The organism is Neisseria sp. HMSC068C04 (assembly GCF_001810105.1).
Classification (GTDB): Bacteria; Pseudomonadota; Gammaproteobacteria; order Burkholderiales; family Neisseriaceae; genus Neisseria; species Neisseria flavescens_B.
On sequence record NZ_KV799956.1, the window covers coordinates 1 to 43,704 of the forward strand.

The window sequence follows — 43,704 nt, forward strand, 5'->3', positions numbered from 1 at the left end:
AAAGTTGCACTTCAAATGCGAATCCGCCGGCCTTTTGTTCTTCAAACTGTTTAGTCCAGATTCAACACGGCAGAAGTGTAAACGTCTTGTACGTCGTCCAAATCTTCCAATGCGTCAATCAGTTTTTGCATCTTAACCGCATCTTCGCCACTCAACTCGGTTTCGTTTTGGGCGCGCATGGTAACGTCGCCGTCAACAGATTTGTAACCTGCCGCTTCCAAAGCCGATTTCACACCTGCCCAGTCGTTCGGCGCGGTAATCACTTCGATGGAACCGTCGTCGTTGGTGATGACATCTTCCGCACCGGCTTCCAAAGCCGCTTCCATCAGCGCATCTTCGTCAACGCCCGGTTCAAACACCAAATAGCCTTGATGAACGAAGTTGAACGCTACGCAGCCGTCGGTACCCAAATTACCGCCGTTTTTAGTGAACGCATGGCGCACATCGGCAACGGTACGGGTTTTGTTGTCGGTCAGGCAATCCACCATCAAAGCCGCGCCGCCGATGCCGTAGCCTTCGTAACGCAACTCGATGTATTCCACGCCTTCCAGATTGCCCGTACCTTTGTCGATGGCACGTTGCACGTTGTCTTTAGGCATATTGTTTTCAGCAGCTTTTTCCAAAGCCAGGCGCAGGCGCGGATTTGCGCCGGGGTCGCCGCCGCCCATACGGGCAGCAACGGTAATTTCTTTAATCAAACGGGTGAAGATTTTGCCGCGTTTGGCATCTTGTCGGGCTTTTTTGTGTTGGATATTTGCCCACTTACTATGGCCTGCCATGTTGATTCCTTTCGTTTTTTCACGCGTTGAGGCGGAATTTGCTTCATTTGTAAGGCGTGCATTTTATCATAAGTTGCCTTTAGCCAAAATATTCAGACGGCCCAAACATTTGCAAAAAAAGGCCGTCTGAAAACAAAAAAACCTTTTTTAAATAAAGAAGCACATTTGCGGCAACCCTTTGTCAGTTTTTCGTTTTAATTCACGAAGGTTTACGGTATGATGACAAAACCGGTCAAAATTGTTAACAACTTAACCGGTATCGAATGGCAAAACGGCCTGCTCGCCGATGTTGCCAACCATGAAAAATGAGTGGGAGTAGTTACCCGTATCATTTTATTTTTATTGTTTTTATTAAAGGTTTTATTATGGAAGAAATATTGTCTGCTCTGGTGGGTGCAGTCAATCAGGTTCTTTGGGACTACCTGCTGATTTATGCCTTAATCGGTATCGGCCTGTTTTTTACCCTGTACTTGGGCGCGCCGCAAGTAACCAAATTGGGGGCGGGTTTCAAAGCCGTTTTCGGCGGCCTGTTCAGCAAAAAAGACAAAGACCACGAAGGCAAATCCCTGTCTCAATTTCAAGCGCTTGCCGTAGCGATTTCCGCGCAAATCGGTACCGGTAACGTTGCCGGTGTCGCCACTGCGATTACTGCCGGCGGTCCGGGGGCCATCTTTTGGATGTGGTTGTCTGCCATTTTGGGCATGTCTACCATTTTTGCAGAAGCCGTTTTGGCGCAAAAATACCGCGTGGTCAGCCACGGCAAATACATCGGTGGCCCTGCGTTTTACATCACGCACGGCCTGACCCCGAAAATCGGCCGTGGCGCGGCGCGTTTCCTGTCCGGCTTTTTCTCCATTGCCTTGATTATCGCTCTGGGTTTCATCGGTAACGCAACCCAATCCAACTCCATCGCCTCTGCCATGAATTTGGCTTTCGATATTCCTCCGATGGCTGTCGGCATTGCTTTGGCGGTATTCGCCGGCCTGATCATCATCGGCGGCATCAACCGCATTGCCGGTATCGCGCAATTTGTCGTGCCATTTATGGCGGTAATTTACATCTTGTGTGCCGTGATTATTTTGTTCAAATTCTCCGACCACATCATCCCGATGTTCCACAGTATCTTTGTCGCCGCCTTCAATCCTGAAGCGGTATTGGGCGGTGCGGCCGGTATCGGTATGCGCGAGGCAGTCCGCTTCGGTGTGGCACGCGGCCTGTTTTCCAATGAAGCCGGTATGGGTTCGACCCCGCACGCTCATGCGACCGCCAACGTCAAACACCCTGTGCAACAAGGTATGGCCGCGTTTATCGGTATCTTTATCGATACGCTGATGGTCTGCACGGCAACCGCGCTGATTATCCTGCTGACCGACGCTAACTTATCCGGCGAAACCGGCGCTGCGGTTACCCAATTGGCGTTTAACAAAGCCTTCCCAGGTTTCGGTTCGCAACTGCTCGCCGTCTGTCTGACTTTCTTCGCCTTTACCACCATCATCGGCTGGTACTACTTCGGCGAATCCAATATCCGCTTCCTGTTCCGCGGCAAACACTTGGGCATCTACCGCGCACTGGTTTTGGTGGCCATCGTACTGGGTACCTTGGGCAAAGTGGATTTGGTTTGGAGTATGTCCGATATGTTCAACGGCTTTATGGTCTTGCCGAACTTAATTGCCCTCTTCCTGCTGCGTAAGGAAATCCGTGCGGTTTACGACGATTATCTGGCGCAAACCAAAGCCGGCAAAGAGTTGACCTACAACTACGAATTCCACGAATTTCACGACAAAAACCCTGATTAACGACAAACAAAAACCTCTCAGTCAACCTGAGAGGTTTTTTATTTCAGGCCGAGACCTTTGCAAAAATAGTCTGTTAACGAAATTTGACGCATAAAAATGCGCCAAAAAATTTTCAATTGACTAAAACCCTCCTAATATTGAGCAAAAAGTAGGAAAAATCAGAAAGGTTTTGCATTTTGAAAATGAGATTGAGCATAAAATTTTAGTAACCTATGTTATTGCAAAGGTCTCAGGCCGTCTGAAACTACAACACATAAAAATAAATGCTGATAAATTGCGTCAAACTGCCTGCCAAGACAAACAAGTGCCAGATACCGTGGCCGTGGCGGATTTTCGTATCGTTGATAAACCAATAAATCCCCACGCTATACAATACGCCGCCCAACACCAGCCAAAACAGCCCACCGGCTGAAAGCGACTGTATCAGCGGCCATACCGCCACCACAATCAGCCAGCCCATCAACACATAAATCACCATTGACAGCAGCCGCTTCTCGCTTTTGCGCCCAATCGTCAGCTCCTGAACAATGCCCAGCAAAGCCAGCCCCCACGACACGCCGAAAAGCGACCAGCCCCAGCCACCGTGAAGGGTAATCAGCGTAAACGGCGTATAGCTGCCAGCAATCAAAAGATAAATCATGCAATGATCGACCTTTTGCAAAATCGCCTTGGCCTTCGGCTGCGGAATACTGTGGTATAAGGTTGAACCCAAATACAGGAGCAGCAGGCAGACTCCGTAAGTCAGTGCACCGGCAATCCGATAGCCGTCCGCCGATTCCACCGCTTTCACCAGCATCAGCACCAACGCCGCCACCGCCAACAAGAAACCGGCCAAATGGCTGTACGCATTAAATCTCTCGCCGTGATACATAAACCATTCTCATTTCTAAAAGACCAAAGTGTACGCTAAGACAGGCACTTCGTCAGAGAAATCGGGTTAAAAATAAGTTAAAGCGCAAAGGCCGTCTGAAAAATACGGCCTTGCAATATAACAAAAACATCTTTGCAACAAACAAACCATTCTTTCCCTTTTTCAGACGGCCTCACTAAAGTATCGACTGTCGTCAAGGTTGCAAAGAGAGAAAAAAATGTCTATCCAAAACCACCACCTCGACTGGCTCGAAGCCGAGTCTATCTACATCATCCGCGAAGTCATTGCCAATGCCCAAAATCCGGCCTTGCTGTTCTCCGGCGGCAAAGACTCCGTCGTATTGCTGGCGCTTGCCGTCAAAGCCTTCCAAATCGAAGGCCGCCCGCTGAAGCTACCGTTCAAACTCCTACACGTCAATACCGGCCACAACTACCCCGAAGTCATCCAGTTTCGCGACGATACAGTCGCGCGTACCGGCATACAACTTGTGGTCGGCAGCGTCGAAGAATCCATCCGCAAAGGCAGCGTCGTCTTGCGCCGCGAAACCGATTCACGCAATGCCGCACAAGCCGTTACGCTGGTTGAAACCATCGAAGAACAAGGCTTTGATGCGCTGATGGGCGGCGCACGCCGCGATGAAGAAAAAGCACGCGCCAAAGAACGCATCTTCTCTTTCCGCGACGAGTTCGGCCAATGGGATCCTAAAAACCAACGTCCCGAATTATGGTCGCTCTACAATACGCGCCTGTTCCAAGGCGAAAACATGCGCGTGTTCCCGATTTCTAACTGGACGGAATTGGACATCTGGCAATACATCGCACGCGAAAAACTCGCCCTGCCGCCGATTTATTACACCCACAAACGCGAAGTTGTCGAACGAAACGGCCTGCTCGTTCCCGTTACCCCGTTGACCCCAAAACGCGAAGGCGAAGTTGCCCAAATCCGCGATGTCCGCTTCCGCACCGTCGGCGATATTTCCTGCACCTGCCCGGTTGCCAGCACCGCCGCCACGCCGGAAGACATCATTGCCGAAACCGCCGCCGCGACCATTTCCGAACGCAGCGCCACGCGCATGGACGACCGCGTATCGGAAGCGGCAATGGAAGAGCGTAAAAAACAAGGCTATTTCTAAACCGATTTTTCAGACGGCCCATATATTTCAAACCCGAACAACACGGCAAAGCCATCCGCCACTGCCGTGTTGTTTGCTTTATTATTCTTGCAAATATCATTTAACAACAAAAGCTTAATCAATCATCCTTACAAAGCAACAAACAATAAAACATAAACAAACATGGTATAATGAATGCTTACAGGCAGAGATTTAGACAAAAATCTCAGGCCGTCTGAAGGAGGAGAAACATGAATCGACGCGTTTATATCGTACATGGCTTTGAAGGCAATCCGCACGGCAACTGGTTTGACTGGCTTTGCGCCCAAATCAAAAGTACCGGCGCACAAGCAATCTCCCTTGCCATGCCCAATCCCGACAAACCAAGCACGACCGCGTGGCAGTTTACCCTTGACCAGCACATCGGCAAGCCCGATGCCCATACCTTCCTAGTCGGCCACAGCCTCGGTTGCATTACCCTCCTTCACTTCCTCAGCCGCCAACAGCCGCAAAAAATCGGCGGCCTGCTGCTTGCTGCCGGTTTTACCGATACGTTGCCGCCCCTGCCCGCGCTCGATGCCTACATTAAAGCAGCGTCCCCAAATTTCGACATCCTGCGCAAAATCGACATGCCCAAACACTGCCTGGTTTCCGACAACGACACCCATGTTCCGCCTGAATTGACTTTGGACATGGCGGCCAAACTTAAAAGCCCTGTTACCCATATCCCCGAAGGCGGCCATTTGATGGCTTCGGACGGCTTTACCCAACTGCCGCAGGCTTGGGAAGTGCTGAAACCCATGTTGACCGACTAAACACACAATATAATCCGGTTTTCAGACGGCCTTGTCTGTCTTCCCTCCCCATAACAGGCCGTCTGAACGACAATAAAAAACAACCTGCCCTTTCAAGCAGGTTGTTTCTTTTTATGCCTTATTGACGGCAAATTTAATATTGCACCGTCCATTCAATCTCGCCGCCAGCCCTCATCGGTACAAGCTCGCCATCGCCGTAAGGTACGCTGGCAGGAACGGTTTGCGTTTGTTTGACCAATGTGATGGTATCGATATTTTCAGGCAGACCGTAGAAACGTGGGCCGTTTTTAGAAGCAAAGGCTTCCAGTTTGTCCAGCGCGCCTGCTTTCTCAAACACTTCGGCATAAAGCTCGATAGCGGTCATCGCGCTGAACATACCGGCGCAACCGCAAGCATTTTCTTTGGCAGTTTTGGCATGTGGTGCAGAATCCGTGCCGAGGAAGAATTTGTGCGCCTTATCGCCGGTAACAGCGGCAACCAAAGCCTGACGGTGGGTTTCGCGTTTGAGAACCGGCAAGCAGAAATGATGAGGGCGCACGCCTCCGACCAAAAGGTCGTTGCGGTTGAGCAGCAAGTGTTGCGGCGTCACAGACGCGGCCACATTATCGCCGGCTTCCAATACCAGTCGGGCTGCTTCGGCAGTGGTGATGTGTTCGAACACGACCTTGAGGTTTGGCACTTGCGCCAAAACCGGCTTCATCACGCGCTCAATAAAGGCGGCCTCGCGGTCGAAAATATCAATTTCAGAATTGGTCACTTCGCCGTGAACCAAGAACAAAATACCCTGTTTTGCCATTTCTTCCAACACAGGAATCAGCTTAAACAAGTCGGTCACGCCCGAATCGGAATTGGTGGTCGCGCCTGCAGGATAGAGTTTGAAAGCCACAATACCGGCAGCCTTGGCTTCACGCACGAGTTCGGGAGTGGCGTTGTCGGTCAAATAAAGCGTCATCAACGGCTGGAAGGCGCTGCCTTCGGGCAGGGCGGCCATAATGCGCTCTTTGTATGCTTGGGCATCGGCAACGCTGACGACGGGCGGCTTCAGGTTGGGCATGATAACCGCGCGGCCCATTTGTCGGGCGGTGTACGGGGCAACGGCTTTGAGCGCGTCACCATCGCGCAGGTGTAAGTGCATATCGTCGGGGCGGATGATGGTCAGGGTTTGCATAGCTTACTTTCGAGTGGTTTGGTTTGATAATGTTTCAGACGGCCTTTATTCGGCGGTAACGGTTTCTATTAATTTGATGTTTTTCAATCGTCAACCGGCCTAAGGCAAAACGGGGGCCTTATTGTCGTAAGAATGATGGGTCAAATAAAAAACAGCCTGTACCGGAAAATGCTCGGACGACGTTGTTTTAACGGTCAGCAAGGTTTCTTTCGGACTGCCGGATGCGCGCCATGCGTAGGAAATCTGACGCATAGGCAACGGGGTTTCCGCCAAATTATCGGCACGCAATTCAGCGTTCAAACCTTGCGGCGGATTTTCTGCCAAAGCCAAAAATTGTTTGAAAATCAGATGGTCGTCGGCTTTAGCCGTGCGCACGCTGCAACTGTCTTCAGTCAGGCTCAAATAATAATCCGTGCCGTTTTCCGTTTTCTTCCAAATGCTTAATGCCTCCAAATCCATCATTCCGGCAGGCAAATCGGCAATATCTTTTTTCGACAATAAAACCAGTTTGTTGGCATTGGCAAACTCGCCGACAAGAGTGGCATCACCGTCTGCGGCCACGCAGCTTTGGCGGAACAAGTCGGTTACATTTTGAGCATAATCGGCAGCGTTCTGCGGCGAAACGCCTTCATTGCCGCATGCACTCAGGCAGACAGCCAATACAGCGGCAGACAACGCGACGGCTTTAGACATTTCAGACGGCCTTTATTTGTGCTTCAACACCAGCTTAAACACGCCGTCGGCCTCGCTCGATTCCAACAAAACATGTCCGGTCTGACGGCAAAACGCTTCAAAATCGCCGGGCGCGCCGCCATCGGTGGCCAATACGGTCAGCACTTCGCCTTCCTGCATTTGCGCCAAAGCTTTTTTGGCACACAAAATCGGCAGCGGGCATTTCAAACCGATGACATCCAGAATTTGTGTATTCATGATGAAAACTCGTCATATTAATCAGAATTAACGTCAATTATACCGCACTTACTTGCACCCCACCCTGCAAGCCCATAAAATAAAGCCGTTTTTCACTTTGGAGCTGTCTATGCGCCGTTTTGCCCTTCTCGCTCTCAGCCTTGCCGCGACTCAAGCATTTGCTTTGGGTTTCAGCCAAAAGGATACGCTGACCAACACGCGTTATCAGGAAAGCCCTGAAGAAGTTGCCGCACGCGAATTTAAAGAACACAAAGCCGAGTTGCCGCCCCTGCCCGATACCCAATCGGGCGATTGGTTCGACCTCTATGTCAACGAAACCTACGGCAAGCAGCCCAAAATCCTGCTCAGCAGCCTGCAAATCATGCCTGCGCCGGACAACAGCATCCGCTACATCTTAAACGTGCGCTCCGACAAAGGCTACGACAACCTCTCCGTCGAAGGCCTCTATTGCGCCCGCACGTCCTTTACTTACAGCAACGACAAGCGTTCGTCTTACAAAGTATTCGCTTACGGCGACACAGTAAATCACCGCTGGATCGAGCCGCGCAAAGGCGATTGGAAGCTGATCGGCAATGCGTTCAGCCGCAACGACGCCCTGCACACCGCCCTGTATCAGGCATTCTGTATCGACGGTATGCCGACAACGGTCGAAGGCTTGGTACAACGTTTGAAAGAACGCGGCGGCCGTCACGGTACAACGCTGACCAACCACGACAAATAAACTGCTTTAATCAAGAAAAAGGCCGTCTGAAATTTTTCAGACGGCCTTGTCTTTCAAGACGGCTTAGAATTTGTGATACAGGCCCACAGAAGCAGCTTTTTGTTCAACGCCGCCTTTGTTGGCTGCAGTCAGACGGGTTTTGTTGCCGACTTTCAGATACGCCAGTTGGGCAACTACGCCGGTGCGTTTGCTGAAGGTATATTGACCGCCGACGACAACTTGGTCGAATTTATCCACCAATTTCTCGCCGCTGTTCACGCCCTTGGCAGGCCAGCCGTGCGCGTAAGTAATGCGTGGGGTGACATTGCCCAATTTGTAGCCGACAGTTACCGCTGCATCAACCACTTTCACGGCTTCTGATTTGCCTGAATCAGTAATAATAACAGTGCCTTTGTACTTATTAAAATCATCGGTGAAATAACCTAAATATTCGTTGGCTGTCTCATGGCCTTTGGCATAGTGTACGCCGCCACCGACAAAGAGATTGTCTTTGTCGTAATAAGTTTCAACTTTGGCGATTTGTGCCGCTTTGACTTTGCCAGAATTGTCGGTGTACGCGCCGTTGTAGTGGCCGTAAGCCGCATTGGCAGTAAAGCCGTTTTTAGAGAAGCTCACGCCGCCGGTGTATTGGTCTTTGGCTGCTTTGGTGTGCGTGTATTTGTCTAAAGGATTGCGGTTGTCGCGCGGTGCGTAAGACACGTTGAATTTGAATCCGCCAAAATCCGGGCTGTCGTAGCGTACAGCGGCATTACGGTTGCCGGTACGGGTAAAGATGCCCAAGCCTGCGGCATTGGTTTTGTACATCCATGGATCGATGGTATCCATTTCGTTCAGCATATTGCTGAGTTTACCGGCACGGACTTTACCGAATTTACCTTGCAAACCGATGAAGGAATCACGAGTGGCAAAACCTTGTGAACCGCCGGTAATGGCCGTTTTTTGTTCAACTTGCCAAATGGCTTTCAAATCGCCACCGAGGTTTTCGCTGCCTTTGAAACCGATACGGGAAGTATTGTCATTGATGCTGGTTGCGGTAGAGCTGGTTTCAGAACCTGCATCACCTTTGATTTTTACTTGACCGACGGTCACGCTGCTTTTGATTTGACCATACAGAATCACTTCTGCAGAGGCAGCCAGCGGCAAACCGGCAATAACCAAAGCGATAATCGATTTTTTCATTAATCTCTCCAAAACAAAGTTAAAATCTCGTGAAAACACGTTTAGCAATATTAATGTTTTCCAACGCTACAAACAACTACTTTCATCTTGATAGACACTTTTATTCATTAGAGTTTAGACTTTTTACAACATTTTTAAATAAACAGGCCGTCTGAAAAAAATTTCAGACGGCCTCTCCCATTCAAAGTCATGGCAAGGACAATTATCCCTATTATTGTAATCATTTAATCAAAAATGATTGCTTGATAAATGTTTGCCATATATCAACCCAATATTCCCAAATTATCACTATCATTAACTTTCTTCTTATAAAGAAACTTTTTTATATCAATAATTTATTTGGTATAAATTTTTCCTTTTACCTAATATAAATAAATAGGAGTCCTTTATGTTGAACAAACATCTCTTTTTATCTTTGCTAATGGCTGTCTCTACTGCAACGGTATCCGCCGAAACCCATCATGCACATTGGTCTTACACAGGTGAAAACGATGCTGCACACTGGGGTGATTTGAGTGAAGACTTTGCTGTCTGCAAAACAGGCAAACAGCAATCTCCAGTGGATTTCTCCACAACAAAAGCAGTAAAAGGCAAACAACCGGCATACCGTTACAACGTCGCCGACTACAAAGTAGAAAATAACGGCCATACCCTTCAAGCCACGCCGCAAGGCAAGGCCCAAACCATCGTGATTAACGGTAAAACCTATACCTTCAAACAATTCCACTTCCATACACCGAGCGAACATACTTTCAAAGGCAAACATTTCCCAATGGAAGCGCATTTCGTCCATCAAGCCGAAGACGGTACTTTGGCAGTCATCGGCTCTGTATTTAAACCGGGCAAAAACAATCCTGCCTTATCCGCACTCACAGCCAAAAAACTGAAAGCGGGCGAATCCGTAGCGTTGAAAAACCTGAATATCCAAGCCCTGCTGCCTAAAGATAGCAAGTCCTTCCAACTGAAAGGCTCGCTGACAACGCCGCCTTGCAGCGAAAACGTTACTTGGGTTGTCTTAAAAACTCCGGTTCAGGCAGATGCGGCACAGTTTAAAGCCATGCGCGACATTATCGGCGGCGAAAACAACCGTCCCGTACAACCTTTGAACGACCGCGAAGTCAATGAAGACAAATAACTTCTAAGGCCGTCTGAAAACAAAAAAGCACCCGGATAACGGGTGCTTTTTCAATCACATCAATCAGGCTTTTTTGTTACCCAACGCAGCTTTCACAAACGCGCTGAACAAAGGATGGCCTTTGCGCGGATTGGAAGTAAATTCCGGATGGAACTGACACGCGAAGAACCAAGGATGATTTGGCAATTCGATGGTTTCAACCAAACGCTCGCGGCCTGCGGATACGCCGCCGATGACCAAACCGGCTTTTTCCAACTGAGGAACATAATTGTTGTTAACTTCGTAGCGGTGGCGATGGCGTTCGCGGATATGTTCGCTGCCGTAGATTTTTGCGGCAAGGCTGCCCGGTTTGAGGTCAACTTCTTGCGCACCCAAACGCATGGTGCCGCCCAAATCGGCAGATTCGTCACGGGTTTCTACACTGCCGTCGGCAGTTTGCCATTCGTCAATCAGGGCAACGACAGGTGCGGCGCATTTCAAGTCAAACTCGGTAGAGTTCGCACCCTTCAAGCCTGCAACATCACGGGCGTATTCGATCAGGGCGATTTGCATGCCCAAGCAGATACCCAAGTATGGTACGTTGTTTTCACGCGCATAGCGTACGGCGGCAATTTTGCCTTCCACGCCGCGTGAACCGAAGCCTCCCGGCACCAAAATCGCGTCCATGCCTTTGAGCATGGAAACGTCACCATTGCCCTTCTCGATGCTTTCGCTGTCGACAAAGGTAATTTGTACGTCGGTTTCAGTGTGAATACCGGCATGTTTCAGGGCTTCGATCAATGATTTGTAGGACTCGGTCAAATCAACGTATTTGCCGACCATCGCGATTTTGACGATATGTTTCGGATTTCGAATCGCGTGAACGATTTTCTTCCATTCGGTCAAATCGGCTTGTTTGACATTCAGTTGGAGCTGCTCGGTAATAATGCTGTCGATGCCTTGGTTATGCAGCATTTCAGGACATTCGTAAATGCTGTCCACATCGTAGCTGCCCACGATGGCACGTTCTTCAACGTTACAGAACAATGCAATCTTACGGCGCTCGTCCGCAGGCATTTCTCTGTCCATACGGCAGATCAGGATGTCCGGTTGCAAACCGATGCTCAACATTTCTTTAACGGTATGCTGGGTCGGTTTGGTTTTGATTTCACCGGCAGCAGCAATGTAAGGAACATAGCTCAGATGGGCAAACAATGTATTGTTGCGGCCGAGCTGGCTGCGCATTTGGCGGATGGCTTCCAAGAAAGGCAACGATTCGATATCGCCGACTGTACCGCCGATTTCGACAATCGCCACATCATAACCGGCTGCGCCCTCATGGATACGGCGTTTGATTTCATCGGTAATGTGCGGAATCACTTGTACGGTACCGCCCAAATAGTCGCCACGACGCTCTTTGGCAATCACGTTTTCATAGACTTGGCCGGTACTGAAGCTGTTGCGGCGGGTCATGGTGGCGTTGATGAAACGCTCGTAGTGACCGAGGTCGAGGTCGGTTTCCGCGCCGTCATCGGTAACGAATACTTCGCCGTGTTGAAACGGGCTCATGGTACCTGGGTCAACGTTGATATACGGGTCGAGCTTAAGCATGGTCACGTTCAAGCCACGCGACTCGAGAATAGTAGCAATAGAAGCGGCGGCGATACCTTTACCCAAAGAAGATACAACGCCGCCGGTTACGAAAATAAATTTAGTCATGATGTGATACCCATGTTGGAATGTGTGATTTTAACTTGAAGCAGCATATTCTGGCAAACGGCAAAAGCTTCAGGCCGTCTGAAAACAGCGTTTTCAGACGGCCTTATCATACTGATTCTATATATCAGCGCAGCTCGCGGCGCAGGATTTTGCCAACGTTGGATTTTGGCAACTCGTCGCGGAATTCGATGTCTTTCGGCACTTTATACGCCGTCAGTTCTTTGCGGCAGAAATCGATCAGTTCTTCCTTGGTCAAAGACGGGTCTTTGCGTACGACGAAGACCTTAATCGCCTCGCCGGTTTTCTCACTTTTCACGCCGATACAGGCGACTTCCAAAACCTTGTCATTGCTAGCCACCACTTCTTCGATTTCGTTCGGATACACATTGAAACCGGATACCACAATCAAATCTTTTTTGCGATCCACCAGCTTCAGCCAGCCTTTTTCATCCATCACGGCAATATCGCCGGTCTCCAAAAAGCCGCGCGCATCGATTGCTTTGACAGTTTCTTCAGGACGGTTCCAATAGCCTTTCATCACTTGCGGACCGCGTACCCACAATTCGCCCGGTTGTCCGATAGGCACTTCTTTGCCGTTTGCATCACGCAATTCTATCTCAGTTGAAGGAACAGGCAGACCGATACCGCCGCTGTAAGCTTCAATATTCAAAGGATTACAACATACGCCCGGGCTGGCTTCGGTCAAGCCATAGGCTTCCACAATCGGCGTACCGGTGATTTTTTTCCATTTTTCCGCCACGGCTCTTTGCGTTGCCATACCGCCACCCAAAGTCAGCTTCAAACGGGAAAAATCGACTTCGGCAAAATCTGGACGGTTGACCATCGCATTAAACAGGGTATTCACACCAATAAACACGCTGATGCGCTCTTTTTTCAATTCACCAACAAATCCTTTCATGTCGCGCGGATTGGTAATCAGGATGATTTTAGAACCGGTATTCGCAAAGATCATCAGGTTCACCGTCAAGGCAAAGATATGATACAGCGGCAACGCGGCAATGACCGTTTCTTCGCCTTCGTGCAGGCTGTTTTTAATCCATTCTTTTGCCTGCAACATATTGGCGCAGATATTGCCGTGACTGAGGACGGCGCCTTTTGCCAAACCGGTCGTGCCGCCTGTATATTGCAGCAAGGCAGTATCGTCGCGCGTCAACTCGACTGGTTTGAACGAATTGGCCGCACCTTGCTTCAAGGCCGTCTGAAAAGTCACGGTATTGGGAATGCGGTATTCCGGCACCATTTTTTTCACTTTGCGGATGACGAAGTTCATCAACGCGCCTTTAATCATGCCGAACATCTCGCCGACCGACGCGACAATCACATGTTTGATTTGCGTACGCGGCAACACCAGCTCCAACGTATTGGCAAAGTTCTCCAACACGACAATCGTTGTCGCACCGCTGTCTTTCAACTGATGTTCCAACTCGCGCGGCGTATAAAGCGGATTAGTATTCACTGCTACCAAACCAGCCTGCAGAATACCGAAAAGCGCAATCGGATATTGCAAAACGTTCGGCATCATAATCGCCACACGCTCACCACGCGGCAGTTTCAATACATTTTGCAGGTAAGACGCAAAATCGGTCGCCAACTTGCCCACTTCGGCATAAGTCAGCGTTTTGCCCATGTTTTGAAAAGCAGGTTTATCCGCGAATTTCTCGATACTTTGACGGAATACGTCGCTGATGGAGCTGTATTGAGAAATATCGATTTCAGGGTTTACGCCTTGTTCATAGCTTTTGAGCCAGAGTTTTTCCATATTGATCAGTCTTTTATTTAGTCGTTTTTTTGGAATCAAGGCCGTCTGAAGGCTTTATTCAATCCGCCGCTTCGTTTTCAGACGGCCCTTTTATTAAGCAGTAATAATGACAGGCTTGTCGGTGGACATGATGATACCGCCGCCCAAGCACACATCGCCGTCGTACAGTACCGCAGATTGTCCGGGCGTTACTGCCCATTGCGGCTCATCAAAGACAAGCTCGATGGTTTCATCATCCAAGTAATGCAACGTACAAGGTGCGTCAGCCATACGGTAGCGCGTTTTGCAGGTATAGCGTCCTTCTTTCGGGCGTTCGGGCAATGTGAAACTCAAATCGTTCATCACCAGGCTTTGCGTATAAAGCAAAGGATGGTCATGGCCTTGGACGACAATCAGTTCGTTTTTGGTCAAATCCTTGGCCGCGACAAACCATGGTTCGCCTGCGCCGCCGATACCCAAGCCTTTGCGTTGGCCCAGCGTGTAAAACATCAAGCCGACGTGTTCGCCGACTACTTTGCCTTCAGGGGTAACCATTTTGCCATTATTGGTCGGCAGGTATTTTTGCAGAAATTCGCGGAACGGGCGTTCACCAATAAAGCAAATACCGGTACTGTCTTTTTTGGTTGCAGTCGGTAATTTGAATTCTTCGGCAAGACGGCGGACTTCAGGCTTCTCCAACTCGCCCAATGGGAAAATTGCGCGCTCGAGTTGGAAAGGCTTGAGACGGTACAGGAAATAGCTTTGGTCTTTGTTTTGATCCAAGCCTTTGAGCAGGTAATGCACACCGTTGCGAACTTCTTTGCGGGCATAGTGTCCGGTGGCAATGGTATCGGCGCCCTGCTCGATGGCGTAGTCCAAAAAGCATTTGAATTTGATTTCGGCATTGCACAATACATCCGGGTTTGGCGTGCGGCCTGCGCTGTATTCTTTGAGGAAATAGGCAAATACATTGTCTTTATATTGCGCGGCAAAATTGACGATGTCGATATCGATACCGATGATATCGGCAACGGCAATGGCATCAAAGGAGTCTTGTTTGATGCTGCAATATTCGTCGTTGTCGTCATCTTCCCAGTTCTGCATGAACACGCCGCTGATTTGATGGCCTTGCTGTTTGAGCAGGGCCGCGGTAACAGATGAATCGACGCCGCCGGAGAGGCCGACGATGATGTTTGTTGGTGTGTTGGTAGTATTCATGAGGGGAATGTGGGTTTCAAATGCATTTTTTAAAGCGTGATTTTAGCACATTTTGATTTAACGACAGAAAAGGCCGTCTGAAAGCCCAATGACTTTCAGACGGCCTTTATATGCAAATTCAAGCAATTAGTGTTGATGCGCGCCACCGTGATCATGACCGTGACCGTGATCCATGCCGGATTGCGGTGCGGTTTTCACTTCCAGTTGTACGGTTTGAGGTTTGGCATTTTTGAATTTCAGGGTAACAGGTACTTTTTCGCCTTCTTTCAGCGGTTTTTTCAGACCCATGAACATAACGTGGTAGCTGCCCGGTTTCAGCTCGGTTACGCCTTTTGCTTCCAGCGGGATGCCGCCTTTAACTTCGCGCATGCGCATTACGCCGTTGTCGTTTACATGGGTATGTACTTCGATACGCTCGGCTACCGGGCTGCTGCCGCCAACCAAGAAGTCTTTTTTAGCTTCATCGTTGTGGATTTTCATGAATGCGCCACCCATTTTCATACCTTCAACGGTAGAACGTGCCCAACCGTCTTCAATATGGATACCGGCTGCAGATACGGAAGTTGCCAAGCCTGCCAGAATCAGGGTTGCCATTAATTTTTTCATGTTTTGCTCCTTATGTTTGCCACATGGCTGGGATATACAGCTTTCATCTTACAACCGAAGGCCGTCTGAAAACTTTGATATAGATTAAGTAATACTATCTAATCCTAATGAATTACCATATTACCACATTTCTAAGCAGTTAATGCAACAATCCAAACAATAAATAACATTAACAAAGCCATCAGTTGCGCGGCCGAACCGGCATCTTTGGCACGCTTGGCCAGCTCGTGTTTTTCAGTAGAGGTATGGTCAACAGCTGCCTCGATGGCGGTATTAAACAATTCGGTAATCAGTGAAATAAACGATGCGACAATAAGCACCATTTTGGTGACCGGGCCGAAATCAAGGAACAAAGCCAAGACAATTAAAATCAGGTTCAGCCAAAAAACTTGGCGAAATGCGCTTTCATAACGATACGCGGCAGCCAGTCCGTCTTTGGAATAACCAAACGCATTGATGATGCGCTTAATGCCGTTTTTTCCTTTTTTTTCAGATGCGTAGGAAGATGTTTTCATCATATACTCAATATAAAAAGGCCGTCTGAAAAGAAACGGTCAAGTCAATTTTCAGACGGCCTTTGGGTTTATTGTTTTGCCCAAGATGCCACGGCATCTGCGAACATGGCGGCAACGTCGAAATCTTTTTGCTTCATGATTTCTTGGAAGCCTGTCGGGCTGGTTACGTTGACTTCGGTCAGGTTGCTACCGATGACATCCAAACCGGCAAGCAAAATACCGCGGCGTTTCAATTCAGGCGCCAGGGTTTCTGCAATTTCACGGTCGCGCTCGCTCAATTCCTGTGCCACGCCGCGACCGCCGGCAGCCAAGTTGCCGCGCGTTTCTCCGTTTTGCGGAATACGCGCCAAAGCATACGGAACAACTTCCCCACCAATAATCAGAATGCGCTTGTCGCCATGTACGATTTCAGGAATATAACGTTGCGCCATGATGGTACGTGAATCAAGCTGCATCAGGGTTTCCAAAATACTGCCGATATTGGGGTCGGATTCGGTCAGGCGGAAAATGCCCATACCGCCCATGCCGTCCAAAGGTTTGATGATGATATCGCCGTGTTCTTTCAAAAAGGCACGGACATCGGCGGAACGTGTGGTAACCAAAGTCGGCGCGGTAAACTGGCTGAAGTTCAAAATCGCCAATTTCTCATTGAAATCGCGCATTGCCTGCCCGCTGTTAAACACTTTTGCGCCCTGCTGCTGTGCCAAAGTTAAAAACTGGGTCGCATACAGATATTGCATATCAAACGGCGGATCAGTGCGCATAATAACCGCATCGAAATCTTTTAAGACCGTCTGAACTTTTGCCTCTGCTTTAAACCATTCGTGATCGTCATCATTCTTCGCGCCGACAAACTCAAATGCCGCTGCCTGAGCCACCACCAAGCCTTCACGGACGGACAACTCTCCGCTCAAGGTATGAAAAAGCTGCCAACCGCGCTTTGCCATTTCACGCATCATGGCGTAAGTAGTGTCTTTATAGGTTTTAAAACTTGCCATCGGATCGGCGATAAACAGGACTTTCATCAAAATTTCCTTGTAAACAGACGATATAATCATACCTTGTATTCTGCCTGCCTGAAAGGTGGCAAAATATAGAAAAGGCCGTCTGAATCCTATTTTCAGACGGCCTTAAGGCTTTTAGGCGGCTGCCAGATGCAAGAGTTCGGCGGCATGGCTGCGTGTGGTATCGGTAATGATTTCGCCACCCAGCATACGCGCGATTTCCTCAATGCGCTGATGATGTTTCAAGACGCTGATTTCGCTAACGGTTTGCTCCCCTTCACTATGCTTGCGTACCTGCCAATGGTTTTCACCGCAAGAGGCGACTTGAGGAAGATGGGTTACCGCCAAGACTTGATGTTTTTTACCTAAGGCACGCAAAGCTTTACCGACCATTTCAGCAACTCCGCCACCAATACCGGTATCCACTTCGTCAAAAATCAATGTCGGCACTTGCGTATATTGGCTGGCAACCACTTGCAAAGCCAAGCTGATACGCGCTAATTCGCCACCGGAAGCCACTTTGTTCAAGGGTCGGGACGGATTGCCTTTATTCGCCGCCACTTGGAATTGCACCTGCTCCAGACCATGTGCGGTCGGCGAAGACGGCAACAAGACGATGTCAAAACGTGCACCTCTCATGGCCAAATGCTGCATATGCTCGGTGGTCTCTTCGCCCAAACGGCCGGCTGCCTGATGGCGCATGGCGGAGAGAATATGCGCGGCTTCGTGGTATTCGGCAAGATTGTGCGCGACTGTATTTTCCAAGGCTTCCAAATCGGCAGCCGCTTGCAGGTTTTGCAGGCGCTCATCGATTTCTGCCAACTTTTGCGGCAACTCTTCCGGCTCAATGCGGTATTTGCGCGCCATACTCATCAATTCGCTCATGCGGCTTTCTTGTGCGGCCAATTCATTAGGATCGATGTCACTGCGACCGGCCACATCGCGCATATTGGCACTGATTTCACCCAATTCTGCTTCAATACTTGCCAACATATTCAGACTCTCGGCGAAGCGCGGCTCAATGTTTTGCAGATTGCCCAGTAATTTTTGGCATTGATAGATTTGACGTTGGATGCCGTTGTCTCCGTCTATGCTGTCGCCTACTTGTTCGGCGGTTTGCAGCAACTCGGCCGAATGCGCCAGGCTGTCGTGGCTTTGGCTTAAGGTTTCCCATTCATTGGGTTTGAGCTCCAATTGGTTCAATTCATTAAACTGCCATTCCAAACGCTCGCGTTCGATGGCCATGGTTTCTGCCTGCTCTTGCGCGTCTTGCAGTGCCTTTTTCGCATTGACCCAATTTTGATAAAGCTGTTTGACCGTTTCTGCCTGCTCTTTGCTGCCGGCAAACGCATCCAACAACTCGCGTTGCGCAGACTCTTGATTCAGCGAATGATGGGCATTTTGGCCGTGAATATCGATTAACTGCTCGCCGATGGCTTTCAGCTGCGCCAATGTTGCTGCCTGATTATTGATATAACTGCGGCTTTTACCCTTGGCATCGATAATACGGCGGATGCTGAGTTCTTCGGCATCTTCTTCCAAAAGGCCTTGCTCCTGAAGCTGCGCTTTCAGTTCGGGCAAACCGCTGATGTCGAATAAAGCCGACAACTGCGCTTCTTTGGCGCCGCTGCGCACTTGGCTGTAATCGGCTTTATCGCCCAACAACAGGCCAATCGCATCCAGAGTAATCGATTTGCCTGCGCCGGTCTCGCCCGTCAATACGGTAAAGCCGTTTTGAAAATCAAGATTTAGGTTTTCAACAATGACAAAATCACGCAAAGAAAGTGCCAACAGCATTGCAGTATTCCTTAGTAAATCACCCGCACCTATGCGGAATAGCTTTAGATAATCTGATTATAACTAAGATTTTTTATAGTTTGAATCAGATTTTTCTTATAATTTATCTAAGATATTTATTTTAAACAATTTATTTTTAAAGCAGACAATAAAAAGGCCGTCTGAATATTGCTACATGTTCAGACGGCCTAAATTTATTTTACTCTGCCAGCTCTACTTGTTCATGCCCCATCAATTCCTGCCCCACTCCGGCAAGCAGGTTCAGATAACGCTCATACTGCTTGAGCATATCGGCAATCAATTCTTTTTGCGTCATATATTGCACATCGTATCCATCACGCCCATCCGAAAAATACGTCAACGGTATGAACGTTGCTGCATATTTGAAATGAGGCAGGCTGTCTTCACGAATCAACTGGTCGGTAATTTCCCGCTTTACGGATTTAATCCCATAGACAAAATCCCTTACGGTTCCTTTATGCACCACCAGCTCTACCGACGGCTCATTTTGTTGCAATCTGAAACACGATTGTTTCAGACGGCCTTTACATTCAAATCAGTTAATCAGTCTGCTTCCTGATTCAACTGCTTCTTCAGCCTCCTCATCGCCTGTCGGCGACGTTTCCATCAAATCAGGCAACACCAACTCGCCCAATTCAGTCAGTGGTGGCAATTCTTCCAAACTTTCCAACCGCAAATCACTTAAGAATGTTGCCGTTGTTGCCCACAAAGCCGGACGGCCGACAGAATCACGGTGGCCGATGACTTCAATCCAGCCCCTATCTTGCAAGGTTTGCATTACATTTTGCGACACCGCCACGCCGCGTATGCCTTCGATATCGCCACGCGTGACCGGTTGCTGATAGGCAATAATCGCCAGCGTTTCCATTACGGCGCGGGAATAACGCGGCGCGCGCTGCTCTTGCAGGCTGCCCAGTCGTTCAAATGCGGCTTGGGCGATTTGGAAGCGCCAACCCTCATGGGTATGCACCAGTCGCAAAGCCCTGCCCTGCCAACGGGTCTTCAGTTGCGCCAACACATCAATCAGCTTGTCTTGCGACAACGGTGGCACGCACAATTCGCGCATAGCTTTTTCGTTTAGGGGTTCGACTTGCGTTAACAGCGCCGCTTCAATCAGCGCATCGGGAGAAAGTTTTTCAGTCATAATAAAATCAATGTTCAGACGGCCTAAACAGCCAAAGGCCGTCTGAAAGATAATATGGTCAACGGTTTGTTACGCGCTCAAATGCGCTTTCAGTTTTTCTTCGTCCAAAAACCAATGGCAGATTTCGGTATCGCCATCCAGCAAAACAGGCACCAGCTCATTGTACTTTTCTTCTAAAACCGGATCTTCATCAACATCGACAATATCCAGCTCAAATCCAAACTGCTCCTGATAAGGCTTTAATTGTTCGCGCATTTTGTGGCACAGGCTGCAATATTCCCGAAACATCAAGGTCAGTTTCATGGCGGTTACTCTCGGAGGGACAAAAGCGGCCATTGTATAGCAAAATGCTTCCAAACCATACAGGCATGACAAAGGCCGTCTGAACAGGCGCGAAACGAAATCAAGGATTTCTGTCACGCCTTCAGACGGCCTTTATGTGTATTCTGAAATTAAGACTGAACGTTGATACCGGCAGTCACGGTATTTTGTGCACTGCTTGCAGTCAAAAATGACGCTGCCAATTCGCCGCAGCAACCGCAACAAGTCGCCACGCCTAATTGAGCCTGCAAATCGCTCATGGTGGTTGCACCGGCGGCGATGGTCTCTTTGATGTCGTGGTCGGTAATGGCATTGCAGATGCATACGAACATGATGTGCTCCAATTATTTTGTTACCCTCTGTAATTGAGAGTAGGATTTATTCTTGAACGTAAATATAAATAAAAACGGTTTGCATTGCAATATTGGCACAGCCCTTTTGCTTTGAATTTTTTCTATGAAATTTTATATTTTGATTGATATTTTATAATTTTAAAGTTTGATAACCTTTCAGACGGCCTCAATAACAAAAAGCGGCATCTTCGAGATGCCGCCTTTATTTATGAACGGGAATGGTGTTCATCGACCATGTTTTTCAAACGGATATTGGCAACATGGGTATAAATCTGCGTGGTGTTGATATCGGAATGTCCCAACATCATCTGGACTGAACGCAAATCGACGCCGTGATTGACCAAATGCGTGGCAAAAGCATGGCGTAAACCGTGCGGGCTGAGCGAAGCAATACCGGCTGCTTCGGCATATTCTTTAACTATCATCCATGCAAGCTGACGGCTGATGCCGCTGCGTTTCTGGCTGACAAACACTTCGTCGCAGATTTTGTTTTTCAGCAACAATGGGCGCGATTCGTTGCAATAGCGTTCCACCCAATATGCCGCTTCCTGCCCCAATGGAACCAGACGCAATTTGTCGCCCTTGCCTATGGTGCGGATACTGCCGCGATGTAAATCAATGTCGCTGAGCGTCAATTTGACGGCTTCGGTCACGCGCAAACCTGTTGCATACATGACTTCGAGCAAGGCTTTGTCGCGCAGGCCATGCGGCGTTTCTACATCCGGTGCAGCCAGCAGTGCATCGATTTGGGCTTCGGTAATCAGCGTGGGCAGTTTGCGTTCCGATTTCGGCGCTTTGAGAAAACGGGTGGGATTGTCTGCTCTTTGTCCTGTTTCTTCCAACCAGCCGTACATACGCTTGCAAGCCGACAATGCCCGCGCTTGGGACGTGTTTTTCTCCCCCTCTGCATACACGGCATCAGACAGGGCAAACTCATCGGCACTCAACCAATCCTGCCCGCCATCGGCCAACCGCGCTGCGACTTTGACCAAATCACGGCGGTAACTTTGCAGCGTATTGTGGCTGAGCCTGTCTTGCAACCAAAGGGATTCAAGCAGCTTGTCTATTAAATCGTCCATATTCATCAAACTGTATTGAAAGGCCGTCTGAACGGCATGACTTTACATCCGTTCAGACGGCCTTAGGTTTTCAAAGCCCTATTAAGAGGCTTGAGAAATTGTATCCAAAACTTCCTGCGCGTGTCCGGCCACTTTGACTTTGCGCCATTCATGGGCGATTTCGCCGTTTTCGTCCAACACAAACGTACTGCGCTCGATGCCGAGGGATTCTTTGCCGTAAAGCTTTTTCAGCTTGATCACGTCAAACAGTTTGCAGACGGTTTCTTCTTTGTCGCTCAACAATTCAAACTGGAAGCCTTGTTTGGCGCAGAAATTCTGATGCGATTTGACGCCGTCGCGCGAAATACCAACAACGGTATAGCCCAATGCTTTGAATTGCTCCAATCGGGCATTGAAATCCAAGCCTTCGGTGGTACAGCCGGGCGTGCTGTCTTTAGGATAAAAATAGACAACCAACGGCAAATGTTCGGCGGAGTTAAAATCGCTGCCGGAAGAAGATGGGAGTGTGAATTGATATTTTGACATATTATTCCTTTCAGACGGCCTAAACCTAGCCTGCGTTTATTTTTCGCTTAAATTCAAATAACTGCGCGTACCTTGAAAATCTTCCAATGCGCGCAACAAAAGCTGGAAGTGGTCGTCATTGCCGGCCAAATCCAACTCATCGGCATTGACGGTCAGCAAAGGCGCGCTTTGATACAAATGGAAGAAATGGCTGTATTCGTCATGCACACGTCCCAAATAGCCTTCGGGAAACAAGCTGATGATGCCTTCGTGACGTTTTTGCAGACGTTTGCGGTTGTTTTCGACAGCGGTTTGCAGATAAATCACCACATCGGGCTCTGCGTATTGCGGCAGAATGCGTTGCTTCATATCGGCAAAAAGCTGCTGCTCGTCATCATTCAAAACGATAGGCGTAAAAATACGGTCTTTTTCCGGCAGAAAATCAGCCACAACCATTCCGCCTTGCGCGCATTGGTCTTCAATAATATTCACGCTTTCAGCGCGGCGCGTCAGGAAGAAAAGCTCGGCAGCCAAGCCATTATTGGAAACATTGCTGTAAAACTTCATGAGAAACGGATTGTGATCCGGATTTTCCGACAACAGCAACGCGCTGAAATGCTCTGCCAAGCGGCGGCTCAAAGCAGTTTTGCCGCTACCGATGGCGCCTTCAACAACAATATAACGAGGATTCATAGTAACTCTTTGTAATGTGTTTCCCAACAATATTTTATAGCAAAAAAGGCGTGTCCAACACGCCCTTTCTTGTTTTAGTCCGTTTTTCAGACAGCCTTTATTCTCTCAACAGGCGAATACCCTGCCCGCCCAAAGCCTGAGCCAAATCAGCCGCACGGCCATGCTCGCCCAACTCGAAATCCGGAAGGATTTCGGCCAGCGGTAACATAACGAAACTGCGCTCATGCGCGCGCGGATGCGGCAAAGTCAGATGCGGGTCATCGCTGCGGATACTGTCAAAATCGATGATGTCCAAATCCAAAGTGCGCGGCGCATTACGGAAGGTACGTTCGCGCCCAAATTCGGCCTCGATACGGTTTAACTCCGCCAACAGCACCACTCCGTCTAATGAAGTTTTCACGGTACAAACGGCGTTCACAAAATCGGGCTGATCGTCATAGCCGACTGGCGCAGTCAGATACAGGGAAGAAGCCTTTTCGAGCCGAATATGCGGATGCGCGGCCAATTCGTCCAAAGCAGCGCGAACCTGTTCGGCAGGATTGGCGAGATTGCTGCCCAAAGCGATAACGGCAAAATGCGGATACATTTCAGACGGCCTCGTTTAAAACGGCAGCGTTTTGGTTTTGGCAAGGAAAACAATCGTGGCAACACACGACATGGCTAAAGCGTAGACGATATAGAATTTCGGCGAACGCGGACGCGAACGCATCATAATCATGCCCAACACAATATAAACCAGCAACAGCAGGATTTTCATGCCGAGCCACGGCGCATTGAACGGCGAAAAATGGGTAATCTTCATCAGCCACAAGCCGGTAAACAGCAACATGGTGTCGTTCAAATGCGGCATGGCTTTCCAAATGCCTGCCAACGGCTTCTCAGGATGACGCCAGAGCAGGAAAAAACGGATGTTGAACAACAGGATGGTAATGGCAACGAAAATCTGATGGCTGTATTTTACAAACAGATATTGCATGGCAGTTTCTTATGTTGAGGGTTGAAAAACAAAGCAGCTATTTTACCGCAAACATTTATTTCTGACGCAACTTTTCAATCGCCAGCAGATAGGGAGGCGCATTGCGGCGGTTGACAAAGCCATAGCGTAACACGGCAAAGGCTTCCTGCGGCAAAGTTTCCGCCCATTGCACAATCGCTTCAGCCTCTATTCGGCCGGCTTTATGCCCCGGGTACAATACCGCCACGGCCAGCCCGCCCTCTTTCAGCAAACCCAAAGTATCCGTCAGCGCACGGATGCTGCTTTCCGCTTCAGTCGTGCAGCTTTTATCGCCACCCGGCAGCCAACCGAAATTAAATACTGCGGCATCTAAAGGCTCGTCGATATAAGATAAAAGGTTTTCATGGCCGTCATGTATCAGGGCTACCCAACCATCTACGCCATTTTCTTTCAGACGGCCTTGAGTCTGCGCCAGTGCTTTAAATTGCACATCAAAAGCCCACACCCTACCCGTCTCGCCAACCGACTGCGCCAACAGCAAAGTATCATGCCCGTTTCCGGCCGTCGCATCCAAAGCGCGGCCGCCTACTTTTAAGGCTTGTCGTAACAGGGAGTGGGCAAAGGGAAGAATGTTCTCAAGCAGCATGATAAAGGTCGTCTGAAAATAAAAATACCCTACCGCAAAAGCGGTAAGGTATTGAAAAACAGGAATGCGTTACATCATTTATTCGGCAGGTTGTTGCACAGTCTCAACTTGAACCGGAGCAGCTGCGGCAGCGGCTTGAGGTTGTTTATTTTCGTGTTGCAGGCTGACTGCGCGTGCAGGAACGATTGTTGAGATAGCGTGTTTGTAAACCATTTGAGTGACGGAAGTATTACGCAGCAGAACAACGTACTGGTCGAATGATTCCACTTGACCTTGCAGCTTGATGCCGTTTACCAAGTAGATTGAAACCGGAACGTGCTCTTTACGCAACGCATTCAAAAAAGGATCTTGTAACATTTGTCCTTTAGCTGTCATATTCTTGAGCTCCATTATTATGATTGTAAAGACGCCAAAATCAGCGTTTGATGGGATTGTAGCCCCGAATAGGATAAATTACCAACTATTTTTTTCTATCACACCGTTTAGGAATCCAGTAATAAGGGAACTTCACGACAAACTGACTGTTTCATTTTCATATTCACAACAATTCCAAATTCAAATTTGATGTTTTTTAAATTCGGCAAACCCTATCAAAAATATGCCATGAAGTTCTAACAAGCTGTTTTTCATTATAAAAAGGCCGTCTAAAATTGTTCAGACGGCCTTTGTGTTTATTTACTGAATTGTTTTTTCACGCTGACTTTGGTTTTCTTCTTGAAGCGGTTTTTCTCTTCCTTGCGGCCTTCGCGTTTCTCAATACGGTTGCTCAGGCTGACACGGCGCAGTGGTTTTTTCTTCGGTTTGTCTTCCGCATTTTCATACGGGTTTTCCGAAACATTGTATTGAATTCTGAGCGGCGTACCTTGCAGATTGAAGGCTTTGCGGAATGTTTGGGTTAAATAGCGCGTATAGCTGTCTGAAATCGCATGCAGCGAATTGCCGTGTACCACAATCACCGGCGGATTCATGCCGCCTTGGTGGGCATAACGCATTTTCGGACGCACCAAGCCAGCACGCGGCGGCTGTTGACGCTCGATCGCGCTTTGCAGGACACGCGTGATTTTCGGCGTCGGCATCTTAATCATCGCCGCGTTGTAGGCAGCCTGAATGTTTTCAAACAAACCGTCTATACCGCGCTCTTTCAATGCAGAAATAAAATGGAACTTAGCAAAATCAAGGAAATACAGTTTGCGGTTGATATCGCGTTTCACTTGCTCGCGGCGCTCTTCACTGATACCGTCCCATTTATTGACCGCCACCACCAAGGCACGGCCTGCTTCCAAAGCAAAACCTGCAATCGTCGCATCTTGGTCGGCGATATCTTGTTGTGCATCCAACACCAAAACAGCAACATTTGCCGCTTCAACTGCCTGCATGGCTTTGATAACGGAGAACTTTTCCACCGCTTCATCCACTTTGCCGCGACGTCGTACACCTGCGGTATCGATGATGGTAAACGGTTTGCCTTCACGTTCAAAATCGATATGGATACTGTCGCGCGTCGTGCCTGCCATATCGAAAGCAATCACGCGCTCTTCGCCGAGAATGGCGTTTACCAAGGTTGATTTACCGACATTTGGGCGGCCGATTACAGCAAAAACAGGATGTTTCGCTTCTTCCTCTTCCTTTTCAGGCTCTGGGAAGGTTTCCAAAATATCTTCAATCAGGTAATACACGCCATCGCCATGCGCACCTGAAATAACATAAGGGTCGCCCAGTGCAAGTTCATAGAACTCGGCAGCAAGCACGGCCCTATTGCCGCCCTCGCCTTTATTCACAGCCAAATAAACAGGACGCGGACTTTGGCGCAAACGGTCGGCAATGATTTTGTCTTGCGGCGTCAAACCGGTGCGGCCGTCCACCAAAAACACAACCGCATCGGCTTCATCGACAGCCTGCAAGGTTTGTTTTGCCATTTCGTGCAAAATGCCGCTGTCCACAACCGGCTCAAAACCGCCGGTATCGATGACCAAATAAGGTTTGCTGCCGACTTTGCCATGACCGTAATGTCGGTCACGCGTCAGGCCGGGCAGGTCATGCACGAGCGCGTCTTTGGTGCGCGTCAAACGGTTGAATAAAGTAGATTTGCCGACATTGGGGCGGCCGACAAGCGCGATGGTTGGTTTCATGATTGAGTCTTTCTGTGTCAAGTGCCGCTTAAAAACGGGAGCGGAACACAAGCAGGTGTTTTAAAAACACGGTTGATAAGGATAAGTGTAGGCCGTCTGAAAAGTCATTGCAACTTCAGACGGCCTTGATTTCAAACAAACTTATTTCAAGCTGTCGATTTTCATTTGCAACAATTCGCGGCCTACTGCAGTTTGCGGCATTTTGCTCAAAGCAGCTTCGTAACTTTGTACGGCTTCTTTGGTTTTATTTTGAGCAACGTAAACATCGCCTTTGGTTTCCAACATCAAAGGCTCGAAATCAGCCTCAACCTGAGTATTCAGGGCATTGATGGCGGCATCGTATTTTTTCTGCTGCAACAGGACAACGCCCAAACGCTGCGCCGCCAAAGCTTGAACCAACGGTGCGTTTTGATTTTTCAGCACCCAATTCAAATGACCTTCCGCCACATCATAACGGCCGGCATCAAACTCGGTCGCCGCCACCATCAACGTAGCTTGGGCTGTCGAAATAGAATCAGGATAGTTTTTTTGCAATTCGGCCAAATCGGCATTGATGGCTTTTGGGTCGGTTTTTTGCTGCGCCTTTTCCACCATTTGCGCCAATACGGCGGCGGCTTCCTGGTCTTTCGAGGCTTTTTGGCCTTGGTAAATGGTGTAACCCAAATACCCCAAAGCCGCCACGATCAGCAAGGCAAAGATCCAACGGCCGATGCTTTTCCAAAAATATTTAAAGTTGTCTAACTCTTGTTGTTCTTCCAAATGGGCTGCCATTTATGCGTTCTTCCATTGTTGTAAAGTGTCTGTCAAATCAGCGGCGGCAACGGTTTGTTGTTCGTGTTTGCCCTGCATATCTTTCAGGGTAACCGTACCATTTGCCAGCTCATCCTGAGCCACAATCAGGGCAAAGCGTGCGCCACTGTTGTCTGCTTTTTTAATTTGCGCTTTCAGGCTCTGATAGCCGGAATGCTGCATCACATTGAAACCTTGGACGCGCAAGGCTTGCGCGTATTTCATCACCTGCAAGTCCGTACCTTCGCCTTGGTGCATTGCATAGACATCAGGCGCAGCGTTCACTTCCAGCGAGCCGTATTCGTTCACCAAAAGCAGCAGGCGCTCAATACCCATCGCAAAGCCGATAGACGGCGCAGGCTTACCGCCAAGCTCTTCAATCAAACCATCGTAACGGCCGCCACCGCACACAGTCGCCTGCGCACCGAGTTTGTCGGTCGTCCACTCAAAAACCGTCTGATTGTAGTAATCCAAACCGCGTACCAAGCGCGGATTTTCAACATATTGGATACCCAAACCGTCCAACATCGCCTTGAAGCGTGCATAGTGGTTTTGCGAAGTCTCGCCCAAGTAATCTACCAGACGCGGCGCCGCATTGCAGATTTCCTGCAAATCAGGATTCTTCGTATCCAAAACGCGCAAAGGATTAGTTTTCAGACGGCGTTTGCTGTCTTCGTCCAGTTGCGCCTCATAGCGGGTCAAATATTCAACCAATGCCGCACGGTGTGCCGCACGTTCCTCACGGTTGCCCAAGCTGTTGATTTCCAAAGTCAGGTATTCGCGAATACCCAATTTTTCCCACAAGTCGGCTGACATCGCGATGATTTCCGCATCAATATCCGGCCCCTCAAAACCCAAAGCCTCGATACCGACCTGATGGAACTGACGATAACGGCCTTTTTGCGGACGCTCGCGGCGGAACATCGGCCCCATATACCACAGCTTTTGCGGGCTGTTGTACAGAAGGTTGTGTTCGACTACCGCACGCAGACAAGAAGCCGTACCTTCAGGACGCAGGCTCAAACTCAAAGAATCGTTTGAATCGGAGAAGGTGTACATTTCCTTGCCGACCACATCGGTTTCCTCGCCGATGGAGCGGACAAACAAACCGGTTTGCTCGACAATCGGCGTACGGATTTGCTGATAGCCGTAAGCGCGTGTCCAGCGGCCGACCGTATCTTCAAACGCCTGCCAAAACGCAGCCGTCAGTTTGAAATCTTTTTGTTCGACAGGTAAAAGGTCGTTCATACCTTTTACAGATTGAATTTTTTGTGCCATTTCAATATGGGATAAGCGAAAATCAAATAGTTGGGCATTATAGCTGATTTTTAAGGGTTTGTGAGGTTGGGAACAAATCAAAAGGCCGTCTGGAAATCGGTTTTCGCATTCAGACGACCTATAAAGCAGATTGCAGAATCACATTCAATGATTCCAATCCCTCCCCTGCTTTTCAACTTAAATTTCTTAGAAACATATTCAATATAGATTCAATGCCGTTATACTTGGATTCTTTTCATCCCATCCCTATACACATCATGAAAACACTACGCTCTCTTTTTGTTATCGGCTTGTTCACCACCAGCTTATTCTCCCAAGCGACGGCTGCAAATAACGCCACAAATAATCAAGCAAAAATAGATTTAGTCAAAAAAGTTTATCTGTCTAAAGTGGATTTAGACTCTGAACACAATCGTGTTACCACGCCTGAACTACAAAAAATCATCCGACAATTCAATAAATTCGAAACAAATATCCGTAAGCAACCCGATATGGAGATGGGATGTGACATGCCGATACATTACTACTTGGGCTTTGGTCAGGATCATCCTGACAACTTCCATAAAACCTTGCAAGTCAAAGTCACTTCTCCCCATACCGTCCGGGCAACATTTAAACAATTTGACGGCCATAGGGTCGGTGCAGATTTCACGTTGAAATGTACGGAAAACCGTTGTTTGATAGATGATTTTAAGATGATTGGCGATCAAACCGGCATCAAAACCGATTACAAACTTGTTTTGCGCAAACAAAAATGTGAGTGAGCCAACAAAAGGGCTGCCCAAACAAATGGAGCAGCCCTTTGATTTTGAAATCAAGGTCGTGAAGGATGCGGATTTAAGCGTACAGGCGGCAAATTAGGTTTTCCGTATTGGGAAACAGCTTGTCTGCCTGAAGCCACTTTTCCTGACTGCATGACACCGCTATCGTTGCGTATTGGATGTGCGGCATACTCGTCTTGATTTAATTGTGAACCTTCTTCATTGACTTCATGCTCTACCACAAGTTCATACTCATTATCGTATGCCTTACTCTTGCCAAGCCGAACTTCCCCTCCCGCCATAGCGGATACGGAAAATACGGATAACATGATGATTATGCCGATTTTTCTCTGCATAATATTCTCCTTTTCTCAAAAATTGTTCTTTATCATTTATCTAATTTATGCCACAAAAGCAAGTTCCAAAGAAACCAGTTTATCTAGTCGTTTGAAGAATCTATTTAAGCACAAAACCTGCATCAATACATATCCGTTATTAGAAGTTTATTTTCCATATAAACAAGGCCGTCTGAAAAAACCTAAAAACCGAGTACAATCCGCCACATGAAAAAACGTACCAACCCCCTACCCCTTTTAGACGGTGTCAAACCCAGCTACTTGGTTTTGCCGCATGAAAAGCAGTTTTACGGCTTGCCGCTGCTGCATTTTTTATGCGCTCATTTTCCCTTTGTCGGCGAAGAAAACTGGCGGCGGCGGCTGAACAGCGGTTTTGTGGTGGGCGCGGATGGCGTGCCGTTTGATGAGAATACTTTGTTCGAACCCGGCAAGACGATGTTCTATTACCGTGAAACCAGCCGTGAGAGCGAGCCGCGTATTCCGTTTGAAGAAAAGATTTTGCATATTGACGAGCATTTGATTGTGGTGGACAAACCGCATTTTCTGCCCGTCATCCCCAGCGGCAGGTTTTTGCGGGAAACCCTGCTCACGCGCCTGCGTTTGCGGCCGGAATTGCAGCATTTGAATGTTGAAGACATTACGCCGATTCATCGCTTGGATAAAGATACGGCAGGCGTTATGCTGCTTTCGCTCAACCCTGCCACGCGTCGCGATTATCAAACTATGTTCCAAGAAAAAACCGTACAAAAAACCTATGAAGCGGTGGCACCGACACGGACGGATTTGGACTATCCGCTGGATATTTCATCCCGAATGGAACGCGGCGAAAAATTCTTTCTCACGCGGGAAACGGAAGGCAAACCCAACGCCCACACAACCATCGAACTTATCGAAAACCGCGGCGCATTCAGCCTCTACCGCCTCACGCCGCATACCGGAAAGAAACACCAGCTCCGCGTGCATATGATGAGTTTGAACATGCCGCTGATGAACGATGCGCTTTACCCTACTCCATTGGCGGCCGGTGATGAAGACTACGATAGACCTTTAAAACTTCTGGCTAAAAAAATAGAGTTTACCGATCCTATCAGCGGAGAAATCCGCGTATTTGAAAGCAGCTTTACGCTTTAATTTATCCAGTCCAATAAAAAAGGCCGTCTGAAAAGTTTCAGACGGCCTTTTTATCACGGAATCATTTGATTAGTGATGAATGCAGCTGCACTCTTTGTTCATATCAATCACCATACGGCCGGTAATTTTACCTTCGCGCATTTCTTGGAAGATGGCAGGCGCTTCATCCAAAGCACGCAACTGGACTTTAGGCACAACCAAACCTTCTGCGCCGAATTGGAATGCTTCTTCCAAATCTTTACGGGTACCGACCAGAGAGCCGACCACTTCGATGCCGTCCAAGACCAGACGCGGGATGGACAGGTCCATAGATTCGGGCGGCAGACCAATGGCAACGACGCGGCCGCCTGCACGGACGCAGTCCACAGCGGAGTTGAACGCGGCGGCGGATACGGCGGTAACAACGGCTGCGTGTGCGCCGCCGGTTTTTTCTTGGATCACTTTGGCAGCGTCTTCTTTGGCGGCGTTGATGACTAAATCAGCGCCGCTTTCTTTAGCGAATGCCAGTTTTTCATCGTTGATGTCGATGGCGACAACGTGCACGCCGAATACTTTTTTCGCGTATTGAACCGCCAAGTTGCCCAAACCGCCTGCGCCGTAAATCGCAATCCATTGGCCCGGACGGACACCGGAAACTTTAATCGCTTTATAAGTGGTCACACCGGCACAAGTAATGCTCGAAGCTTGCGCAGGGTCAAGACCGTCGGGTACTTTAACGGCGTAGTCCGCATCGACGATACAGTGGGTCGCCATGCCGCCGTCGGCAGTATAGCCTGCGTTCAATACAGAGCGGCACAAGGTTTCGCGGCCGGTATTGCAGTATTCGCAAGAACCGCAGCTTTGGAACAGCCATGCGATGCTGACACGGTCGCCGACTTTCAGATTTTTCACACCGTCGGCAACTTCTTTCACCAAACCGATGCCTTCGTGTCCCAACACGCGACCCGGTTTGTCGCCGTAATCGCCTGCCGCAACGTGCAAGTCGGTGTGGCACACGCCGCAATACTCGACTTCCACCAACGCCTCACCGTATTCCAGCGGACGCAGTTCGCGTTCAACAACTTCTACATCACCTGCTACATCTTTATTTACTACCACAGCATGCATTTTCATGAGAAAGTCTCCTAGGGTGTTGAAAAACTGTTTAGCTATGAATGAGAATACTCCCCATATCCGAAGACGTCAACCCATAATCTTTTTTAAAACAATAAGTTATGATGTTATACCATAACAAATACTATTCAGGCCGTCTGAATCTTTAAATATATTAACAAATACACTTTCATTTCAATCAAATCCTTTATTTTTCAGATGGCTTACTACATGAAACAGCATTGCAAATGTAAATTTTGAGAACATTCTCATTTTTAGTACTTGAACTTAAAAAGAAAAAAGCATAAGCTGTTTTTATGGCGCAGAAATACGCCTTCCCATTCATTAAGGAGACAGCATTATGGCAAAAGATTTAAATGTGTTTGATAAAGAGTACGGCCTCTTGATTAACGGCGTGTGGACGAAACCCGGCGCGCTTTTGGATTCATACAATCCTGCCAACGGCGAATTGCTGGCTAAATTTACCGACGCATCCGATGCCGATGTTGATGCTGCCGTCGCCGCCGCGCAAGAAGCGTTCAAAACATGGCGCAAAACCACGACTGCCGAACGCGCAGCCATTTTGAACAAAATCGCCGATGTGATCGACGAAAATGCCGAATTGTTTGCCCTGCAAGAAACCTTGGACAACGGCAAACCGATCCGCGAAACCCGCGCCGCCGACGTGCCTTTGGCTTCCGACCATTTCCGCTATTTCGCCAGCGTGATCCGCGGCGAAGAAGGCACTGCGACCCAACTTGATGCCGAAGACCTGTCCATCGTTTTGCGCGAACCGATCGGCGTTGTCGGCCAAATCATTCCTTGGAACTTCCCATTCTTGATGGCCGCATGGAAAATCGCTCCGGCATTGGCCGCAGGTTGTACCATCGTCATCCACCCTTCTTCCAGCACTTCATTGAGCCTGTTGTCCCTCGCTCAAAAAATCAACCACTTGCTGCCTAAAGGCGTGTTGAACGTGATTACCGGCCGCGGTTCCAAATCCGGCGAATACATGTTGCACCACAAAGGCTTCAACAAACTGGCCTTTACCGGCTCAACCGAAGTCGGCCGCCGTGTCGGCATCGCCGCCGCCGAATTACTGATTCCGTCCACTTTGGAGTTGGGCGGCAAATCTGCCAATATCTTCTTCGACGATATGCCTTTCGACAAAGCCCTCGAAGGCGCGCAAAAAGGTATTTTGTTCAACCAAGGCCAAGTGTGCTGCGCCGGTTCGCGCATTTTTGTACAAGAAGGAATTTACGACAAATTCGTCAATGCTTTGGCTGAAGAATTCAAAAAAATCAAAGTCGGCCTGCCTTGGGAAGACGACACCCAAATGGGTTCGCAAGTCAATGCCGGTCAACTCGAGACCATTTTGAAATACGTCAAAATCGGCGAACAGGAAGGCTGCCGCATTATTACCGGCGGTAAAAAAATCGAAGGCGAATTGGGCAAAGGCGAATTTGTCGAGCCTACTTTGATTGAAGCCAGCAGCAACGAAGCCCGTGTTGCCCAAGAAGAAATCTTCGGCCCGGTTGCCACCGTGATTAAATTCAAAACCGAAGAAGAAGTCATCAAAATGGCCAACGACAGTGAATACGGCTTGGGCGGCGCAGTGTGGAGTACCGACATCAACCGCTGCCTGCGCGTTTCCAACGCATTGGAAACCGGCCGCGTTTGGGTAAACTGCTACAACCGCCTGCCTGCCGGTGCGCCGTTTGGCGGCTACAAAACTTCAGGTATCGGCCGCGAAACCCACAAAATGATGCTCGCCGCCTACACCCAAGTGAAAAACATCTACATCAGCACCCGTGAAGAACGCGAAGGCTTCTATTGATTCGGCGATTCACATTAATCTGATTTAGAACATATAAAGGCCGTCTGAAACCTGTTTCAGACGGCCTTGCTTTATTCTGTTTTGCAATAAATGCTTTATATCTTTCTCAAAAAAAGCCCCATTACTTTCTCTCCGGCCACAGCCAGCAAGGCTCCGGCCACAACCACCATGGCACCCACATAGCTGACGATATTCATATCCGAAGCGGCAAAATAATCGGGGGCGAGATGATGGCCGATGGTGGAAAATATCATGGTGAATACAGGAATCAGCGTGGTGACGATACTGACTTTTGAAGCGTCCCAATGATTGAGTGCTTCGCCGAATGAACCATAGCCGATCAGCGTGTTCAAGCAGCAATAGATAAAGCAGCCCCATAAAAACGGATTGCCGATATGGGCGATTTGCGACGGTTCGGCAAACGGCAGGAAAACAAAGCTGCTGCAAAAATAAATCATGAGCAGGATTTGTTGCGAATTGAAATGTTTGGACAAAAGTTTTTGCGCCACACCGTAGCACACCCAAATCATGCTGCCCGAAGCCGCCATCATCACGCCGACCGCGTAGCTGCCCAAGCTGAAAAGTTCGCCGAATTTGTCGTTGAAAAACATGGCCAAACCCGTCAGCAAAAGCATCAAGCCGATTTTTTGCCAGTGCGTAAAGGCTTCTTTAAACACGCCTACGCCGACCAAAATCATGGTAAAGGGCGAGAGCTGCCACAACACCTGCGTGGTGGTCGGCGAAATATAGTGCAAACCCAGGGCAACGAGAACGAAGTTGGCGGAAATACCAATAATACCCAGCACCAATAAAAACAAGGTTTGCCTGGAAAATTCAGACGGCCTCGGCAGCTTGCCGGTCAGTCCCAACAACGCAAACAACACCAGCGAAGCCACTAAAAAGCGTATCCACACTAAAGTGGGCGCATCGACGGCTTTTAAGGCTTGTTGGGCGATAACCGGCAGCGAGCCCCAAGTCATGGTGGCAAGCAGCGTCAATGAAAAGCCGAGCCAAGGTTTTTGTTTTTTCATTTTTCAGACGGCCTTTGCTTACGCGGCTTCCCAGTAGTCGATATAAAGCTGCAATTCGAGATTATTCCGCCATTCGTTGGCAACGGGGCGGTACACCGTGCGGATGTATTCGGGAATGTCTTCGCTGCAACGCCAGAACATGGCTTCAAATTCGTAGCCGTCTTTTTGCAGCCAGACTTTTTTGTGTTTGCCTTCCGCGCCCAAAGGCTGCTGGCGGACAACGTGAAATTCATCGGTAAAACTCGGCGGCGCGAAGCCCTGCCCCCAAACGTGTCGGGCAAGGTTCTGCGCCTGTTCCAGCGTAATATCGCGGGCAGGCAGACTGCCGTCGGTAATATAGGTTTGCGACAAATCGTCTTCGCACACCATCTCACGCACGGCTTCTTCAAAGGCCGTCTGAAACGCGGGAATATTGTGTTCAAGTATGCTCAAACCCGCCGCCATTGCGTGTCCGCCAAATTTCAAAATCAAATCGGGATGGCGTTTAGACACCAAGTCCAAAGCATCGCGCAGGTGCAGATTGGGAATGGAGCGACCCGAACCGCGCACTTCGCCGTTGTCGGCAGGCGCAAACACGATGGTCGGACGATAAAAACGGTCTTTAAGGCGGCTGGCAACAATACCGACCACGCCTTGATGGAAGTCGTCGCGATACGCCACCAAAGTCGTCTGACCTGGAGGCAGGGTTTCGGGAAAATCATTCAACGCGTCTTGCAGCATAGACTGTTCGATTTCACGGCGTTCGATATTAAGGTTATTTAACTGAGCCGCCAGTTCCTGCGCTTCGGCATCATCTCGCGCCAACAGGCAGGCAATACCGACCGACATATCGTCCAGCCGTCCGGCCGCATTGATGCGCGGTCCCAACGCAAAGCCCATATCAAACGGCTGAGCCTTGCGCCAATCCCTTCGCGCTACTTCAAACAAGGCGCGGATGCCGGGGCGCATTTTACCCAAACGCATCCGTTTCAAACCTTGAGACACGAGGATACGGTTGTTGTGGTCTAGAGTGACGACATCGGCGACGGTACCGAGTGCGACCAAATCCAAAAGATCGCCCAGATTCGGCTCTTTCAGGCCGTCTGAAAAATAATTGCGACGGCGCAGTTCGGCACGCAAAGCCATCAATACATAAAAAATCACGCCCACGCCCGCCAAGCTTTTGCTTTGGAAACCGCAGTCTTTTTGGTTCGGATTGACGATGATGCAGTCGGGTACGGTCTCGGCAGGCAGATGGTGGTCGGTCACAATCACATCCAAACCCAATTCCTGCGCACGCGCCACGCCTGCAATGCTGGCGATACCGTTATCCACCGTCACCAATAAATCCACACCTTGCTCGGCCGCGATTTCAGCCAGCTCGGGCGTTAAGCCGTAGCCGTGTTCAAAGCGGTTGGGCACAAGGAAATCCACTTTCGCCCCCATCGCCGCCAAACCGCTCATCCCGACGGAACACGCCGTCGCGCCGTCGGCATCGTAGTCGGCGACAATCAGGATTTTTTCCTGACGCTCAATCGCATCCGCCAAACGGTCGGCGGCGGCTTCGCAGTTTGTCAGCGTTTGATACGGCAAAAGCGCAGCAAGCTTGTCGTCCAACTCGGCCGGACTTTGCACATCACGCGCAGCACACAGCCGCGCAATCAAAGGATCGGTACCGGCAGTAAGCAAGTCGTTAAAAACAGTCGGATTAATGGAACGTGTTTGGATTTTGACGGACATGGTGTGTGGGATTAAATCAAAGAGAAAATTAATCTTTTTGAAGCGTTTATTTTAAGGAGGAGGCCGTCTGAAACCTGCAATCTGTTTTCAGACGGCCTTGGATATTATTTGCGTGAAGCATCGATAATTTCACCGATCACGACATATGAGCCTGCTATCACTACGCCGACTGCGTCCAAAGCCAATGTGAATGGCGTTTTCAGGATATTCCCCGTCAACTTCCGAACGTCGGTGCTTTTTTTGGTTTCCACATAATAAATTCTGACTGGGACGGCAGTGTCAAAACGGCGGTCTTCGGCAACATTTTTGGGCGTTGCATAATAATGACCTTCGGTAGAAATACACCGTGTGTAGACAGTTTTACCATCAAGTTCGACCGGCTTGAACGCCAGCTGTTTTAACTTGGCAATCTCGGCAGCTTTTTGAGTATCGTAACGCAGGCAGAAATTCGAGCGGAAAGTTTGCGCTTCAGGGGATTTCAATTCGACCGGCAAAGCCTCATACACCTGTTTTGGATTTTGCCGAACCATTTGAAATCGTTTGCTCAGCTTAGCATCCAAAACCGCCTTCAACTTGGCCGAATCTTTAGGATTAACGACAAACCAATATTTTTTGCCCATCATGACCAAGCTGCCTGTTTCCAGTTGCGTATTGTCTTGGGCAACCACGCCAAATGCTTGAATATTGTCTTTAGCGACGGTTTTTTCGGTTGTGGTTTGATGGAAAGGGCTATTTCTTTCCCAAAGGTCGGTAGTACATCCATTGAGGGTCAATACACCAACCAGCAAGGCGATTGCAGAGTGGCGAAATTTCATGGTCATCCTCCTTCGGTATTACGATACAGGCCGTCTGAAAACCGCAATCCGTTTTCAGACGGCCTTAAGGTTTATTCTTCCCAATCCTGCCCTTCTTCTGAAACGTCGGATTGACCGGCCTCCATCACTGCTTTAATTTCTTGGAACAGCGCGCGGAAGTTTTTCGGCGGCTTGTTTTGTTCCTGCTCTTTTTTGGTGTTGCGGATCAAGGTGCGCAATTTGCCAGCGTCGGCTTGCGGAAAATCGGCCATAAATTGGGTAATCGCGCCATCGTCTGCCAACAGTCGGGTACGCGCCTGCTCGACGCGTTGCAAAAAGGCATTGTGCGCCGTATTGTCGCCGCGCAGTTTGGCCAAATAGGCTTCGATGGGCGCAGGGTCGGTATCGCGCATCAGGCGGCCGATAAATTGGGCTTGACGTTTGAGCGCGCTGTTAGACGTGATTTTTTTATAGGTGGCAATCGCCTCGAACAGCTCTTCGTCCAAGCCGATTTTTTTCAGCGTATCGCTGGAAAGCTTGGTCAATTCCATACCCAAAGCCTGCAAATCGTTCATCTGCTTTTTCATTTGGGTTTTGCTGACCCATTCGTCTTCTTGTTCAAACATTGTGTTTCCCTGATTTTCTGAATCTGCCTATTTTATCAGTTTTCAGACGGCCTTTCCGTGCGATTTTTGCAGAGGCCGTCTGAAACGGTTAAAATGCCGCAAAACCCTGTCAGGAAACCTTTTTATGCTGTTTAACCACACACCGGACGAGCTGTTGCGCTTGTGCGGACACACGCTGGATTTGGCCAAACAATCCGGCGCCACCTCGGCCGAAGCCGATTTCAGCGAGTCGCTCGGTCAAAGCGTCAGCGTACGCTTGGGTGAAATCGAACAAATCGAGTTCCAACAAGATAAATCTTTAGACATTACGGTCTATGTCGGCCAACGCAAAGGCCGCGCCAGCACTGCCGACTTCTCCGAACGCGCCCTGCAAGATACGGTCCAAGCCGCCATCGATATTGCACGCTATACCGCCGAAGACGATTGCGCCGGCCTTGCCGATGCTGCTTTGATGGCAACCCATATCGGCGACCTCGACCGCTACCATGAATGGGATTTGAGTACCGAATCCGCCATCGATCTGGCCAAACAATGCGAACAGGCCGCGCTGTCAACGGACAAACGCATTGAAAACTCCGAAGGCGCATCGGTTCATACCGGCCATTACCAATATGTTTACGGCAACACCCATGGCTTTGCCGCACACCAGCAAAGCACGCACCACAGCATTTCTTGCAGCGTGGTCGCCAGCGACGAACACGGTATGCAGCGCGATTATTGGTACGATTCTTCCTGCCGTCACGAAGACATGGACGCGCCCGAACTCATCGGCAAAACCGCAGCCGAACGGACTTTACGCCGTCTGAACAGCCGCAGCGTTCCGACCGGCAGCTACCCCGTACTGTTCGACACCACTGTCGCCGTCGGCTTAATCGGCCACCTTATCGGCGCACTCAGCGGCGGCGCGCTCTACCGCCAAAGCAGCTTCCTGATTGACAGCATCGGCAAACAGGTGCTGCCCGAGTTTCTCAGCCTTCGTGAAGAACCGCATATCCTGCGCTCGTTCCGCAGCACTTATTTCGATGCCGAAGGTGTGGCCACGCAGCCTCGTTTTGTGGTGAAAGACGGAGTCGTCGAAGGCTATTTCCTCAGCAGTTACAGCGCGAAAAAACTCGGCATGCAGACAACGGGCAACGCCGGCGGCGCGCACAATCTGTATCTGAACCACACCCACGCCACGCAGGCTGACCTGTTGAAAGAAATGGGAACAGGTTTGCTGGTTACCGAATTGATGGGACAAGGCGTCAACGGCATTACCGGCGACTACTCGCGCGGCGCGGCCGGTTTTTGGGTGGAAAACGGCGTCATTGCCTATCCGGTTCAGGAAATCACCATTGCCGGACGTTTGCAGGATATGTACCGCGACATCATCGGCGTGGCAGACGACGCATTACGCCGTTCGTCCAACCAAATCGGCTCCATCTTGGTTTCCAAAATGACAGTTGCCGGCAACTGATTGAACTAAATATACAAAAGGCCGTCTGAAAGATATCTTTTCTTTTCAGACGGCCTCGCCGTTATCTACTTCCATAAAAAACACATCATGCATATTGTCGTTATCCCTTCTTGGTACCCCTCTTCCGAAACCGACGTGGACGGAATCTTTTTCCGCCTCCAGGCCCAAGCCCTGCAACGTGAAGGCATGAAAATCGGCATGGTCGTGCCCATGTTCCGCTACTTGAGAAGTCAGCCGAAAACCATCTTCTCGCGCTTCTACGGCCTGCGCCGCCATCAGCAAGGCGGACTCAATACTTACGCCTACGACAGCATGTATTTCTTCCCGCGCTGCCCTGTTGTCGATATCGACCGCATCCGCTGGGTCAACGCAGGCATGAAAGCTTTTGAAGCCTATATCGCCGACAACGGTAAACCCGACGTAATTCACGCCCATTGCGTCAACTACGCCGCCATTTTGGCCTGCGCCATCTTCAAAAAATACGGCATCCCCTATGTGATTACCGAACACAGCAGCGCCATTTCACGCGGCCTTGTCCGCAAAAACCAATGGCCGTCCATGCACGAAGCCGTGCGCCACAGCGCAGCCCGGTTCGCCGTCAGCCGTGATTTCTGCCGCATTCTCGAAAAAACCTACGCCGGTACAGACTGGCAATACCTGCCCAATATGCTGGGCGGCAATTTTGAACAGGATTTCGAGTTCCCCGAAAAAAACAATCAAGACTTTGCCTTCTGCAGCGTCTCCCACCTGCGCCACCTCAAAGGCCACGACCTGCTCCTGCCTGCCTTTGCCGAAGCACTCAAAACCTATCCGCAGCTCAAACTCAAAATCGGCGGCGGCGGCGCAGAAGAAGGCCGTCTGAAACAACTGGCAAGCGACTTGGGCATCAACCACGCCGTTACCTTTACCGGCGCATTAACCACCGACCAAACCCTAGACCTCATGCGCCACAGCAACGCATTCGTCCTCGCCAGCCGTACCGAGACCTTCGGCGTCGTCTATATCGAAGCTCTGTCACAAGGTTTGCCCGTCATCGCCACACGCTGCGGCGGCCCCGAATCCATCGTCACATCCGACAACGGCCTGCTGGTTCCAATCGAAAACATACCGGAACTAACCAAAGCATTGCTCACCCTCTACGAAAATCATGCACAATACGATCCCGTCCGCTTGCGCCAAGATTGCCTGCAACAATTCGGCAGCCGTGCCATTGCGCAACACCTGATCAACACCTTCCAAAAAGTGCTTAATAAGTAGGCATAAACCATACAGGCCGTCTGAAATCCTTCAGACGGCCCGTCTTCTTCCAACAAGATAAATCTAGTGTAAAATTAAGACAATAACTAAACTTTTTGATTTAAAATCAGTCCAAGGAAAAACTGTTACCTATAATAATATCCCCACATACATTATGCGCTATTACGGAACGATTACTCGCTGGAACAGCAAGCGCGGCTTCGGAGCCGCTACCATAGAAGACACAGGCCAAGAAATCTTTCTTGCCCTTGCCGCCTTTACCACCCTTACCCGCCTTCCGGCCGAAGGGCAACACATCTCCTTCAACATCACAGAAGGCCGACGCGGCCGCAAAGAAGCCGAAAACGTCTGCTTCGCCCTCGATTGCGCCGACTGCTTCGATGTCCTCGTCCCTCCCCCCGAAAAACCCCTTGCCGGCAAACAAGCCATCATCGGCCTGATCGCTGTTATCTTCGTCTGCAGCATTTTCGCCGCCTTATGGTACGGCCTCCACTTTTCCGACAACACACCGGAAGAGCCGGCCGTCAAAAAACAAGAAACCATGGTTCACGAAGTAGCCGCAAAAATCGAAGCCGAACGCAAAGCATGGCGCGATGCCGTCAACGGCAGCAACCAGCGCTCGGGGCAGCCTCAACGTGCCAAAGATAATACGTCGAAAGAATAAAGCTCCGTCCGACATAAAAAGGTCAAGACATTTGTAATATTGGCATTTTTCCACACGCTTACTACAATTTATTTAAACCACAAATCCATAAACCAAGTAATCAATAAATACCACCAACTTTTTTGTTTTTTAGGCTTGATACCATTTTCAGATGAAACAGTCCGGTCTACGCATTTATTAAGACGGAAATTAAAATCTTGTACTTCAATTTGCCCATCTATTTTTTTAAAACAATATGCTCCTGATAAACCAGTAAAATTACTCTTTGTATAGGCACTATACCCTTCATATTCAACCAACTCTTGAGGTATAAGTTTAAATTCATATCTAACATTCTCCCTTAAATCAATACCGGGAAAGTTTTGTGTATTCATTGGTATACATTTATCTTTTACCGGATAATTTTTATCAAAGGCACTTTTATACTCAAAAGAATTATCACTATCATAATAGTATATATAAATTACATATCCGCCTATTAAATCGTCTCTGTCTATATAGATGCATGGTTCATTATTTTTTAAAGTAATATTCACATCCCCATCAGGAAATGGGGCTGGTGACATCCCATATATCTCAACATTTAAGAATAAAACAATGAAACAAAAAATCTTGCGTATCATAGTGGATGCTCCATGAAATAATACTTCTCAAACAATGACAAATAATATCAGTTTACTTCTCTATATTAAAATCTTTTTGTCATTATTCCGCCTAATGAATTAGCTTTGTTAATAACCATTTTTAATGGCGATGCCCTGTTAGCCAGAATTACAGCTTTATAAGAAATTTTGTTTCATCCGGTTAATCTATATAAATTCCCACCTTTTTCCAACATAAACAAATCGACCATATCTAATTTTAATTGTTTAAGAAAAAGGTCGTCTGAAACCGTATTGGGTTTTCAGACGACCTTTTTCTTAAGCTTTTCCAAACTAATCAGCTTTACCTGTGTCTCCACGCTTGCGCTTCTGTTCCCTCGCCCAGTCAACCATATCTTTAGGATAGTAAGGGGATTTACGCAATTCGGTATCGTCCAAATCATCAAGATAAGCAATGGCGGCGGCTTCGAATGCCCAGTAGCCGCAATAACCGTTTTGCTCGGGATTAAGGTGGGATTGGTATTCAAGGTCGCTCATGCCGACCATTTCGCGATACCAGTCTTTGAGGTAGGCACTGAGAGATTCCAGTTGTTTTTCTTTAGTTTCACCGCGTATGGCATCCGAAATCAAAATAGCATGATCACCCATTTGGACATAACCCGTATCGGGACGGTCTTTGAAGCGGTAGTAGAAGAAATCCTCAATGGTTGTATCAGGATCAAGACCATCTTCTGCATTGGCAAGAATGACTTCAAGCAGGCGAGGAAGTAAGTCTTCACGTTGGAGGAGGTAGCAGACGGAAATCAGACCGAGAACCTTCATGTAGTTGTCGGAATCATCCCACACAAACGGACCGGAGTCATAACCATGCTCAGCTAATTCTTTTTTATGCTCTTTCCAAAACTGTGTCGATGTTTCCAAAATATGAATAATATCATCTAGAATAGATGGTAGATTTGAAATAGGTTCGCCTGCAGTGTAATTTAAATGCAAAAATCGCCAATCATCATTAGCTTTTAGGTAAATTAAATATTTTAAATCTGTCTGTTCCTCTTGCCACTTATCTATCCAAAATTGTAGGTTTGATGCACGCATCTCTATTTCGTATTTCCACTTCTCCTCTGTCAGGAAATGTTGCCTACGCTTTTTATGAAAAGGAATTTTCTCGGCTTCGTTCATGTTTACTCCCGTAAAATTTGGCTTGGTCGGTAGCTCGGTTTCAGACGACCTTTTTCTTAAGCTTTTCCAAACTAATCAGCTTAACCTTTGGCTTCGCGCTTGCGCTTCTGCTCCCTCGCCCAGTCAACCATATCTTTGGGATAATAAGAGAATTTACGCAATTCGGTATCGTCCAAATCATCAAG

Annotated in this window: 45 protein-coding genes and 1 pseudogene; 11 read left to right on the top strand and 35 right to left on the bottom strand. The window is 48.9% G+C overall.

What is annotated here, in order from left to right:
* Nucleotides 1–50: 50 nt before the first annotated feature.
* Nucleotides 51–779 (bottom strand): YebC/PmpR family DNA-binding transcriptional regulator, encoded by a 729-nt coding sequence (locus tag HMPREF2700_RS06015; protein WP_049329917.1) that lies wholly within the window; start codon nt 777–779, stop codon nt 51–53.
* Between the two features lie 365 nt (nt 780–1,144).
* On the opposite strand from HMPREF2700_RS06015, the gene HMPREF2700_RS06020 reads away from it, so the two are divergent.
* Nucleotides 1,145–2,575 (top strand): alanine/glycine:cation symporter family protein, encoded by a 1,431-nt coding sequence (locus HMPREF2700_RS06020; RefSeq protein ID WP_070461433.1) that lies wholly within the window; start codon nt 1,145–1,147, stop codon nt 2,573–2,575.
* Nucleotides 2,576–2,819: 244 nt separating this feature from the next.
* Here HMPREF2700_RS06020 and HMPREF2700_RS06025 read toward each other — a convergent pair whose 3' ends face one another.
* The gene (locus HMPREF2700_RS06025) at nt 2,820–3,446 is read right to left on the bottom strand and encodes a PAQR family membrane homeostasis protein TrhA (protein WP_049331323.1); all 627 of its coding nucleotides are present in this window, start codon (nt 3,444–3,446) and stop codon (nt 2,820–2,822) included.
* 217 nt (nt 3,447–3,663) lie between these two features.
* Here HMPREF2700_RS06025 and cysD point away from each other — a divergent pair, with 217 nt between their 5' ends.
* Both cysD and HMPREF2700_RS06035 read left to right on the top strand, forming a co-directional pair.
* Nucleotides 3,664–4,578, top strand: coding sequence for a sulfate adenylyltransferase subunit CysD (gene cysD / locus HMPREF2700_RS06030; RefSeq protein ID WP_070590957.1), 915 nt, complete (start codon nt 3,664–3,666; stop codon nt 4,576–4,578).
* A 230-nt stretch (nt 4,579–4,808) separates the two neighbouring features.
* Nucleotides 4,809–5,372 carry an RBBP9/YdeN family alpha/beta hydrolase gene (locus tag HMPREF2700_RS06035; RefSeq protein WP_070590958.1) on the top strand — a complete coding sequence of 188 codons (564 nt, stop codon included), beginning with the start codon at nt 4,809–4,811 and terminating at the stop codon, nt 5,370–5,372.
* 133 nt (nt 5,373–5,505) lie between these two features.
* On the opposite strand, the gene pyrC is transcribed toward HMPREF2700_RS06035, so the two are convergent.
* From pyrC to HMPREF2700_RS06050, 3 genes are all read right to left on the bottom strand, one after another.
* Nucleotides 5,506–6,540 carry a dihydroorotase gene (gene pyrC / locus HMPREF2700_RS06040; protein WP_070590959.1) on the bottom strand — a complete coding sequence of 345 codons (1,035 nt, stop codon included), beginning with the start codon at nt 6,538–6,540 and terminating at the stop codon, nt 5,506–5,508.
* 99 nt (nt 6,541–6,639) lie between these two features.
* Nucleotides 6,640–7,233, bottom strand: coding sequence for an NMCC_0638 family (lipo)protein (locus tag HMPREF2700_RS06045; protein WP_070590960.1), 594 nt, complete (start codon nt 7,231–7,233; stop codon nt 6,640–6,642).
* 12 nt (nt 7,234–7,245) lie between these two features.
* Nucleotides 7,246–7,470: a sulfurtransferase TusA family protein gene (locus HMPREF2700_RS06050; RefSeq protein ID WP_070590961.1), complete on the bottom strand. Its 225-nt coding sequence runs from the start codon at nt 7,468–7,470 to the stop codon at nt 7,246–7,248.
* Between the two features lie 109 nt (nt 7,471–7,579).
* Here HMPREF2700_RS06050 and HMPREF2700_RS06055 point away from each other — a divergent pair, with 109 nt between their 5' ends.
* Entirely contained in the window at nt 7,580–8,191 is a 612-nt protein-coding gene (locus tag HMPREF2700_RS06055) for a CNP1-like family protein (protein WP_070590962.1), read from the top strand.
* 63 nt (nt 8,192–8,254) lie between these two features.
* Here HMPREF2700_RS06055 and HMPREF2700_RS06060 read toward each other — a convergent pair whose 3' ends face one another.
* Nucleotides 8,255–9,370: a porin gene (locus HMPREF2700_RS06060; protein ID WP_070590963.1), complete on the bottom strand. Its 1,116-nt coding sequence runs from the start codon at nt 9,368–9,370 to the stop codon at nt 8,255–8,257.
* Between the two features lie 388 nt (nt 9,371–9,758).
* On the opposite strand from HMPREF2700_RS06060, the gene HMPREF2700_RS06065 reads away from it, so the two are divergent.
* Nucleotides 9,759–10,505, top strand: coding sequence for a carbonic anhydrase (locus HMPREF2700_RS06065; protein ID WP_070590964.1), 747 nt, complete (start codon nt 9,759–9,761; stop codon nt 10,503–10,505).
* 63 nt (nt 10,506–10,568) lie between these two features.
* On the opposite strand, the gene HMPREF2700_RS06070 is transcribed toward HMPREF2700_RS06065, so the two are convergent.
* From HMPREF2700_RS06070 to hisS, 21 genes and pseudogenes are all read right to left on the bottom strand, one after another.
* Complete coding sequence (locus HMPREF2700_RS06070; protein WP_070590965.1) at nt 10,569–12,203, bottom strand: CTP synthase; 1,635 nt, start codon at nt 12,201–12,203, stop codon at nt 10,569–10,571.
* Between the two features lie 124 nt (nt 12,204–12,327).
* Complete coding sequence (locus HMPREF2700_RS06075; RefSeq protein ID WP_070590967.1) at nt 12,328–13,983, bottom strand: AMP-binding protein; 1,656 nt, start codon at nt 13,981–13,983, stop codon at nt 12,328–12,330.
* Nucleotides 13,984–14,076: 93 nt separating this feature from the next.
* Nucleotides 14,077–15,180, bottom strand: coding sequence for a tRNA 2-thiouridine(34) synthase MnmA (mnmA, locus tag HMPREF2700_RS06080; RefSeq protein ID WP_070590968.1), 1,104 nt, complete (start codon nt 15,178–15,180; stop codon nt 14,077–14,079).
* A gap of 126 nt (nt 15,181–15,306) precedes the next feature.
* Entirely contained in the window at nt 15,307–15,786 is a 480-nt protein-coding gene (locus HMPREF2700_RS06085; protein WP_070590970.1) for a copper chaperone PCu(A)C, read from the bottom strand.
* A gap of 131 nt (nt 15,787–15,917) precedes the next feature.
* Nucleotides 15,918–16,301 (bottom strand): diacylglycerol kinase, encoded by a 384-nt coding sequence (locus HMPREF2700_RS06090; protein WP_070590972.1) that lies wholly within the window; start codon nt 16,299–16,301, stop codon nt 15,918–15,920.
* Between the two features lie 68 nt (nt 16,302–16,369).
* The gene (gene gshB / locus HMPREF2700_RS06095) at nt 16,370–17,326 is read right to left on the bottom strand and encodes a glutathione synthase (RefSeq protein WP_070590974.1); all 957 of its coding nucleotides are present in this window, start codon (nt 17,324–17,326) and stop codon (nt 16,370–16,372) included.
* 114 nt (nt 17,327–17,440) lie between these two features.
* Complete coding sequence (recN, locus tag HMPREF2700_RS06100) at nt 17,441–19,102, bottom strand: DNA repair protein RecN (RefSeq protein ID WP_070590976.1); 1,662 nt, start codon at nt 19,100–19,102, stop codon at nt 17,441–17,443.
* Nucleotides 19,103–19,301: 199 nt separating this feature from the next.
* Nucleotides 19,302–19,613 (bottom strand): annotated as a pseudogene (locus HMPREF2700_RS06105) (BCCT family transporter); the annotation flags it as partial.
* A 45-nt stretch (nt 19,614–19,658) separates the two neighbouring features.
* Nucleotides 19,659–20,267, bottom strand: a complete 609-nt coding sequence (locus tag HMPREF2700_RS06110) for an SMC-Scp complex subunit ScpB (RefSeq protein WP_070590979.1) — start codon at nt 20,265–20,267, stop codon at nt 19,659–19,661.
* A 69-nt stretch (nt 20,268–20,336) separates the two neighbouring features.
* Entirely contained in the window at nt 20,337–20,570 is a 234-nt protein-coding gene (locus HMPREF2700_RS06115) for a glutaredoxin family protein (protein ID WP_036472354.1), read from the bottom strand.
* A 149-nt stretch (nt 20,571–20,719) separates the two neighbouring features.
* Nucleotides 20,720–20,920 (bottom strand): (2Fe-2S)-binding protein, encoded by a 201-nt coding sequence (locus HMPREF2700_RS06120; RefSeq protein WP_003681978.1) that lies wholly within the window; start codon nt 20,918–20,920, stop codon nt 20,720–20,722.
* 227 nt (nt 20,921–21,147) lie between these two features.
* Entirely contained in the window at nt 21,148–22,020 is an 873-nt protein-coding gene (gene xerD, locus HMPREF2700_RS06125; protein WP_070590981.1) for a site-specific tyrosine recombinase XerD, read from the bottom strand.
* An 81-nt stretch (nt 22,021–22,101) separates the two neighbouring features.
* Nucleotides 22,102–22,545: a peroxiredoxin gene (locus HMPREF2700_RS06130; RefSeq protein ID WP_003683206.1), complete on the bottom strand. Its 444-nt coding sequence runs from the start codon at nt 22,543–22,545 to the stop codon at nt 22,102–22,104.
* Nucleotides 22,546–22,581: 36 nt separating this feature from the next.
* Entirely contained in the window at nt 22,582–23,217 is a 636-nt protein-coding gene (locus HMPREF2700_RS06135) for a deoxynucleoside kinase (protein ID WP_070590983.1), read from the bottom strand.
* 97 nt (nt 23,218–23,314) lie between these two features.
* A complete protein-coding gene (folK, locus tag HMPREF2700_RS06140) occupies nt 23,315–23,803 on the bottom strand; it encodes a 2-amino-4-hydroxy-6-hydroxymethyldihydropteridine diphosphokinase (protein ID WP_070590984.1) in 489 nt (162 codons plus the stop codon).
* Nucleotides 23,804–23,818: 15 nt separating this feature from the next.
* On the bottom strand, nt 23,819–24,193 hold the full coding sequence (locus tag HMPREF2700_RS06145; RefSeq protein ID WP_070590985.1) for a SirB2 family protein: 375 nt from the start codon (nt 24,191–24,193) through the stop codon (nt 23,819–23,821).
* A 55-nt stretch (nt 24,194–24,248) separates the two neighbouring features.
* The gene (locus tag HMPREF2700_RS06150; protein ID WP_070590986.1) at nt 24,249–24,818 is read right to left on the bottom strand and encodes a tRNA 5-(aminomethyl)-2-thiouridylate-methyltransferase MnmM; all 570 of its coding nucleotides are present in this window, start codon (nt 24,816–24,818) and stop codon (nt 24,249–24,251) included.
* Nucleotides 24,819–24,896: 78 nt separating this feature from the next.
* Nucleotides 24,897–25,193, bottom strand: a complete 297-nt coding sequence (gene hfq / locus HMPREF2700_RS06155) for an RNA chaperone Hfq (protein WP_036493792.1) — start codon at nt 25,191–25,193, stop codon at nt 24,897–24,899.
* Between the two features lie 296 nt (nt 25,194–25,489).
* Nucleotides 25,490–26,947, bottom strand: coding sequence for a ribosome biogenesis GTPase Der (gene der / locus HMPREF2700_RS06160; RefSeq protein WP_070590987.1), 1,458 nt, complete (start codon nt 26,945–26,947; stop codon nt 25,490–25,492).
* A 141-nt stretch (nt 26,948–27,088) separates the two neighbouring features.
* On the bottom strand, nt 27,089–27,718 hold the full coding sequence (locus tag HMPREF2700_RS06165) for a YfgM family protein (RefSeq protein ID WP_063076036.1): 630 nt from the start codon (nt 27,716–27,718) through the stop codon (nt 27,089–27,091).
* Nucleotides 27,719–29,014: a histidine--tRNA ligase gene (gene hisS, locus HMPREF2700_RS06170; RefSeq protein WP_070590989.1), complete on the bottom strand. Its 1,296-nt coding sequence runs from the start codon at nt 29,012–29,014 to the stop codon at nt 27,719–27,721.
* 257 nt (nt 29,015–29,271) lie between these two features.
* Here hisS and HMPREF2700_RS06175 point away from each other — a divergent pair, with 257 nt between their 5' ends.
* Nucleotides 29,272–29,778 (top strand): hypothetical protein, encoded by a 507-nt coding sequence (locus HMPREF2700_RS06175; protein WP_283129684.1) that lies wholly within the window; start codon nt 29,272–29,274, stop codon nt 29,776–29,778.
* Nucleotides 29,779–29,828: 50 nt separating this feature from the next.
* Here HMPREF2700_RS06175 and HMPREF2700_RS06180 read toward each other — a convergent pair whose 3' ends face one another.
* A complete protein-coding gene (locus HMPREF2700_RS06180) occupies nt 29,829–30,131 on the bottom strand; it encodes a hypothetical protein (protein WP_070590990.1) in 303 nt (100 codons plus the stop codon).
* Nucleotides 30,132–30,338: 207 nt separating this feature from the next.
* Between HMPREF2700_RS06180 and HMPREF2700_RS06185 the strand changes: the two genes are divergently transcribed.
* Nucleotides 30,339–31,262: an RluA family pseudouridine synthase gene (locus tag HMPREF2700_RS06185; protein WP_070590991.1), complete on the top strand. Its 924-nt coding sequence runs from the start codon at nt 30,339–30,341 to the stop codon at nt 31,260–31,262.
* Nucleotides 31,263–31,331: 69 nt separating this feature from the next.
* Here HMPREF2700_RS06185 and adhP read toward each other — a convergent pair whose 3' ends face one another.
* Entirely contained in the window at nt 31,332–32,375 is a 1,044-nt protein-coding gene (adhP, locus tag HMPREF2700_RS06190; protein ID WP_083303963.1) for an alcohol dehydrogenase AdhP, read from the bottom strand.
* Between the two features lie 340 nt (nt 32,376–32,715).
* On the opposite strand from adhP, the gene HMPREF2700_RS06195 reads away from it, so the two are divergent.
* The gene (locus HMPREF2700_RS06195; protein WP_070590993.1) at nt 32,716–34,191 is read left to right on the top strand and encodes an aldehyde dehydrogenase family protein; all 1,476 of its coding nucleotides are present in this window, start codon (nt 32,716–32,718) and stop codon (nt 34,189–34,191) included.
* Between the two features lie 95 nt (nt 34,192–34,286).
* Here the strand turns inward: HMPREF2700_RS06195 and HMPREF2700_RS06200 are convergent, their stop codons facing one another.
* From HMPREF2700_RS06200 to yjgA, 4 genes are all read right to left on the bottom strand, one after another.
* Nucleotides 34,287–35,222 (bottom strand): DMT family transporter, encoded by a 936-nt coding sequence (locus HMPREF2700_RS06200; protein ID WP_070590994.1) that lies wholly within the window; start codon nt 35,220–35,222, stop codon nt 34,287–34,289.
* 18 nt (nt 35,223–35,240) lie between these two features.
* Nucleotides 35,241–36,941, bottom strand: coding sequence for a single-stranded-DNA-specific exonuclease RecJ (gene recJ / locus HMPREF2700_RS06205; RefSeq protein WP_070590995.1), 1,701 nt, complete (start codon nt 36,939–36,941; stop codon nt 35,241–35,243).
* A gap of 104 nt (nt 36,942–37,045) precedes the next feature.
* A complete protein-coding gene (locus HMPREF2700_RS06210) occupies nt 37,046–37,756 on the bottom strand; it encodes a hypothetical protein (RefSeq protein WP_070590997.1) in 711 nt (236 codons plus the stop codon).
* A 71-nt stretch (nt 37,757–37,827) separates the two neighbouring features.
* Nucleotides 37,828–38,361 carry a ribosome biogenesis factor YjgA gene (gene yjgA, locus HMPREF2700_RS06215; protein ID WP_070590998.1) on the bottom strand — a complete coding sequence of 178 codons (534 nt, stop codon included), beginning with the start codon at nt 38,359–38,361 and terminating at the stop codon, nt 37,828–37,830.
* Between the two features lie 124 nt (nt 38,362–38,485).
* Between yjgA and pmbA the strand changes: the two genes are divergently transcribed.
* The 3 genes from pmbA (at nt 38,486) to HMPREF2700_RS06230 (ending at nt 41,738) form a co-directional block, all read left to right on the top strand.
* The gene (gene pmbA / locus HMPREF2700_RS06220) at nt 38,486–39,817 is read left to right on the top strand and encodes a metalloprotease PmbA (RefSeq protein WP_070591000.1); all 1,332 of its coding nucleotides are present in this window, start codon (nt 38,486–38,488) and stop codon (nt 39,815–39,817) included.
* 87 nt (nt 39,818–39,904) lie between these two features.
* Nucleotides 39,905–41,074: a glycosyltransferase gene (locus tag HMPREF2700_RS06225; protein WP_070591002.1), complete on the top strand. Its 1,170-nt coding sequence runs from the start codon at nt 39,905–39,907 to the stop codon at nt 41,072–41,074.
* Between the two features lie 154 nt (nt 41,075–41,228).
* Nucleotides 41,229–41,738: a cold-shock protein gene (locus tag HMPREF2700_RS06230; RefSeq protein ID WP_070591004.1), complete on the top strand. Its 510-nt coding sequence runs from the start codon at nt 41,229–41,231 to the stop codon at nt 41,736–41,738.
* A gap of 68 nt (nt 41,739–41,806) precedes the next feature.
* Here the strand turns inward: HMPREF2700_RS06230 and HMPREF2700_RS06235 are convergent, their stop codons facing one another.
* Nucleotides 41,807–42,361 carry a hypothetical protein gene (locus tag HMPREF2700_RS06235; RefSeq protein ID WP_070591005.1) on the bottom strand — a complete coding sequence of 185 codons (555 nt, stop codon included), beginning with the start codon at nt 42,359–42,361 and terminating at the stop codon, nt 41,807–41,809.
* Nucleotides 42,362–42,673: 312 nt separating this feature from the next.
* Entirely contained in the window at nt 42,674–43,261 is a 588-nt protein-coding gene (locus tag HMPREF2700_RS06240) for a PoNe immunity protein domain-containing protein (protein ID WP_283129685.1), read from the bottom strand.
* Nucleotides 43,262–43,704: the final 443 nt, after the last annotated feature.

Coding starts and splice junctions, on each gene's coding strand:
- HMPREF2700_RS06050 (WP_070590961.1), bottom strand. CDS start 7,470: ATGAATACACAAATTCTGGATGTCATCGGTTTGAAATGCCCGCTGCCG.
- recN (WP_070590976.1), bottom strand. CDS start 19,102: ATGCTGTTGGCACTTTCTTTGCGTGATTTTGTCATTGTTGAAAACCTA.
- gshB (WP_070590974.1), bottom strand. CDS start 17,326: ATGAAAGTCCTGTTTATCGCCGATCCGATGGCAAGTTTTAAAACCTAT.
- HMPREF2700_RS06110 (WP_070590979.1), bottom strand. CDS start 20,267: ATGACTGAAAAACTTTCTCCCGATGCGCTGATTGAAGCGGCGCTGTTA.
- HMPREF2700_RS06065 (WP_070590964.1), top strand. CDS start 9,759: ATGTTGAACAAACATCTCTTTTTATCTTTGCTAATGGCTGTCTCTACT.
- der (WP_070590987.1), bottom strand. CDS start 26,947: ATGAAACCAACCATCGCGCTTGTCGGCCGCCCCAATGTCGGCAAATCT.
- HMPREF2700_RS06150 (WP_070590986.1), bottom strand. CDS start 24,818: ATGCTGCTTGAGAACATTCTTCCCTTTGCCCACTCCCTGTTACGACAA.
- HMPREF2700_RS06230 (WP_070591004.1), top strand. CDS start 41,229: ATGCGCTATTACGGAACGATTACTCGCTGGAACAGCAAGCGCGGCTTC.
- recJ (WP_070590995.1), bottom strand. CDS start 36,941: ATGTCCGTCAAAATCCAAACACGTTCCATTAATCCGACTGTTTTTAAC.
- xerD (WP_070590981.1), bottom strand. CDS start 22,020: ATGGACGATTTAATAGACAAGCTGCTTGAATCCCTTTGGTTGCAAGAC.
- HMPREF2700_RS06060 (WP_070590963.1), bottom strand. CDS start 9,370: ATGAAAAAATCGATTATCGCTTTGGTTATTGCCGGTTTGCCGCTGGCT.
- HMPREF2700_RS06120 (WP_003681978.1), bottom strand. CDS start 20,920: ATGTTCGTATGCATCTGCAATGCCATTACCGACCACGACATCAAAGAG.
- HMPREF2700_RS06090 (WP_070590972.1), bottom strand. CDS start 16,301: ATGAAAACATCTTCCTACGCATCTGAAAAAAAAGGAAAAAACGGCATT.
- HMPREF2700_RS06145 (WP_070590985.1), bottom strand. CDS start 24,193: ATGCAATATCTGTTTGTAAAATACAGCCATCAGATTTTCGTTGCCATT.
- HMPREF2700_RS06225 (WP_070591002.1), top strand. CDS start 39,905: ATGCATATTGTCGTTATCCCTTCTTGGTACCCCTCTTCCGAAACCGAC.
- hisS (WP_070590989.1), bottom strand. CDS start 29,014: ATGGCACAAAAAATTCAATCTGTAAAAGGTATGAACGACCTTTTACCT.
- HMPREF2700_RS06025 (WP_049331323.1), bottom strand. CDS start 3,446: ATGTATCACGGCGAGAGATTTAATGCGTACAGCCATTTGGCCGGTTTC.
- HMPREF2700_RS06045 (WP_070590960.1), bottom strand. CDS start 7,233: ATGTCTAAAGCCGTCGCGTTGTCTGCCGCTGTATTGGCTGTCTGCCTG.
- HMPREF2700_RS06235 (WP_070591005.1), bottom strand. CDS start 42,361: ATGATACGCAAGATTTTTTGTTTCATTGTTTTATTCTTAAATGTTGAG.
- mnmA (WP_070590968.1), bottom strand. CDS start 15,180: ATGAATACTACCAACACACCAACAAACATCATCGTCGGCCTCTCCGGC.
- HMPREF2700_RS06195 (WP_070590993.1), top strand. CDS start 32,716: ATGGCAAAAGATTTAAATGTGTTTGATAAAGAGTACGGCCTCTTGATT.
- HMPREF2700_RS06070 (WP_070590965.1), bottom strand. CDS start 12,203: ATGACTAAATTTATTTTCGTAACCGGCGGCGTTGTATCTTCTTTGGGT.
- HMPREF2700_RS06020 (WP_070461433.1), top strand. CDS start 1,145: ATGGAAGAAATATTGTCTGCTCTGGTGGGTGCAGTCAATCAGGTTCTT.
- HMPREF2700_RS06115 (WP_036472354.1), bottom strand. CDS start 20,570: ATGAAACTGACCTTGATGTTTCGGGAATATTGCAGCCTGTGCCACAAA.
- HMPREF2700_RS06180 (WP_070590990.1), bottom strand. CDS start 30,131: ATGCAGAGAAAAATCGGCATAATCATCATGTTATCCGTATTTTCCGTA.
- HMPREF2700_RS06075 (WP_070590967.1), bottom strand. CDS start 13,983: ATGGAAAAACTCTGGCTCAAAAGCTATGAACAAGGCGTAAACCCTGAA.
- HMPREF2700_RS06085 (WP_070590970.1), bottom strand. CDS start 15,786: ATGAAAAAATTAATGGCAACCCTGATTCTGGCAGGCTTGGCAACTTCC.
- pmbA (WP_070591000.1), top strand. CDS start 38,486: ATGCTGTTTAACCACACACCGGACGAGCTGTTGCGCTTGTGCGGACAC.
- HMPREF2700_RS06210 (WP_070590997.1), bottom strand. CDS start 37,756: ATGAAATTTCGCCACTCTGCAATCGCCTTGCTGGTTGGTGTATTGACC.
- HMPREF2700_RS06165 (WP_063076036.1), bottom strand. CDS start 27,718: ATGGCAGCCCATTTGGAAGAACAACAAGAGTTAGACAACTTTAAATAT.
- HMPREF2700_RS06200 (WP_070590994.1), bottom strand. CDS start 35,222: ATGAAAAAACAAAAACCTTGGCTCGGCTTTTCATTGACGCTGCTTGCC.
- HMPREF2700_RS06175 (WP_283129684.1), top strand. CDS start 29,272: ATGAAAACACTACGCTCTCTTTTTGTTATCGGCTTGTTCACCACCAGC.
- HMPREF2700_RS06135 (WP_070590983.1), bottom strand. CDS start 23,217: ATGAATCCTCGTTATATTGTTGTTGAAGGCGCCATCGGTAGCGGCAAA.
- HMPREF2700_RS06185 (WP_070590991.1), top strand. CDS start 30,339: ATGAAAAAACGTACCAACCCCCTACCCCTTTTAGACGGTGTCAAACCC.
- yjgA (WP_070590998.1), bottom strand. CDS start 38,361: ATGTTTGAACAAGAAGACGAATGGGTCAGCAAAACCCAAATGAAAAAG.
- HMPREF2700_RS06130 (WP_003683206.1), bottom strand. CDS start 22,545: ATGTCAAAATATCAATTCACACTCCCATCTTCTTCCGGCAGCGATTTT.
- pyrC (WP_070590959.1), bottom strand. CDS start 6,540: ATGCAAACCCTGACCATCATCCGCCCCGACGATATGCACTTACACCTG.
- adhP (WP_083303963.1), bottom strand. CDS start 32,375: ATGAAAATGCATGCTGTGGTAGTAAATAAAGATGTAGCAGGTGATGTA.
- folK (WP_070590984.1), bottom strand. CDS start 23,803: ATGTATCCGCATTTTGCCGTTATCGCTTTGGGCAGCAATCTCGCCAAT.
- hfq (WP_036493792.1), bottom strand. CDS start 25,193: ATGACAGCTAAAGGACAAATGTTACAAGATCCTTTTTTGAATGCGTTG.
- HMPREF2700_RS06015 (WP_049329917.1), bottom strand. CDS start 779: ATGGCAGGCCATAGTAAGTGGGCAAATATCCAACACAAAAAAGCCCGA.
- cysD (WP_070590957.1), top strand. CDS start 3,664: ATGTCTATCCAAAACCACCACCTCGACTGGCTCGAAGCCGAGTCTATC.
- HMPREF2700_RS06035 (WP_070590958.1), top strand. CDS start 4,809: ATGAATCGACGCGTTTATATCGTACATGGCTTTGAAGGCAATCCGCAC.
- HMPREF2700_RS06055 (WP_070590962.1), top strand. CDS start 7,580: ATGCGCCGTTTTGCCCTTCTCGCTCTCAGCCTTGCCGCGACTCAAGCA.